Below are 57,671 nucleotides of genomic sequence, written 5' to 3'. Positions count from 1 at the left end.
CTGAGTATTGTGCTGGCGATGGCGCTGATCGTCAGCGCACTCTCGCTTATCAACTCACAATATCAGGCGCGCAGGTTGTTTATCGAACTTGAGCGCGAGCAAAGTTTGTCCAAACAGTTTGAATTGCAATGGTCTCAGCTTAAGCTGGACTTATCTACCTACGGCAAGCATTCTCGGATAGAAGCAACGGCGATGAGGGATCTGAATATGGTTCCTGTTACGCCTGAACGCACGCAGTATTTAAAAGCGGTGGAGGCTAAATGAGCCGTGCCGCCAACAATCAGCGAACGGCTGCAGGACGCGGCGTCGCATTTTCATCCAGTCCTGTTCTGGAAGTAAAGTTACCAACCTGGCGTTCGCGCTTTGTATTATTTTTACTATTTGCCGCATTTCTCGCTTTGATGGCGCGTGCTTTATGGTTGCAAGGGATGACCACTGAGTTTTTGCAAAAACAAGGTGCTAATCGCTACGCCAGAACACTGGAGCTGCCTGCAACACGTGGAAAAATCACGGACAGGAATGGGCAGGTCTTAGCCTCTTCTGTACCTGTGAAAGCAATCTGGGCTATTCCTGACGATGTTCTGCAGGCACCTAAAGAAAAATTACAGAAACTGGCCGCGTTACTTGAGATGCCAGAATCTGAATTACGCAAAAAATTGGACTCTGATCGTCAGTTTGTTTACCTGAAGCGTCAGGTAGAAGCGGCTGTTTCTGAAAAAATCGTCGCGCTTGGGATCGCTGGCATCGAAACGCGCAAAGAATACAAACGTTTTTATCCGGAAGGTGAAGTCATGGCGCATGTCGTTGGCTTTACCAATGTTGAGGATATCGGACAAGAAGGTATTGAGCTTGCTTCGGAAAAAAATCTGGCTGGAAAAACTGGCAGTCGCCGTGTGATCAAAGACAGATTGGGTCGCATTGTTGAAGATATTCAGGCTGTGCGCGAGCCTCATGATGGCAAAGACCTGACGTTGTCGGTGGATAGCAAGATTCAATATATCGCATTCACTCATCTGAAAGAAGCGGTTGAAAAACACAAGGCCAAGGCTGGTGGTGCGGTGGTGCTGGATGCTAAAACTGGCGAGGTACTTGCGCTTGTCAATTTGCCGACCTATAACCCCAATGATCGTTCGGTACTGACCGGCGCGCAGTTGCGTAATCGTGTCATGACAGACACCTTTGAACCAGGTTCGACCATGAAGCCGTTCACAGTGGCGTTGGCGCTGGAAAGTGGTCGTGTCACGCCCGATACGATGATACAGACCGCACCCGGAGTGATGACAATCGGGCCTGCGGTGATTCACGATGCACATAAACAAGGTGCATTGACAGTAGCTCAGGTGATACAAAAATCATCCAATATCGGTACCGTTAAAATGGCTTTGCAAATGCCCCCACAGGAAATGTGGGAGATGTTTACCACCGTCGGTTTTGGTCAGCAGCCAAAATTTGGTTTTCCGGGCGCGGTGGCTGGACGTTTGCGTAATTTCAAAACATGGCGTCCGATTGAGCAAGCAACCATGAGCTACGGGCATGGTATTTCGGTATCGCTGATACAGATGGCGCGTGCCTATATGATTTTTGCCCGTGATGGTGATCTGATCCCACTGACCTTTCAGCGTTCATCGGAAACACCAAAAGGCCATCGTGTCATTTCAGAAAAAACTGCCAAACAAATGCGACTGATGATGGAGTCCGTCACAGAGCCTGGAGGAACTGCGACACAGGCGCGCGTTGCCGGATATCGAGTTGCAGGTAAAACAGGTACCGCGCATAAACTTGAAGGCGGTCGTTACGTCAATAAATATGTCGGTGATTTTGTCGGATTCGCACCAGTGTCTAACCCGCGCGTGATTGTGGCCGTGATGATAGACGAGCCTACTGCCGGTGGATATTACGGTGGGATCGTTGCGGCTCCGGTGTTTGCCGCAATTACGGCAAATGTATTGCGTTCATTGAATGTGCCACCTGATTCCTCCATCACCAGCATTATTCCTGACAACAGTGTTCAGGAGAGTATGTAATGAATCAAACAGAATTTTCCATGGAAGAGTTACTTCATTGGCTGAAAGCATGCGCACCTGATGCACAACTGAGTTCGGATTCCCGCACCATTCGTCAGGGCGATATATTTTTTGCCGCGCTCGTACATCACAGTGATGGTCGTGCGCACATTCGTCATGCGATTGATAGCGGTGCAGTGGCAGTCGTTTATGAGGCTGATAACTTTGTCTGGGATGAGACGCTGACGGTACCACATCAAGGCGTATCCCAGCTCAACACAGTTCTCGGCAATATTGCGAGCGCATGGTACGGTCAATCTGAGCAACCACTATTTTCTGTTGCCGTGACCGGAACGAATGGTAAAACTTCATGCACACAATGGCTTGCAAAAGCCTTGTCTTTGAACGGGTTGAATACGGCAGTGATTGGAACGCTGGGCGTCGGTCAATATAAAAATGGCATAGCAGGAGCATTGGCAGAAACGGGTTATACCACTCCTGATGCGATTAACTTGCAGCGTCAGTTGGCTGATTTGCGCACTCAAGGTGCAGATGCTCTGGCGATTGAAGCATCCTCTATCGGATTGCAGCAAGGGCGCCTGAACGGATTGCATGTTGATGTCGCAGTGCTGACGAATCTGACCCGCGACCATCTGGATTATCACGGTGATATGGCGGCCTATGCACAGGCCAAGAGTATCCTGTTTCAATGGTCAACCCTGACAACGGCAGTCATTAATCTGGATGACCCCTTCGGTGCGACATTGATAGCGCAGATGCAAACTGCAGGTGGGAAGACAAGATGTATCGCTTACACGCTAGAGGAAAACAATATTCCAGGCCTGGAAGTCTTGCGTGCCAGTCATTTAAAAACGACGCATGCCGGTACCAGTTTTCATCTTGAATCCCCGTTTGGCTCCGGTCTGGTAAAGACGCAGCTCATTGGTCGTTTTAATGTTAGTAATATTCTGGCTGTGATGGCTGTGATGCTGAGTAAAGGCATCAGCTGGAATAAAGTGGTCAGCACGATAGAAAAATTACCGCCTGTTCCTGGTCGTATGCAATTGCTGGGTACGGCTGGGCATGTCATGGTCGTCATTGATTACGCACATACCCCCGATGCTCTCGAAAAAACATTAGAAGCATTAAAGCGAGTCGCAGATGAACGTCATGGCGAACTGTGGTGTGTGTTTGGTTGCGGCGGAGACCGTGACCCTGGCAAACGTCCACAAATGGGGAAAATTGCTGAAATCGCCCAACATGTCGTGGTAACCAGCGACAATCCACGCACTGAAGTTCCTGCAACAATTATTCAGGATATTTTGCAGGGGATGACAGGTTCGCCGCAAGTCATTGAAGACCGCGCGAACGCTATTTTGTTTGCGATCAAACATGCAACGAATCAGGATGTTGTTTTACTGGCCGGAAAAGGTCACGAAACCTATCAGGATATCAATGGAAAAAAATGGCCTTTTTCAGATGAACAACATGCATCGCTGGCACTGGCAACTGTGGCGACGAGCGGCAATATGAAAAGGGTCAGTTAATGCATTGCTCACTTCATGAATTACAGCTGGTAATCAGTGGCAGCCAGATGATCAATGGTACCTCTGTTGATATTACTGATGTCAGCACTGATAGCAGAAAAATCAAGCCCGGTGACCTGTTTGTTGCATTGCGTGGTGATCAGTTCGATGCGCATGATTTTTTGCCACAAATTGCACAAACGGGTGCCGTTGCCGTTGTTGCGCAATATTTACCAGAAGGATTTAGTCTGCCTGCTTTACTGGTGCCCGATACTAAGCAGGCATTGGCAGACATTGCGCGTTATTGGCGTCAGCAATTTACCTTGCCAGTGATTGGTGTGACGGGTAGCAATGGAAAAACTACGGTCAAAGAAATGATTGCTGCTATCTTGGCGGCTGCTTTTGGTGCCGGGAATCGACTGTCAACTGCAGGTAATCTGAATAATGAGATTGGTGTGCCGCTGACGATCTTGGGTCTGACTGCCGCGCATCAGGCTGCCGTCATTGAGATGGGAATGAATCATCCCGGCGAAATCGCTTTGCTGGCATCAGTGGCGTTACCGACTGTCGTGCTGGTGAATAATGCGCAACGTGAACATCAGGAGTTTATGCAGACAGTTCAGGCAGTTGCTGAGGAAAACGGTGCTGCTTTGCTCGCCTTGCCAGATGACGGCGTTGCTGTTTTTCCGGCAGACGATGAATATAGTGACCTATGGCGCAGTTACGCACAGCGCACAGGTCAGCGCAAGCTGATCAGCTTTGGTTTAACGCCTGATGCCGATGTGTCGGGTCATTATCAGGCTGGTGCTTTTGGTAGCGAACTGACTATCGTTTTGTCTGGTCAGACTTTCACAGTCAATTTACAAGCAGCGGGGCAGCATAACGTGCTCAATGCACTTGCCGCTGTTGCATGTTGCAGCAGCATTGGTATTTCAAATCAAAAAATCATAGAGGGTTTGCAGAACTTTAACCCTGTCAGTGGCCGTCTGCAGCGCAAACAGGCGCCTAACGGTGCACTCGTCATTGATGATACTTACAATGCCAATCCTGACTCCGTACGGGCAGCTATTGATGTTCTGGCGCAGTTGGGCCGTGATCAGATATTAGTGCTGGGTGATATGGGCGAGGTCGGAGATAACGGCCCAGAGTTTCACCGTGAAATCGGTCGTTATGCCGTTGAGCGTGGAATTACAAAAATATTTCTGATGGGCGAGCTAGTTCGGCATACCGCCGATGCTTATGGCAAAACCGCGCGATATTACACCGATTTGCCGTTGTTACTGGCAGAGCTGGATACGCAGGTTCAAAGCGATACCACCGTATTGGTGAAAGGTTCGCGGTTCATGAAAATGGAGCGTGTGGTTGCACATTTGTTGTCACCGGAGCATTCATCAGGTCTTACCAATATTTCATCACAACAAAAAACAAAAGGAACTCATTAGCATGTTGCTCTGGTTGGCAGAATTTTTTAAACAGGATCTGGGATTGTTGCGCGTCTTTGGTTTTATTACATTTCGCGCAGTATTCGCCACAATGACAGCCTTGTCGATCGGCATTTTTGCCGGTCCGGCTGTGATCCGTATGCTGACCCGCTTGAAGGTAGGACAGGCAGTACGCGCTTATGGGATGGAAACACATCTGGTCAAATCCGGTACGCCAACGATGGGCGGCGTGCTGATACTTATCTCTATCGCCGTCTCCACTTTGTTGTGGTGCGATCTGAGTAATCGCTTTATCTGGGTTGTTCTGATCGTGACGCTGGGATACGGAGCCGTCGGCTGGGTGGATGATTATCGTAAAGTGGTTTACAAAGACCCCGAAGGAATGCGCTCCAGAGAAAAATATTTCTGGCAATCAGTGGTGGGGCTGGCCGCGGCATTTTATCTGGCCTTTTCTGTGTCCGCACCAAGCAGTTCTAAAATTCTGGAACTATTGTTCGCCTGGATACAGTCCGGCTTCAATATGGATTTGCCACCAAAGGCAGACTTGATCGTACCGTTTTTTAAATCGGTCAGCTATCCGCTTGGCGTTTGGGGATTCATCGCGCTGACCTATTGTGTGATTGTCGGCACCAGTAATGCTGTGAACTTTACTGATGGTCTGGATGGTCTTGCCATTATGCCTATCATCATGGTTGGCACAGCGCTCGGATTGTTTGCTTATTTATCGGGACATGTTGGATATTCCCGCTATCTGTTAATCCCTCATATTCCAGGTTCTGGTGAATTATTGATTTTCTGCGGCTCTATGGCAGGCGCTGGTTTGGCATTTTTATGGTTTAACGCGCACCCTGCTCAAGTGTTTATGGGCGATGTAGGCGCACTGGCATTGGGCGGGGCGTTGGGGACGATTGCGGTCATTGTTCGTCAGGAAATTGTTTTGTTCATCATGGGCGGTATTTTTGTTGCAGAAACACTGTCGATTATCTTGCAGGTCACCTACTTCAAATATACGAAAAAGCGATTTGGCGAAGGGCGTCGTTTATTTCTGATGGCGCCGTTACATCATCACTTTGAGAAAAAAGGCTGGAAAGAAACACAGGTGGTGATTCGCTTCTGGATCATTACGATGTTGCTTGTGCTGGTCGGTTTATCGTCCCTGAAATTACGCTGATTGATGTTATTTATATTGTAGAAATAGTGGTTATGGATTTATCGCAAAAACACGTATTGGTATTGGGTCTGGGTGAATCAGGCCTGGCGATGGCACGCTGGTTGTTGCGTGCCGGTGCGCGCGTACGTGTGGCGGATACCAGAGAGCACCCAGAACGTCTGGCAGTGTTGCGTGATGTGTCGCCGGAGACAGAATTTGTCGGCGCAGCCTTTACTCCGGCCTTGCTGGAGAACATGGATATTGTTGTCGCCAGTCCGGGCTTATCACCTTTGCTGGAGTTAAAAGAGCTGCTTCCGGTGATGCAGGAAAAAAATATTCCTCTGTGGGGCGAAGTAGAATTATTCGCTCAGGCTTTAGCTGATTTGCGTGTTCAGCGAGACTATATTCCAAAAGTGATTGCGATTACCGGCACGAATGGTAAAACCACAGTCACCAGCTTAACTGGATTGTTATGTCAGCGTGCAGGTTTGTCAGTCAGAGTGGCTGGCAATATCAGTCCCGCTATGCTGGATGTTTTGCGTGAAGAGCTCGAGCAGGATAGTTTGCCGCAAGTATGGGTATTGGAATTATCCAGCTTCCAGTTACACACCACTTTTAGTTTGCAGGCAGATGTTGCCACCGTGCTCAATATCACGCAGGATCATCTCGACTGGCATGGAAATTTGCAGGCGTATTGTGCAGATAAGGCCAAGATATTTGGTGAACACACCATTCGTCTGTTGAACCGCGATGACCCTCAGGTGATGGCGATGCAAACAGTGCATGCACCCTCACTCACATTTGGTGTCGATACGCCAGTCAATATGGGTGATCTTGGGTTATTGAATGAGCATGGCATGAGCTGGCTGGTTGTTGCCAATCCAGCGGAGGATGCGCCAGTAGCAACGGGCCGTCGTAAGAAAAAAGACGCCGAAGAAATTCCTGTCATCATCAGTCGTTTAATGCCGACCGATGCATTACAGATACGTGGTCAACACAACGCCGCCAATGCGCTCGCTGCGCTGGCTTTGTGCCGCGCTATCGGTCTGGCATTTGCACCATTATTGCATGGCTTACGTGAATATACGGGGGAGCCGCATCGTGTCGAACTCATCGCTTCAGTTGCTGGTGTTGACTACATTGATGATAGCAAGGGAACGAATGTAGGCGCCACGGTTGCCGCACTCAATGGTTTGGGGCAGCAAGCGCTTCACCAACAAAAACGTATTATTTTGCTGGCTGGTGGTGAAGGAAAAGGTCAGGATTTTTCGCCTCTGGCGGATCCGGTCGGACGATATACCAAAGCGGTGCTGTTGATCGGTAAAGCAAAAAGCGAGATACGTGAAGCCGTTGCTGTATCAGGAGTGGATCTGCAAGACTATGCCAGTCTGGAAAATGCAGTGGAAGCAGCAGCAGCTCTTGCTGTTGAAGGCGATATTGTCTTGTTATCGCCAGCGTGCGCCAGTCTGGATATGTTCCGTAACTACGCTCATCGTGCCCAGGTATTCGTGGATGCAGTGCGCGAAGTGGCGTTGAGTCGGGGAGAGATTTGCTGATGAAACAGATTCTGCTCCCATTACAGCGCTGGTTGCCATTTTCATCTCCGGCACCAGAGACACAGTTAGTGCATCGGTCAAAGATGATGACTTACGACCAGCCACTGATCTGGGTCACCATGATATTGATGTTGTTCGGAATGGTGATGGTGTATTCCGCTTCGATTTCACTACCCGATTCGCCGAAATATGCGAACTATACCAATGCACAATTCCTGATTCGTCAGGCAATGTTTGTGTTGATTTCTGTGATTGCAGGTGCCTTCTTTTTTCGTGTGCCGATCGAAGCCTGGCAAAAATATGCGCCTTATTTGTTCGTTGGCACATTGATTTTGTTGATTGCCGTATTGATTCCAGGTGTTGGTAAAGGCGTGAATGGCGCGAAACGCTGGTTGCCTTTGAAAGTGCTGAACTTGCAACCTTCCGAGTTGATGAAACTGTTTATGGTCTTGTATGCCGCAGATTACACCGTGCGCAAACAGGAGTACATGCACAAACTGACCAAGGGTTTTTTCCCTATGTTAATGGCGGTGGGTGTTGTCGGGCTGTTGTTATTGCTGGAACCAGATCTTGGCGCTTTTGGTGTCATTGTCTGTATTGCGATGGGCATTTTGTTTTTGGGCGGTATCAACGGCATCTGGTTTGGCGGTATTGCAGCGACGCTGGTAGGCATTTTTACTTTGGTGATTGCCTTGTCCCCATGGCGACGCGAACGTATTTTTGCGTACCTGAATCCTTGGGTAGAAGAAAATGCATTGGGTAAAGCTTATCAGTTATCGCACTCGCTGATCGCATTCGGACGCGGAGAATTGTTTGGCGTTGGCTTGGGTGCCAGCGTGGAAAAATTACATTACTTACCAGAAGCGCATACGGATTTTTTGCTGGCAGTGATTGGTGAGGAGCTCGGTTTTGTCGGTGTAATGGCGGTTGTTTTATTGTTCTACTGGCTTCTGAAGCGCGCATTTGAAATCGGACGTCAGGCGATTGCGCTGGATCAAACCTTTGCAGGATTGACTGCCAAGGGAATCGGCATCTGGATTGGTGTGCAGGCGTTTATCAATATGGGTGTGAATCTTGGTTTGCTGCCGACCAAAGGTCTGACGCTGCCATTGATGAGCTATGGTGGGTCCGGTGTGATGACCAATTGTGTAGGGTTGGCAATTTTGTTACGTGTTGATTATGAAAATCGTGTCCTGATGCGCGGAGGACGCGTATGAAGCAAACACAGAAAAAAAATCTGATGATTATGGCAGCCGGAACCGGTGGCCATATTTTTCCTGGTCTTGCGATTGCTGAGATGATGACGGCGCGTGGCTGGCAGGTGTCATGGCTGGGAACCACCAGCGGTATGGAGTGCCAGATTGTGCCTAAACATGGCGTGACGATGGATAGCATCGATTTTTCCGGTATGCGTGGTAAAGGATGGAAGCATACATTGGTAGGCGCCTTTAAATTGTGCGCCAGTTTTTGGAATTGCCGCCGGATTCTTATGCAGCGTAAGCCGGATGTCGTACTCGGTATGGGGGGATATGTCACTGTGCCCGGTGGCATCATGGCTCACTTGCGTGGAACGCCTGTTGTGCTGATGAATGCTGATGCAGCATTGCTGCTGTCAAACAAAATGTTAAAACCATTTGCCAGCAAACTATTATTTGGACTGCCCTCCGAGTCAATGTTGTCAGACAATAAAACGCAAGTGACCGGTAATCCTATACGCAAGGAAATTTGTGCTTTGCCGCTGCCCGCACAACGTTATGCATCCCGCGCCGGTGCATTGCGGATTCTGGTGGTTGGTGGCAGTCTCGGAGCCAGGGTCTTGAATGATTGTTTGCCACAAGCCTTGGCATTGATACCTGAAGCATTACGTCCCCAGGTGACACATCAGTCGGGCAAACAGAATATTGATGCTTTGCGTACGAGTTATCAGAATGCTGGCGTGCAGGCAGAAATTCTCGATTTTATCGATGATATGCCACGTCGTTATGCCGAGGCCGATCTGGTCATTTGTCGCGCCGGCGCCATTACCATATCTGAATTAACGGCAGCAGGTGTTGCCAGTATTTTGGTGCCATTTATGGCTTCCAGCACATCACATCAAAAAGACAATGCAGTCTGGATGGCGCAGCAAAAAGCAGCTGTTCATTTGCCACAGACAGAATTAAAGCCGGCATTACTTGCCGCTCAGTTACAAGCACTTAGCAGAGAGCAGTGCCTGGCCATGGCGCAAACCGCCTATGCGCTGGGACAGCGTGAAGCGAGTGAGAACATCGCAACAATTTTGGAAGCACTTGCATGAAACACAAAGTTAAACATATACATTTTGTCGGCATTGGCGGCTCAGGCATGAGTGGCATTGCCGAGGTGTTGTTAAATCTTGGATATACCATTTCTGGCTCTGATCTCGGTAGCAACGCTGCTTCTCAGCGCCTTGCTGAACTGGGCGCGGATGTCAGACTGGGCCATGCAGCAGAAAATATTGCGGGTGCCGATGCCGTTGTCACATCAACGGCCGTCAAAGCAGATAATCCCGAAGTCATTGCGGCGAGAGCCAGGCATATTCCTATCGTACCGCGTGCGCTGATGCTGGCTGAACTCATGCGCTTAAAGAGTGGCATTGCTATCGCCGGCACGCACGGCAAAACGACTACCACCAGTCTTGTTGCCAGTGTATTGGCACAAGGGGGGATGGATCCTACCTTTGTGATTGGTGGGCGATTGAATAGTGCAGGAGCCAATGCAAAATTAGGCAGTGGCGACTTCATCGTTGCAGAAGCCGATGAGTCAGATGCTTCTTTTCTGAATTTGTTGCCCGTGATTGAGGTCATCACTAATATTGATGCCGATCATATGGAAACCTATGGACATGACTTCGCCAAGCTGAAGCAGGCATTTATCGAATTTACCCAGCGCTTACCTTTCTATGGTGTCGCAGTGTTGTGTCTGGATGATGCGAATGTACGAGAAATTATGCCATTCGTTTCCAAGCATATTGTGACGTATGGTTTTCATGAAGAAGCCGAAGTACGCGCCGTCAATGCAAGTGCATCTGGTGGGAAAATGCATTTTACTGTGGTGCAGGACGGTTATGCCGATATGCAAGTCAGCCTGAATCAACCTGGAATGCACAATGTGCAGAATGCTTGTGCGGCGATCGCGATTGCGCGTGAGATCGGCGTAGCAGACGAAGCTACTCAAAAAGCATTGAGTGAATTCAATGGCGTCGGGCGTCGCTTTACGCGGTATGGAGAAATTCCATTGGCTGACGGTGGCACATTTGCGTTGGTGGATGATTATGGACATCACCCAGTGGAAATGGCCGCGACGTTGGCCGCTGCCCGCGGTGCGTATCCAGATCGTCGACTGGTTCTGGCTTTTCAGCCGCATCGCTACACTCGCACCCGTGATTTATTTGAAGATTTTGTCAAAGTGATTTCGACTGCCGATGCAGTTGTATTGGCTGAAGTCTATGCGGCAGGTGAACATGCGATTGTTGCAGCGGATGGTCGTGCGCTGACGCGTGCCTTGCGCGTGGCAGGTAAAGTGGAACCGGTATTTGTCGAGAATATTCAGGAGATGCCAGACAATCTGGCGCATGTATTGAAGGATGGCGATGTATTGATCGTCATGGGAGCCGGTTCCATCAGTGCTGTGCCAGGCAAACTGGCACAGGCGAAGTAAAGTTTTTTCGTGGTGAAATGATAATGAGCGAATTGAATAATCAGTCTTTGGGTAAAGTCGGCGTCTTGTTTGGCGGTCGTTCTGCTGAACGTGATGTGTCTGTCATGTCTGGAAACGGTGTGCTGGCGGCATTGAAAAGCAAGGGCGTCGATGCCCATCCGTTTGACCCGGCAGAACGTAGTATTGCCGAACTCGCTGCCGAAAAATTTGATCGGGTCTTTATTGCGTTGCATGGTCGCTACGGTGAAGATGGCAGTCTGCAAGGTGTGCTTGAGCAACTGAATATTCCTTACACTGGTAGCGGTGTGATGGCATCTGCGATTGCGATGGATAAGATTTTTACCAAACGCATCTGGCAGACTCATTCTTTGAGTACCCCGGAATATGCTGTTCTGAATGCGCAAAGTAATTTGCAGGCAGTCGCCGCCACTCTGGGTTTGCCATTTATCCTCAAACCGCCTCATGAGGGTTCAACGATTGGTATCACGAAAGTGACAGCGATCAACGAAGTACAGCAGGCTTATGAATTGGCTGCTCAATTTGATGAGGTCGTATTGGCTGAGCAGTTTGTTGAAGGGCGTGAACTGACAGTTGCTGTTCTCGGACGTGGCGAGCAAGCATATGCCTTGCCTGTGATTGAGATTGTGGCACCCGATGGTAACTATGATTACCAGAACAAATACTTTACTGACGATACCAAATATCTTTGCCCGGCGCCATTGGATGCGAACCTGACTGCTCAAATACAAAAAATGGCGGTAGATGCGTATCGTGCTGTCGATTGCGAAGGTTGGGCGCGTATTGATGTATTACTGCGTCAGTCAGATCAGCAGCCGTTTTTATTGGAAATCAATACTTCTCCGGGAATGACAGGTCACTCGCTGGTGCCGATGGCCGCTCGTGCCGTGGGGCTCAGTTATGAAGATTTGTGCCTGGAAATTTTGAAAACGGCACGTCTGAAAATTAAATCTGATCAGCACCAATAAAGGAACATACTCTGATGTGGCATGACGTCAAAATGTTGAACAATATCTCCAATGCGCTGTTTGGACTGATATTGCTCGCATTGCTGGTGACCGGTGTTTGGTGGGTCATACAGCGTCCTATGTTTACGCTCAAATCCATCAGGGTGGAAAGCGGGCAGACAACGGTGTTGCGCCACGTGAATGCATTGACGATACGTAACAGCGCATTGCCAAAAATAAAAGGTAATTTTTTTACCGCCAATCTGGATATGGTTCGACTTGCATTTGAGTCCGTACCCTGGGTACGTAAAGCCAGTGTTCAGCGCGAATGGCCAAACCGACTGGTGGTCACGCTGGAAGAACACACTCCCCTTGGTACGTGGGGCGAAGGAGATCAGCTGATTTCTGTGGCTGGTGATGTATTTACGGCCAATCTGGCTGAAGCAGAAGAAGACGTGGATCTGGTGGAGTTAAACGGGCCAGAAGGCAGTGAAAAGGAAGTGCTGGCCAGATATCAGAACTTTAAAACCTGGTTCGCAAAAATAAATCTGGCACCCGAGTCTGTCAGCTATTCCAGTCGTTACGCTTGGAGCGTAAAGTTAAACAATGGCATGCGCGTAGAGTTGGGCAGGGTGCAGGATGAAACGATGCTCAGGCAACGCGTAGACAAACTGATGACAGTGTATCCGCAGTTGTTGGCCAGTTTGCAGGACAGTATTGAAAGTGTAGACATGCGTTATCCAAATGGACTGGCATTGAAGTCGAGCCATAGTTCTATGGGATTGAAAAAGCAAACAAAAGCAAGTGGAAAGACATGACAAAAGACGCGAAAAATTTAATCGTTGGTCTCGATATCGGTACCTCAAAAATCGTGGCGGTGGTGGCGGAAGTCATGCCCGATGGCCGACATGAAATCATCGGCCTTGGACAGCATGAATCCAAAGGGCTGAAAAAAGGCGTTGTAGTCAATATCGAAGCGACGGTTGAATCAATACAAAGCGCGCTGGAAGAAGCCGAATTGATGGCCGATTGCAAAATCCGTCACGTGTATACAGGGATTGCCGGCAGCCATATCCGTAGTTTTAATTCGAGCGGCATGGTGGCAATTAAGGATAAAGAAGTCACTGCAACCGATGTCTCTCGCGTTATTGAAACTGCAAAAGCAGTCAATATCCCGACTGATCAGCAATTGCTGCATACATTGCCGCAGGAATTCATCGTTGATAGCCAGGACGATGTGCGCGAACCGATAGGCATGAGCGGTATTCGCCTGGAAGTCAAAGTACATATCGTGACGGGTGCAGTGTCGGCGGTGCAGAATATTGTCAAGTGCGTGCGTCGTTGCGGTCTTGAAGTATCTGATTTGATTTTACAGCCGATGGCATCAGCCGAGGCTGTATTGACCAAGGATGAAAAAGAACTAGGCGTCGTATTGATTGATATCGGCGGTGGCACAACGGATGTTGCCGTTTTCAGTGAAGGCGCGATTCGTCATACAGCGGTGATTCCGATTGCTGGTGACCAGATCACGAATGACATCGCGATGGCATTACGCACGCCGACTTCTGAAGCCGAGGAAATCAAAGTACGTTTTGGTGTCGCGAAACAAGTGCTGGCCGATCCCGCTGATACCTTGGAAGTACCGGGGCTTGGCGATCGTGGCCCACGCTCTTTATCACGTCAGGCATTAGCCGCCGTGATTGAGCCTCGGGTAGAAGAATTATTCGCGCTTGTGCATCAAGTGGTACGCGAGTCCGGTTATGAAGATGTACTGTCATCCGGCATTGTGTTGACTGGTGGTTCTGCTGCCATGCCAGGCATGGTGGAAATGGCAGAAGATATATTTTTAAAGCCTACCCGATTGGGTATGCCAGCGTACAGTGGACAGCTCGCAGATGTGGTACGCAGCCCTCGATACGCAACGGTTTTAGGGTTGTTGTTGGAAGCGAAGAAGCAGTATTTACGTGGTCATCTCGTGACAAGACAGGAAGGTTCTGCAAAAGCGGTTTGGCAACGGATGAAAGAGTGGTTTTTAGGGAATTTTTAGTCAGCATTTTGTACCTAAATCGGTGTAGTCATTTTATAATGGTCTGATATACAGTTGTTAGCCGCTAGTCGTCACATCGGGTGATCACTATCGACTAATAACTGCCTACCTGGAGGAGTCATGATGGAGTTCGATATTGTTGATCACGCCACACAAGGCACCGTAATTAAGGTTGTCGGCGTGGGTGGTGCGGGTGGAAATGCGGTTCAGCATATGATCAACAAAGGCGTGTCCGGCGTTGAATTTATTGCAGCCAATACTGATGCACAAGCGTTGCAACAGTCCAAAGCACATAATGTTATTCAGATCGGTGAAACCGGTTTGGGTGCAGGGATGAAACCAGAAGTGGGTCGCAAGCTGGCAGAAGACTCCCGCGCACGTATCGAAGATGCATTACGTGGTGCTCATATGGTGTTCATTGCTGCCGGTATGGGCGGTGGTACCGGCACAGGAGCTGCTCCGGTAGTTGCGCAGGTCGCAAAAGAATTAGGTGCATTGACTGTTGCTGTCGTATCGAAACCATTTTCGTACGAAGGCAAAAAATGCATGGATATCGCTGATGAAGGATTGGACGCGTTGTCTCAGCATGTCGATTCCCTGATCATTATCCTCAATGAAAAGCTGGAAGAAATTTACGAAGATGACAGCATGATCGAATGGCTGCAACACGCCGACGATGTGTTGAACAACGCGGTTGCGGGTATTGCGGAAATCATCAATGTTCCTGGTCATATCAATGTCGACTTCAACGACGTCAAGACGATTATGGGCGAGCAGGGTAAGGCCATGATGGGAACTGCAACAGCGTCAGGTCTGGATCGTGCGCGTATTGCCGCAGAACAGGCAGTTGCTTCTCCGCTGCTGGATGGCATTGATCTGTCTGGTGCGCGCGGCGTATTGGTGAACGTGACTGCCAGCCGTGGACTCAAAGGTAAAGAAATTCGCGAAGTGATGTCAGCAGTTCGCGCGTTTGCAGCCCCTGATGCATCGATTGCACAAGGTATTGCCTATGACGATGCAATGGGTGATGATATCCGTGTGACTGTGGTGGCAACAGGCTTGGGTCGTGGCAAGAAAAATATCCAGTTAGTACAGACTCCGATGCTGCGCACTGGTACGCATAATGAGCCAATGATGGCCGCACCAGCAATGGCGACTACCACAGTGACTCATGGCATGGGTACTGCAGCAGCGGGATTTGATGGTTTAAGCAAACCGGCAGTATGGCGTCGCGAATCAGCTTCCGAAACTGTGCGTGCACTGGAAAAAAATGGCATGGAAACTTACGATATCCCAGCTTTCCTGCGCAAACAAGCAGACTGAGATTAGCGTTTTTCAATAGTCTTTTTCATTGAAACCAGCATACTGAGCGATGCTGGTTTTTTTATGCCTCGACTACGCAAAATCGCCCCGGCGGCGCGATGAATCCTTGTCGTACAAGCCGTGCTGCCTTCGTCGCCATGCCTTGCCGGGACAATGTTGAGTAAGTCCTATTTGTTTTTACTGATTTTCACTGATGATGATATTTCCCGGGGTCAGCAGGAAACATCAGACTCAGGCATACTTGCGCCCAGTCGGTGCTTCTGATGTGACCTTGTAACCTGCGCGATAATATGAGTAGGTAAAATGTGCGGGTAACGTGCATTACAAGGCGATGGTAAGCAAGACAAACTCGTGATCAATTAAATAAGGAGCAAACATGACTATCAAGATTGGCGATACTTTGCCTGAGGGCAGCCTGGCAGAATTTATTGAAGTGGAAGCTGAAGGTTGTTCGCTCGGCCCGAACACGTTCAATGTGGCGGAAATTACTAAAGGCAAAACGATTGCCATTTTTGGTTTGCCAGGTGCTTACACGCCGACATGTTCCGCTCAACACGTACCAGGTTATGTCGCGCATGCGGCTGATTTGAAAGCCAAAGGCGTTGATGAAATCTGGTGTATCTCTGTGAATGATGCATTCGTCATGGGTGCCTGGGGACGCGATCAAAAAGCGACTGGCATCGTGCGCATGATGGCTGATGGAAATGCGGCATTTAGTAAAGCCCTGGGTCTGGATGCTGATTTCAGCCGATTCGGTATGGGTACACGTTCGCAGCGCTATTCTTTGCTGGCTGTGGATGGTGTGGTCAAACAATTGAATATCGAAGAAGGCGGCAAGTTTGAAGTGTCGAACGCAGAAACTTTGCTGGCGCAACTGGCATAACTGACATAGCTGAGTCCGCAGTCATTACTGTGGGCTTCTGAGAAGAAGAGTAACTCAGTGGCGTATCTCAGAGTTGTAGATAAGCGGTGTATATCGTTGATGATATGCGCCGCTTTTTCGTGATGGGCATGATGAATATGATGGCATGAGCCGCGTGACTGAATGTTGCATTTTGTGATCAAGCGATCCTGTTTTGATATGTGCGCGTGTCTGAGCGGAGCAGGGGGGCAACTACTACACGATATAATAGCGGGATGCTAAAACAAATAACGATCAAACAAGAAGTTAAAACCATCGGCGTTGGTTTGCACTCAGGCACCAAAGTAGATCTGGTATTGCGACCGGCACCGGTCGATACCGGTATTGTATTTACACGCACCGATTTGCAGCCACCAGTCGTGTTTCCGGCGCAGGCTCTGAATGTCGGGGATACCAGAATGGCGTCCACCTTATCGAATAACGGTGAAAAAGTTTCCACCGTAGAGCACTTGCTGTCCGCTTGCGCGGGCCTTGGTATTGACAATCTATACATCGACATCAGTGCTGAAGAAATTCCGATTATGGATGGTTCGGCTTCCTCTTTTGTTTATCTTTTGCAGCAAGCCGGCATGCAGGAACAGAATGCCGCGAAAAAATTCATTCGTGTTTTAAAGCCCGTTGAAATTCGCGAAGGAAGTGGTGCATCAGAAAAATGGGCGCGGTTGGAACCATTCGATGGTTTCAAACTGCACTTCTTTATTGAATTTAATCATCCTGCGGTGGATGGTACGGTGCAGACAGCAGAGGTCGATTTTTCTAAAGTGTCTTTTGTTAAAGACGTAGCGAGAGCACGCACGTTTGGCTTTATGCAAGACGTAGAAATGCTGCGCGGGATTGGTCTGGCGCGCGGCGGCTCAATGGAAAATGCGATCGTGATGGATGAATACCGCATTCTGAATGCCAACGGTTTGCGTTTTGACGATGAATTTGTGCGGCATAAAATCCTCGATGCCATCGGTGATTTATATCTGATCGGACACCCTTTGCTGGCAAGCTATACCGCGCATAAGTCGGGACATGGTTTGAATAACCAGCTACTGCGTGCTTTGCTGGCGCAGCCTGATGCCTATGACATCGTCACATTTGATGAGGCGCATCTGGCGCCGCCTTCGTACGCAAAACTGGGCATAAGGGAATGGGAGCAAGTCTGATTTCAGGGGGAGTATGTCTTTAAAATGCCATTCTCCACATGAATAATGCAGGGGCTAATATTAATACTCCACCTGAGTATATTTTGTGGAAATAGTCGCCAGCTATTTTTCGGTATCCCGCGGAAGATGGTGGCGTTGTATCAGATGATGTAGCGCTGCGCGTAAATCTGCATTTTGTGGCGTATCTTCAAGTGCATTTTCTAACGCACCAAACGCCTGCAAGGCCCTGCCAGGAAGCGCCAATTGTTTCTGTGGGGCAACTTTCTCTACTACCCTTCTTACTTGTACTTTGATCCGGATTGCGTTAATCTGCCAGCCCCGATCTTGCAGATGTGATTGCAATTTTGGACACTGTTGTTTGAGTTTGGCGGCAATGGCAGCGTTCGGCGATGAGAGCGTCAATTGACCATCAGCCAGTTGCATGACTTCGCAACTATCAAACATCGGGGGCAAAATGGCCCCGCAGTCTTTTTGCAGTGAGGCGTTGCGTTGTATCGTGGGCAGTAAGGGAGAGATCTTATCGTTACGACGTAAAAAATCTGCGGCATCACTGGCTCCGGTCAGTTTTTTGCCGAATTTGATGTTGATGCGATAAGGAGGGTTTGGCGATGTTGACATGCGCAATACCATACCACAAACAGCATGCTTCAAGATTGGCAAAGCTCGTTGTCTTCACAGGAGCCTGTTGATGCAAATTATTCTGATGCACTCTCGTTTTACGCAAGCAAAATCCGTGACCTTATCCTCGCGTCATGTGATTGCCGGATTCCTTGTTTTTTTGTTGGTCAGTATGTTTTGCGGAGCGCTGATGGCTGGGCTGACATTGCGTCTGGCAGGGGCGGATATGCCGTTCGTGCGACAACTGGTGCCGGCTGTGCATGTGGATGATCCGCTGGCAAAAGACCGTTATGTCAAAGAAAATCTGGCGGCAATGGCGACCAAGCTGGGTGAAATGCAGGCGCAGCTGATCCGTCTGGATGCATTGGGCGAGCGGGTGCAAGGTCTGGCGGGCGTCAAACCCGAAGAATTCAATTTCAAGGAATTGCCTGGCCGTGGTGGCCCTGAAGTCGCCTCCGCACCAGCTACCGAGCTGAACTTATCTGAATTTCAGGCGGCGCTGGACGCGATGGCAAAAGATGTTGAACATCGTTCCGATTATCTGAATGTCGTAGAAACGCAGTTGATGGGTTTTAAGATTAAATCCAAACTCTTGCCCACCATACAACCGGTGAACGTTGCTTATAATGCATCGGGTTTTGGCTGGCGACTTGATCCTTTTACGGGGCGAAGCGCATTCCATGAAGGCATCGATTTTTCTGGGCCGACGGGCACACCTATCGTCGCTGCTGCCGGTGGAGTAGTGATTGCCGCTGAATATCATCCGCAATTTGGCAATATGCTGGAGATTGATCATGGTGGCGACATTGTTACCCGCTATGCTCATACCTCTAAAATCTACGTCAAACTGGGCGATATCGTGAAGCGCGGCCAGCATGTCGCCGACATTGGCTCTACTGGTCGCTCCACAGGTGCGCATCTGCACTTTGAAGTCAGAGTCAAAGATGTACCGCAAAATCCGCATAAATTCCTGTCGGCGGGAGCAAATCAGGCAAATCAGGATAATCTGGCTACATTCAGCCCGAAATGAGCTTGAGTTTGCCGTTTTAGTCACCAACTCATTGATTGCAATCATGATTAGATCAGGCGGTACTGATCTAATGAGTAGTCCTGCATGGTAGAATCGCGAACTATCCTATTGTTGCTGTGCAATGAAGTTTTTTGCAGCGGCTTTTTTCAGAAATTAACTTTCCGTCCATAGCATGTCATTCCTGACCAAGATATTCGGCAGCCGCAATCAACGGCTTTTGAAACAGTACCAAAAAACAGTGCGTGAGATTAACGCATTGGAACCCCAGCTGGAAGCTTTGTCAGATGAGGCCTTGCAGGCCAAGACTGCCGAATTCAAGGCGCGCGTGGCTGGCGGGGCAACATTAGACAGCCTGTTGGTTGAAGCGTTTGCTGTCTGTCGTGAGGCCAGCAAGCGTGTCCTGAAAATGCGCCATTTCGATGTGCAGATGATAGGCGGTATGGTTTTGCATTACGGAAAAATTGCCGAAATGGGAACCGGTGAAGGTAAGACCCTCATGGGTACTTTGCCTATCTATCTGAATGCCTTGTCCGGTAAAGGCGTGCATGTGGTCACGGTGAATGATTACCTGGCACAGCGCGATGCCGAATGGATGGGCCAATTATATGGCTGGCTGGGTCTGACGACAGGCATCAATCTGTCGCAACTCGATCACGATGCCAAGCAGGAAGCCTATACCTCTGATATTACGTATGGCACGAATAATGAATTCGGTTTCGACTATCTGCGCGACAACATGGTGTATGAAGCCAAGGATCGCGTACAACGCAGCCTGAATTTTGCTGTCGTTGATGAAGTCGATTCGATTCTGATTGACGAAGCCCGCACACCGCTGATTATTTCAGGTCAGGCTGAAAATCATACCGAACTGTATTACAAGATCAATGAAGTACCGAAGCTGTTGACCTTGCAAATCGGTGAAGAAACACCGGATGGCAAAGGCAAGATTGAAGTGCCTGGTGATTACACCAAAGATGAAAAAGCGCATCAGGTATTGCTGACCGAAGCCGGTCACGATAAAGCAGAACAGATTCTGACACAAATGGGCTTGTTGCCGGAAGGCGCGTCCCTGTACGACGCAGCGCACATCAGTCTGATTCATCACCTGTACGCTGCCTTGCGCGCGCATGCGCTGTATTTCAAAGACCAGCACTATGTGGTGCTGGACGATGAAATCGTCATCGTTGATGAATTCACTGGCCGTATGATGACTGGCCGTCGCTGGTCGGATGGCTTGCATCAGGCGGTCGAAGCGAAAGAGGGCGTCAAGATTCAGAACGAGAATCAGACGCTGGCGTCGATCACATTCCAGAACTATTTCCGCATGTATGCCAAATTGTCCGGTATGACGGGCACGGCGGATACAGAGGCGTATGAATTCCAGGAAATCTACGGACTCGAAACCGTTGTTATTCCACCTAATCGTCCTTCGCAGCGCAAAGATCGTCAGGATCAGGTCTATAAAACGGCGGGCGAAAAATACGGCGCGATGCTCAAGGATATACAGGATTGTTATGAGCGCGGTCAGCCGGTACTGGTCGGCACGACGTCGATTGAAAATTCTGAATTGTTATCCGACATTCTGAATAAAGCAAAATTACCGCATAACGTGCTGAACGCGAAACAGCATGCGCGCGAAGCGGAAATCATTGCACAGGCAGGACGACCAAAGGCGATCACGATTGCGACCAACATGGCCGGGCGTGGTACGGATATCGTTCTGGGTGGTAATGTGGCCAAGCAAGTGCAGTTGATTGAAGCGAATCCGGCATTGTCGGATGCGGACAAGCAGGCGCAGGCGCAACAATTGCGCGATGAATGGAAATCGCTGAATGAGCACGTCGTTAATGCTGGCGGCTTGCATATCATCGGTACCGAGCGCCATGAGTCACGCCGCGTCGATAATCAGCTGCGTGGTCGTTCCGGTCGTCAGGGTGATCCTGGTTCCAGTCGTTTCTACCTGTCACTGGATGATCAGTTGCTGCGCATATTTGCCGGCGACCGCGTGCGCGCGATCATGGACAGACTGAAAATGCCGGAAGGCGAGCCTATCGAGGCCGGTATCGTTTCACGCTCGATCGAATCGGCACAACGCAAAGTAGAAGCACGTAACTTCGATATCCGTAAGCAATTACTGGAATACGATGACGTGGCCAACGATCAGCGTAAAGTCATTTATCAGCAGCGTAACGAATTGCTGGAAGCGCATGATATGACCGAGTTGGTCGCCTCTCTGCGCAATGGCATGTTTGAAGATGTGGTGCGCACCTACGTGCCTGCGCAATCTGTCGAAGAGCAATGGGATATTCCGTCGCTGGAAGCAGTGCTGGCAAATGAATGGGCGCTTGATTTGCCGCTGGTAAAAATGTTGTCGGATGAGCCTAACCTGACTGATGACGATATCCTGACCCGTGTGCAAGAAGCCGCCAATACCGCGTATGAGGCAAAAACGGCGCTGGTCGGTAAAGAATCTTTTGCCGGTTTTGAACGCAGTGTGATGCTGCAAAGTATTGATAGTCATTGGCGTGAACATCTGGCAGCGCTGGATCACCTGCGCCAGGGTATTCATTTGCGTGGCTATGCACAAAAAAATCCTAAGCAGGAATACAAGCGCGAAGCCTTCGAATTATTTGGTCAGATGCTGGACCTGATTAAAAACGAAGTGGTTCGTACGGTCGTGACAGTACGCATCCAGTCGCGTGAAGAAATTGAAGCAGCAGAAGAGCAAATGGCGCAATCTCAAGTCGAGAATATCCATTATCAGCACGCTGATTTCGATGCCGATGCCTCTCCAGAGGAAATGCTGGCACCGGCGGCCGTGGCCGCAGCAGATTCAGCCCAGTCTGAATTGAGTTACGGGCTGAAAGTCGGACGTAATGATCCATGCCCTTGCGGTAGTGGTAAAAAGTACAAGCAATGTCATGGCAAGCTGGCTTAACGCGGATGCTGCATGATGTAAAAAGGGGCGATTTTCGCCCCTTTTTTTTATGTTGTTCCGTTCACGACTTACAAGGTCAGCTTGATCAGTCTCACAAGGCTCAGAGCACTCATAAGACTCATAAGACTCATAAGACTCATAAGACTCATAAGACTCATACTACGCGCACACCCAGAGCGCTCATCGTGCTGACCGCGTGGTTTCAGCGCAAGTGATGCTGTAACTGTGTCACCAGATCGCATAGTCGTGGACGCACTTCTTCCATCAGAAATGCTTGTTTCAATACAAAAGAGGGCCCGCCGCAATTGATCGCCATTGGCATCATTCCGGGGCCGGGGGAAAACGCCACGGCAATGGCATTTACTTCAGGTTGCCACTGGCCAAATGACGTACAGCATCCAAGCTCAGCATACTCTTGCAGAGCCTGTTGTATTTCGCTCTGCAACTGTGGCCAGCGTGCTGGTTCTGCCTCGGCAATATCTGCCAATACTTGCTGTTGATGTGCTGCGCTCAGTTGTGCGATGAAAGCGCGTCCCATTGCTGTGGTCGCGACAGGAATCCGCGAGCCGACATCCAGACTCAGTGTCAGTGCGGTTTGGCTGCGGCAGTTTTCGATATAAATCATGCTGAGTTTGTCGCGCATTCCCAGCGACACCATCCCCTGCGAAAAATCTGCCAGCTCCTGCATCAGCGGGCGTGCCAGTTGGCGGACATCCATACGCGCAATCATGGCACTGCCCAGCGCCAGCGTTGCAGAACCCAGCGCATATTGACCTTGATGCGGCAGGTAATTCAGGTAACCGAGCTTGGTCAGCGTATAGGTCAGACGCGATACCGTTGATTTGGGTAGTTGGCATCGTTTCGCAATATCGTTGTTGCCCAGCGCTTTGTCTGCAGAACGGAAACAGGCCAGGACTTCGAGCCCACGTGCCAGTGCGGTAACAAAGTGGCGATCTTCTTTGCTATTCGTATTCATTGCCGATATTCCTTCTTGAAATACTCAGGGGAGTATATTTTTTCTGTGCTTTAAATATAAGGACGGTACGCTATTTTGACTAAAAAACAGGGGGAGTATAGGTTGATTCGTCTTTATTGCTGCTTTTTTGCATGAATGAGGGGTCATTTATACGCCACTGAATCATCGTCGTTCAATGGTTGTCGCTGCATTGTGATTGATCAATGGCTTGACGGTTTTTATCACAGCTTTTACATTGTAGATTGCATAGCGGAACATAATTCTGCAATGCAGAATAGCATGTTACTCACTAGCTTGCCCATCGGCGATAGTATGTTGTTGGGATATTAATTTCAGACACTCTTCATTCCTTATGTTGCTTTTTCTTCTGATGACTGTGTACGCGTTATGAATCTGAATTTCACCGAAGCAGACCAGCGTTTTCGCCGCGAGGTGCAAGACTTTCTGCAATCCTCCTTACCTTCAGCCTTGCGCGAGAAAGTGTTGAATGGTCTGATCCTGACAAGAGACGATTACGTTGGCTGGCAAAAAATCCTGCATGCAAAAGGCTGGGGTGCTGTCAGCTGGCCGCAGCAATTCGGTGGAACCGGCTGGAGTGCGGTGCAGAAGTATATTTTTGAAGAGGAGTGCGCGGCAGCGGGTGCGCCGCGTCTGCCGCCATTCGGCACCAAGATGGTGGCGCCGGTACTGATGGAATTTGGTTCTGCCGAACAGCAGCAGCGCTTTTTGCCGGACATCATCTCTGGCCAGAAGTGGTGGTGTCAGGGCTATTCCGAGCCAGGCTCCGGCTCTGATCTTGCCTCGGTGAAGACCAGCGCAGTACGTGGCGTTGACGACGACGGACACTATTATCTGGTCAATGGTCAGAAAACCTGGACCACACTGGCACAATACGCGGACTGGATTTTTTGCCTGGTGCGTACCGACAATGAGGTCAAACCGCAACGCGGGATTTCGTTTTTGCTGATTGATATGACATCGCCAGGTGTGTCGGTGCGTCCTATCATCAGCATGGATGGCGCACATGAAGTCAATGAAGTCTGGCTGGACAATGTACGTGTGCCAGCAGATAACCTGATCGGCACCGAAAATCAGGGCTGGACGTATGCCAAATTTCTGTTGGGGCATGAGCGTACCAATATTGCTGGCATCGGCATTGCCAAGCGCGAACTGGCGCGCCTGAAAAAATTGGCGAAGCAGGAAATCAAGCATGGTCAGCCTTTGTTAAAAGACCCCTTGTTCGCCGCTCGTATCGCCCAGATAGAAATTGATCTGACCGCACTGGAAATTACCAATCTGCGCGTCTTGTCTGCTGAGCAGCAGCAACGTGCGCCGGGGCCGGAGGCATCGATATTGAAAATCAAAGGCACTGAAATCCAGCAGGCGATCACAGAATTACTGACGCAGGTCGTCGGCACCTATGCTCTGCCATTGCGCCGCGAGGCGATGGAGCTGGGATTCAGTGGCGATCCTGTCGGCCCGTCCTATGCCACTTCTTTGGCTGCCAATTATCTGAACATGCGCAAGCTGTCGATTTATGGCGGGTCAAATGAAATTCAGAAAAATATCATCGCCCAGATGATCATCGGTTTGTAGGAGCACACAATGGACTTTAGCTTTTCTCAGGAACAACTGATGTTGCAAGAGGCAACGCGCCGTTTTCTGTCGCATGAATATCATTTTGAAGCGCGCCGTGCGTTACAGCGGACATCTGCACAGGGATGTCATCCCGATATCTGGCAAGGGTTTGCCGATCTGGGGCTGCTCTCCCTGTTGATTCCAGAACAGGATGGCGGTATCGGTGGCAATGGTATTGATACGCTGCTGGTGATGGGCGCGATCGGTGAATCACTGGTGCTGGAGCCGTTTCTTGCCAGCGCGGTGATGGCGAGCAGATTGATTGCTTCGCTTGGATCAGAAGAGCAGCGTGCCGGTTTGTTGCCAGCCTTAGCCAGTGGCGAACAGATTGTTGTCGTGGCACATGATGAGCCCGCCACTCGCTTCGATCGTCTGGCGGTGACGACGCGTGCTACACAGATAGATGGCGGCTATCGCTTGCAAGGACATAAGTGCCTGGTATCACACGCCGCTTGCGCTGATCATCTGCTGGTTACAGCAGTGCTCACATCGGCATCGCCACAAACTTCCGTCACTTCAACTTCAACTTCAACTTCAACTTCAACTTCAACTTCGACTTCAACAGCAGAGCTGGCAGTATTTCTGGTGCCGCGCGATGCGCCCGGCCTGCGCCTCACGTCGTACTCCACCGTCGACAGCATCGCTGCCAGCGAAGTCCGGCTGGAACAGGTGCTGGTAGCGGATGCACAACGCTTGTCGCTGACGGATGCGTCCGCGCAGATCAGTCAGGTGCTGGATATAGGATTAGCAGCCGTCTGCGCGGAGGCGGTCGGCGCGTTGGATAAATTACTGGCAGCGACCGTGGAATACACCAAAAATCGTCGCCAGTTCGGGACAGCTATCGGCCAATTTCAGGCATTGCAGCATCGGATGGCAGATATGGTATTGCATATCGAACAAGCCAGATCCATGAGTTATCTGGCCGCCATGTCCGCCGACGATCCTGATCCGGAAGCACGCAGCCTTGCCTTGTCTGCCGCAAAAGTCGTGATCGGGCAAGCATGTCGTTTCGTCGGACAGCAGGCCGTGCAACTGCATGGCGGTATGGGCGTGACGGATGAACTTGATGTCAGTCATTACTTTAAGCGACTGATGGCGATTGAATTGCAGTTTGGCAGCACTGATCAGCATCTTGAACATTACGCCAGACAGTTATCGTGACGTGTTGGCGGTGTTTTACAGTTCACCGTCCACGCTCAGGGTGCAGTCAAAAGAATGCCGAGTGCGCGCTGGTGGCGAATAAAGGTGTACCGATACAACACGTTCGTGACGTATTTGTGACTCTGCCGTGACGCTGTTATGACATGATCACGAACTGACAGTTAACCTGTTTGCGATCATGCAAACAGCATCGCAGCGCAGCAAAATGCCCTACAATGACGGCTCGATTTCATTCCAAGGAACTTATCATGGCCGTCAATTCTCCTATTCCTGTTGCTGCTGACTTGAAACCGGTTGCCGGTATTCGTCTTGGATATGCGGAGGCAGGCATTCGCAAGGCAAACCGCAAAGACGTGCTCGTCATGGAGCTGGCACCAACTGCAACCGTTGCCGGCGTATTCACGACGAATCGCTTTTGTGCCGCACCGGTGCAGGTCTGTAAAGCCCATCTGGATGGTCTGCATATGACTTCCGGTACCATCCGCGCATTGGTCGTGAATACAGGAAATGCGAATGCAGGAACAGGCGATGCAGGTCTGGCTGCTGCCAACGCCACTTGCGCCGCACTGGCCGATTTGCTGGGATGCGAAGCCGCACACATTTTGCCATTTTCTACTGGTGTGATTCTGGAACCCTTGCCAGTTGATCGCCTGGTCGCTGGTTTGCCGCAAGCGATTGCCAATCTGAGTGAACATCACTGGTTTGAGGCGGCCGAAGCAATCATGACTACTGATACGCAACCGAAGGCGGCATCCGCGACGGTCACAATCGGCGGCAAGTTAGTGACGCTGACGGGTATCAGTAAAGGCGCCGGCATGATCAAACCCAACATGGCCACCATGCTGGGTTATCTCGCTTTCGATGCAAAAGTCGCACAATCGGTGCTGGATCATCTGGTTAAACAAGCTGCCGATAAGTCCTTCAATTGCATCACCATCGATGGCGACACATCGACCAATGATTCTTTCATGCTGATTGCGACAGGCGCGTCGGATGTTGAGATCAATGACATTGATACGCCGGAATATGCTGCCCTGGCAGAGGCCGTCGTTGCGCTGTCGCAAAAGCTGGCGCACATGATTATTCGTGATGGTGAAGGTGCCACCAAATTCATCAGCATTGCAGTAGAAGAGGGACGCGACGTTGAAGAATGCAGAAAAATCGCCTATTCCATTGCTCATTCACCACTGGTCAAAACCGCTTTTTTCGCCTCCGATCCAAATCTGGGTCGCATTCTTGCCGCGATTGGCTATGCTGGAGTGACCGATCTGGATGTCAGCAAGCTGAACCTCTACCTCGATGATGTCTGGGTGGCAAAAAATGGTGGACGTAATCCCGATTATCGTGAAGAAGATGGTCAGCGCGTCATGAAGCAAAGCGAGATCACCATTCGTGTAAAGCTGGCTCGTGGTGACGCTGCGACAACGGTCTGGACTTGCGATCTGTCGCATGACTATGTGTCGATCAATGCCGATTATCGTTCATAAGATGTGATGCCATGACTCAGTTAGATCAATTTTTATTGCGTGCCGAGCATTTGCTGAACCGCCTGGAAACCTTGTTACCAGTCGCTCATCCTGCACCTGACTGGCATCTGGGCGTTGCTTTTCGTTGGCGCAAACGTGGTGGCCAGGGTTTTTTGCAAGTAGTGCGTCATGCATCGGCGATTGCGCTGGCTGATTTGTGTCATGTCGACATACAAAAACGGCAGATCGAGCAGAATACCCGCCAGTTTATTCATGGCAAGCCGGCCAATAATGTCCTGTTGACGGGGGCGCGGGGTACAGGTAAGTCTTCGCTGATCAAGGCTTGTCTGAACCAGTTTGCAGATCAGGGCTTGCGTCTGATCGAGGTCGATAAATCTGATCTGGCGGATTTGCCGGATATTGTCGATCTGGTTGCCAGCCGTCCTGAACGCTTTATCATTTTTTGCGACGACCTTTCCTTTGAAGAAGGCGAGGCGGGTTATAAGGCGCTGAAGGTTGCACTCGACGGCAGTATTTCGGCGCAATCGGATAACGTGTTGATTTATGCCACCTCTAATCGCCGCCATCTGTTGCCAGAAAAAGCCTCTGACAATCTTGGCTATAAACATGTCGACGATGATGATTTACATCCAAGCGAAACGGTAGAAGAAAAAATATCTTTGTCTGAGCGTTTTGGGTTGTGGATATCGTTTTATCCATTCAAGCAAGACGATTATCTCGATATCGTCGCTTACTGGCTCAACGATATGGGCTGTGACGCAACTCAGGCAGAGGCAGCGCGTGGCGATGCTTTACGCTGGGCCTTGCAGCGCGGCTCACGCTCCGGTCGTGTTGCATGGCAATTTGCCCGCGACTATGCGGGTCGTCTGGCCGAGCAATAAGATGACGGCAAAACCTGTTGATGTTGCCGTTGGCATTTTGATGAAGCCGAACGGCGACGTATTGCTTGGTCAACGCCCCGCAGGAAAACCCTATGAAGGATATTGGGAGTTTCCCGGTGGTAAAGTCGAATCCGGCGAATCCATTCTGGAGGCGTTGAAGCGCGAGTTCGTTGAGGAGTTAGGCATTCATATTCTCGCTGCGGATCCTTGGTGTGGTGTGGAGTATGTGTATCCTCATGCGCATGTGCGTTTGCATTTTTACATTAGCCGGGATTGGCAAGGTGAGCCGCAAAGCCTGGAAGGACAGGCATTTGCCTGGCAAGGCAGTTTTGCTGTGTCCCCTTTATTGCCGGCAACAATTCCTTTATTGGAGTGGCTGGATTTGCTGCGCGACAAAAATCATTCAGAGTTAATTTTATAGTTATTTTGATAATGATATTTTGTTGTCGCACTGCACCAAATTGGGTTCATGCCCATCTCGGTTTTTGTGCATCTTAATTCGGCGGGACACCCTGCCGAACTCTTCTTTGCTGTCAAGTCTCGACATTTCCCTGTCTTTTTAACGCAACTTTTCTCACCTTTTCCCAGATTGTCTGCTATTTTGCCGACTGCGCTAATCATTTGCTGTCGGATTTAATTACACTGTATTGAAAATAATACAGTGTAAGAAAATGAATACAAAGCTCAGTTTAAAGCGCTGTATAGAGGTAAATTTCAATATATTTCATATTAATGAAATATTGTCTGTATTGAATTTGATACGATTTTTTTCTTGAATCCAACGAAAATTTTATAAGTCGTTGAATTTTTTCAATAAAATTTTGTGGCACGCTGATTGCTACTACGAATCGCAATTCCCTAAAATGCGATGGAGTGTTGAAACTATGCAATATGTGGCTGGCAGAGCTGGTGCGATCCTGCGAATTGATTTACAGGCGGTTCGAGATAACTATCGCCTCTTGAGTAAGATGCTCGGCACGGCAAAGTGCGGTGCTGCGGTGAAGGCGGATGCTTACGGACTGGGTGTTGTCGAGATATCCAGAGTGTTGTTCGAAGAGGGTTGCCGGCATTTCTTTGTCGCCCATCTGGAAGAAGCCATTGTTTTACGTCCTCACCTGTCATTGGATGCTGCCATTTATGTGATGCACGGCTCTCCTGTCGGTTACGAAGCAGAATTTCTGGAACATCGCTGTATTCCTGTGCTCAACAGCGCGCAGCAAATATCTGCCTGGCGTGAGCTGGCTGCGAGCCGCCAACAACAATTGCCTGCGATCGTGCAGCTCGACACCGGCATGTCTCGTATGGGACTGTCGACACAAGAAGTCAATGATTGGGTCGCTAATCCGGAGTTATCGAGTGGTATTGACATCCAGTTTTTGATGAGTCATTTGTCTTGTGCTGAAGATCAGTCGCACCCGATGAATCGTTCTCAGTTACATACATTTCAAGCTTTACGTTCCCGATTACCTACATGCGGTGCAAGTTTTGCCAATTCTTCCGGTATTTTTCTGGGCACGGATTTTCATTTTGATCTGGCTCGTCCGGGTGCCGCGTTGTACGGTGTTGCACCTGTCGCAGGTCAACCCAATCCTCTGAAGGCTGTAGCGCATCTGCAAGGACGGATTATTCAGACGCGTGACATTCCAGCGGATACAGGCGTTGGTTACGGTTTAACCTGGCGTAGTCAGAAACCAAGTCGTATTGCGACCGTGGCCGTCGGCTATGCAGACGGCTGGATGCGCAGTCTCAGCAACCGTGGTGTTGCCGAAATTGCAGGCAAGACCGTACCAATGGTTGGCAATGTGTCGATGGATACGATCACTCTTGATGTCAGCCAGATCGACGCTGCACATTTGCAACCGGGGGCGCTGGTCGATCTGATTTCAGCGACCAACACCGTAGATCAGGTTGCTGCCAAAGCCAATACCATCGGCTACGAAATTCTGACCAGTCTGGGTTTGCGCTATCAGCGTGAATACTCAGATTCCTCAACCACGATTTCCCATCAAACTAACGCTTAAATCAGCAGTCCGGAGAGAACGATAATGAAAGTAGTCATCTTGGGAGCGGGCGTCATCGGCACTGCATCCGCATATTTTCTTGCTAAAGCCGGTCACGAAGTGACGGTGATTGATCGCCAGCCTGGCGCAGGTCTGGAAACCAGTTACGGCAATGCCGGTGAAGTGTCACCGGGATATTCCGCACCTTGGGCTGGCCCCGGTATTCCATTGAAAGCGATTAAGTGGCTGATGATGCAGCATAGCCCTTTAGCGATACGTCCAAGCCTGGATCCAGCCATGTGGCGTTGGGTGACTCAGATGCTGATGAACTGTACTACCAAGCGTTACGGTATTAACAAAGGACGCATGCTGCGAATGGCGGAATATAGTCGCGATGTGCTCGAACAGCTACGCGAAGATACCGGTATTCGTTACGATGAGCGTACTCAGGGCACTTTGCAGTTATTTCGTAATCAGCAGCAGCTGGATGCATCGGCGGCTGATATCGCGATCCTGAAACAATACGATGTGCCCTACGAGACGCTGGATAAGGCCGGTTGCCTGAAAGTAGAGCCTGCGCTGGCACATGTTCAGGAAAAATTTGTCGGTGCGTTGCGTTTGCCAGGCGACGAGACTGGAGATTGCCTGAAATTTACGCAAAATCTGGCCAAACTTGCGGAAGGTCTGGGCGTGCAGTTTAAATACGGTACCAGTATTGAACGACTGGTGCGTCAGGGCGATAAAGTCACTTCTGTGATGACATCGGCCGGTGAGTTCAAGGCCGATACCTTTGTCTTGGCACTCGGAAGCTACTCGCCTATCCTCTTGCGCGAACTCGATATCCATATCCCAGTATATCCGATCAAAGGTTATTCAATTACCGTGCCGATTACCGACGCTTCCCGCGCACCGGAATCGACGGTCATGGATGAAACTTATAAAGTTGCCATTACTCGTCTGGGTGACCGCATCCGTGTCGGCGGTACGGCCGAAATCGCTGGCTACAATCTTGATTTGCGCGCTGATCGTCGTGCCACGCTCGAGCATTCTGTCACGGATTTGTTCCCTGACAGTGGTGATGTGGCCAAGGCCGAATTCTGGACTGGTTTGCGTCCGATGACACCAGACGGTACACCAGTGATTGGCCCTACGCCATACCGGAACTTATTCCTCAATACTGGCCACGGAACACTAGGCTGGACTATGGCATGTGGCTCAGGTCAGTTTATCGCGGATGTGGTTTCAGGTAAGCGTCCAGCAATTTCAACCGAAGGTTTGTTTATGGATCGTTATGGCAGCGTTAATCGTCCGATTATTGTCTCTAAGGAGTTGGCATGAACCAGTTTGAACAATTGATTTCTTCAACGCAGGTATTTTCTGATGCTAACCTCAACACGCGGTTTTACACGGCGATTGAATTGCTGGCGCAGATTGTCATGGTGATGCCACGTACGGCAACGGTGAGTAATCTGGCGCAGATTACCGGTAAAACGCCTCGTGTAATTCGTTCGATTTTATCGACGTTGAGCAAAGATGGTCTGGTTGGGCGGGACCTGAAAGAAAAAGATGCCTGGCATTGCAGAGATTGTAATGGCATCATCACGTTAGGTGACGTTTATCGTTGTTTTGTACGTGCCGAAGAAATTGCTTTGGAGAAAAATGCGCCGGAAATGACTGAGGAAACGGATACTGAATTTGATCCGGAAGTTCGTCAGTTGCGCAGTGCAGGCCAGCATAGCGTTGACTTGTTGATGATGCAGGTGAAGATGACAGTCAACCGCGTGGTTGTTCAGCAACTGGAACAATTTGATCTGGGGCGTTTGCGTGGCCTGGCTTCCACAACGTCTTATCGTCGGCAGCACGCCAGACCTCGAGGCTATATCCCAGAGCCGTATTAATCTTTTCAGGATGGACGCAAAATCGCGCTAGTAGCGCGTGAGAGTTTATTGTCTGGTAATTGATTGTGCCACTTTCATCGCCATGCTTTACCGGTTCAATTTTGCGTCAGTCCTGATTCATTACCCTACCATTCATGCGTATTAGTATTCAATTTAAAGACCGGGTTGGCATTGCGCATGAAATACTGGCTGTGCTCGCTCGTCGCGGGCTCAACGTTGCCGCTGTTGAGGTTGATCCTCCGTATATTTATATCGATAGCCCTGAGCTGTTGGAATTTATGTTGCCGTCCTTGCAGGCAGATTGCCAGCAGGTAAGGGGAGTAAGCGAGATTAAAGTGCTGGATGTGTTGCCCGGCATACGTCGTCGTCTGAATCTCGATACCATGATGGCAGTAATGGAAGATCCAGTATTGGCTATTGATGGTCATGGTGATCTGGTGATTGCCAATGCGGCGGCGGCGGCGGTGGCAGGCGTCAGTGAAAGCGTGTTGTGCCAGCGCAGTCTCAGCGAAGTGCTGGATGATATCGGCATTCAGGAGGAATTGATACAAAACGGCTTTCGCATGCCCACTCGCGAAGTGATGCTCAAAGGCGAGCCGTTTTTTATGGATGTGACGCCAGTCTCTGAGCCCATCAGTACAGATGCGGCGCAATTAGGCAAATCAGTCGGTGCAGTATTGACCTTGCATGCCCCGACCAGAATGGGGGGGCGTTTGCATGCACTTCAACATTCAGAAGGTAGTGGCTTTCATTTCATTATTGGTGAATCGGAGCAGATACTTGCCCTGAAAGCACGCGCTGCTCGCATGGCTATCGTGGACGCACCTTTGCTGATTACCGGAGAAACCGGAACAGGTAAAGAATTACTGGCGCAAGCGTGTCACGGAACCAGCGCCAGAAGTAGTGCTCCGTTTCTTGAACTGAACTGTGCTGCTCTGCCTGAGAGTCTGGCCGAGAGTGAATTATTTGGATATATGTCAGGCGCCTTTACCGGCGCTCAGCGCGGCGGCAAGCCGGGTTTGTTCGAGATGGCGGACGGCGGTACAGTGTTTCTGGATGAAATCGGCGAAATGTCGATGTATTTGCAAGCGAAATTACTACGGTTTTTAAATGATGGAAAATTCCGTCGTATCGGTAGTGATAAAGAAGTCAAAGTGAATGTGAGAATCATCAGCGCGACACACCGGAATCTGCGTAAGATGGTGCAGGAAGGCACGTTTCGCGAAGACCTTTTTTATCGGCTGAACGTGTTGCATCTGGAAATGCCCGCATTAAGAGAGCGACCAGACGATATATTATTGCTGGCTCGTCACTTCATCGAGCGAGCCTGCACGCAGGCGCAAAAACCGGTCTGTCGCTTGAATTCTGCAGCCTGTGCCGCACTGGTATCGAATAACTGGTCGGGAAATGTCAGACAGCTACAAAATGTTGTATTCAGGGCAATTACTATGTCGGATCAGCGTGTTCTGGATGCAGCCGATCTCGACTGGGCGGAGGGGAGCATCATTGCAGATGAAGTGAATCTGGATGCGACGGAAAGTTGGGATTTATCTGTCAGTGCTTTTGAAAAATCTTTGCTGGAGAAGCTGTATCCGCAATATCCCTCCAGTCGCAAACTGGCCGCCAGATTGGAAACATCGCATTCTATGATTGCAACCAAATTACGCAAATACGGGATTCCGCAAAAACGCTGAATGCCGTGCAATAACTTTGGTACTGCGAATTTAATGTAATTCTTCAGGGTCTTCCGGAAGATTGACAGCAGGAATCGTATATTTCTCTTCTGCCCATGCCCCCAGATCAATCTGTTTACAGCGCTCTGAACAAAATGGTCGCCAGCGGTTTTCCTGTGTCCACTCCACCTTTTTTTTGCAAGTGGGGCAATCGACAAACGTAGCCATATTTAAAAATTACAGAGAGTCAGATCAAACGGGATATCGCTTTCGAAAGCCTTGGGCTTCATGTCACCATCTTGTGACATATAGCGTATCCATAACATATATTTATTCGCCGAAATTTCAGGAATTGCTCCCAGATCCTGCGCCACACTGACGCGTAGTAACTGGTAGATTTTTCCTTGCAGCATTTGCTGATAACTTCCTGCCTGAGCGATGACCTTACTGGTAGTTCCTGATTCCCGTAATAAGCGCAGAACGACATTAATGGCAACAAACAATGGAGCGATAGGCGCAAACCAGGCGGAGATGTCAGCAAAGCGTTTTTCTGCAGGATTTTTTTGCCATGCATGATAGCTGGGCAGATCAAATTCACAGGCGCCACCGGGGATGATGGTGCGGCCTCGAATACTCATCAGCCATTCATTATCACGCACGTTCTGACCAGTTTTTCCTGTACATGCCACAAGTGCCGTGCTGGCTTTGTCTACGTCTTCCAGCACTTTGTCCAGCATTTCTGCTTGCACATTAGGATTGCTTTTGAAGCTGATCAAAGTATGTTTTTGTCTTTCTAATTCTTGCAATAAGTCAGACTTAAGATCAGCGCGGCCAGCGACTTCCAGCATTTCGAAAATGGTGGCAAGGGCAACGTGATGCTGCATGGGATCAGATTGATGAAGAAAAAACGTAAATTTCTCGTACAAGTCTTCCAGCCGCAATAACGTGCGAATACGCTCGTTGAAAGGGTATTCGTAAACAATCAAAATAGTTTTCCTGTCAAAATTAGTGCCAACGCTAGCCTCTCGTGATTCTGAACCATACCGTGCGAAAAGACAAACATCATGTGCAAATATCGTGTAATTGGTTCATGGACTGGTTCGTTACTTTGAGGTTTAGCCGTTTCTTGCTGATATCAGTCCTGCAAGGCGTCGATAATTCTGGTGCAACTGGTTAATTTTCGTCTGTATAGAAGAAATATCTCCCTCGTTGACGATAACATCATCTGCCGCAGCGAGTCTTTGTTGACGGCTGGCTTGCGCTTGCATGATGGCTCGTACCTGAGTTTCAGTCAGGCCATTTCTGCTGATGACGCGTTGTATCTGTGTGTTTTCGTCGCAATCTACGACGAGTACACGAGACACACGATTTTTCCAGTTGCCGGACTCGACCAGTAGTGGGACGACAAAGATGGTGTAATCACCATCTGCTTTACTCGCAGCCAGTTCTGTTTCCTGTCGTATGAGTGGATGCAGGATTTGTTCGAGTTTTTGCTTTTGAGTAATATCCGTAAAGACGCGTTCCCGCATTGTCACTCTATTCATTGCACCGTCGGCATTAATGCTATCAGCACCAAACTCAGCGAGAATTTGTGGGATTGCTTTTCCTCCTGGTGCCGTCAATTGATGGGCAATTTCATCCGTATCAATGATCGTGGCGCCAAGCTTTGCGAATATATTAGCAACAGTCGTTTTCCCGCTGCCGATACCGCCAGTCAATCCGAGTGAAAATGCTGTCGACATCACAGCATCCCCAGATACAGTCCTGTTAACTGCTTGCCCCAGATTAATGTTATCAGTCCAGCCGCTGCCAGATAAGGGCCAAACGGCAGTGGCGTATCGCGACCCAGGTTTTTTGCCATGATCATGATAATGCCAACAATGGCTCCAACAACGGAAGAGATTAAAATGATAGCGGGTAACATGGACCAGCCCATCCAAGCCCCGAGCGCAGCTAGTAATTTAAAATCACCGTAGCCCATACCTTCTTTGCCAGTAATGAGTTTAAACGCCCAAAACACCAGCCACAATGCCATATACCCTGCAACAGCGCCTATGACCGCATCTGGCAAGGTCGCAAAGGTTCCATGTAAGTTAATTAACAAGCCACACCACAGTAAAGGTAGTGTCAGGTCATCGGGTAATAATTGTGTGTCGGCATCGATCATTGTCATCGCAATCAAGAACCAGCAAAAAACCAGCGATCCCAAACCCGTAATGCCGCTACCAAAATGCCAGATTAATGCTGCTGATAATGTGCCGGTGATCAGTTCTATCACCGGGTAACGAATTGAGATCGGCGTTTTACATCCTGTACATTTACCACCGATAAAAAGATAGCTCAGCACCGGAATGTTCTCTGCCGCCGTAATCTGGTGCCCACATTGCGGACAGGCAGAACGAGGAATCATCAGATTAAAGCGTTCTGTATGAGGCAGCGTTTTACCGCTCTCGCTTGCTACGTAATTATCGGATTCCCTTTGCATCATTTTGGGCAAACGATAAATGACGACGTTCAGAAAGCTACCAATCATCAGACCAAACAGACCAAATGACAGGCTGGAAAACAGATCCCCAGCCTGCGCAAATAAAATCAGTTCCATCATCGTCAGACTACCGCGCCCAGTTTGAAGATTGGCAGATACATGGCAACAACCAAGCCACCAATAATAATACCCAGAATCGACATGATAATTGGCTCCATCAGACTAGATAACTGTGCGACAGCTTCATCGACTTCTTCTTCATAAAAATCGGCTACTTTGCCCAGCATATTATCCAGAGAGCCTGACTCTTCACCAATCGCCACCATCTGCGTCACCATGTTAGGAAAAACATTAGAGTTTTCCATGGCAACGGTGAGGCTGGTACCAGTACTGACTTCGGTTTGAATTTTAATGGTCGCATCCAGATAAACTGCATTGCCTGCGGCCCCACCTACTGAATCCAGAGATTCAACTAAAGGAACACCGGCAGCGAACATGGTTGCCAATGTTCTTGTCCAGCGTGCAATAGTTGCTTTTCTAATGACCTCACCAAATATTGGTGCTTGCAGAAGTAATTTATCCATGGTGCGCTGCATACTCAGAGATCTTTGCCAGGACTGGAAGAAGAAGTAAATACCACCAAATAAACTGCCGAAAATGATGTACCAGTACTGTACAAAAAAATCGGATATCGCCATAACAATGAGTGTAGGCGCTGGCAGATCTGCGCCAAAGCTGGTAAATACTTGTTTAAATGCAGGCACAACCCAGATCATGATCACTGCAGTAACAATAAAGGCGATCGACAAGATTGCTATCGGATAAGTCAGCGCGGATTTAATTTTTTTCTTGATTGCCAGAGTTTTTTCTTTGTAAATGGCCAGACGCGTCAGCAAATCTTCAAGAATACCGGCTTGCTCACCAGCACCGACCAAATTGCAAAACAATGGGTCAAAGTACAGTGGAAACTTGCGAAAAGCCTGATTCAGACTGGTACCAGTTTCAACGTCTCCCCGTATATCTTGTAGTAACTTGGCGACAGATGGGTTTGCGTTACCCTTGGCGACAATATCAAAAGATTGCAGAAGTGGCACACCCGCCTTCATCATTGTTGCCAGTTGTCTGGTAAATAAGGTGATATCGGCATCCGTAATTTTTTTGCCAGAGCTATAAGATTTTTTCTTTAATTTAGTGACTAATATGCCTTGTCGGCGCAGCGTCACGTTGACAATCGCTTCACCACCAGCACGCATTTCACCACGTACCGTTTTGCCTAACTTATCTTTTCCTTCCCACGCATACAGAATTTCTTTTACATGCACAGGTTTGGATGTTTTCGCGGAATTAGTTGCCATATGCCTGCTCTCCGGTTATTCGTTTGTGCATCCTAATACCTCCTCAAGACTGGTCAATCCCTGTTTGACTTTCAATAAACCGGATTGCCGAAGGTTTCTGATGCCTTCACGTTGTGCCTGTTCTTCAATTTCCATTGCGCTGCCGCTGGCAAGAATAATGCGTTCTATGGATTCTGATATCGGCATTAATTGATAAATGCCGACGCGTCCTTTATAACCGCCGCCGTTACATCTGTCGCAACCTACTGGCTCATAAGGCTTCCAGCTTCCATCCAGATCCTCTTCCTTGAAGCCTGCTTGTATCAGAACCTCATCAAGAATGACGGTAGGTCGTTTGCAGGTGCATAAGCGACGGGCGAGTCGCTGTGCTGTAATCAGAATAATGGAAGAGGCAATGTTAAACGGTGCTACGCCCATATTCATGAGGCGGGTTAAGGTTGCGGGAGCATCGTTGGTATGCAGTGTTGAGAACACCATATGTCCGGTCTGCGCTGCTTTGATGGCAATATCTGCCGTTTCCAGATCGCGGATCTCACCCACCATGATGACATCAGGATCCTGGCGTAGAAATGATTTCAATGCGGCGGCAAATGTCAGGCCTGCCTTGTCATTGACGTTAACCTGATTGACGCCGGGTAAATTGATCTCTGCCGGATCTTCTGCGGTAGAAATATTAATACCCGGTTTATTGATAACGTTCAGGCAGGTATACAAAGACACGGTTTTACCTGAGCCTGTTGGGCCTGTGACCAGCACCATACCATAGGGGCGTTGAATTGCGTTGAGCAGTATTTCCTTTTGATCGGGATCATAGCCCAGCGCATCAATCCCCATTTGTGCTTGTGAGCCATCGAGAATCCGCATAACGATTTTTTCACCGAATAAAGTCGGCAACGTACTGACGCGGAAATCGATGGACTTGTTGGCGCTGAGTTGCAACTTCATGCGACCATCTTGTGGAATACGCTTTTCGGAAATATCCAGTTTGGAAATGACCTTGATACGGGAGGATAGTTTGTCTTTGATCGCCAACGGAGGTTGAGCAATTTCTCTTAGTTCACCATCAACACGAAAGCGTATGCGATAGAATTTTTCGAATGGTTCAAAATGCAAATCGGAGGCACCCAGATTGATCGCATCAATCAGCATTTTTTGCAGGAATTTGACGATAGGTGCATCATCCACTTCATTTGCCTGCGCATCCAGCGCAGCCTGCCCGGCGGTATCGTCTTCCTTGAACTCAAGTTCAAAATCGTCGCTGTCAAGATCCCCCAGGCTCTGTTCTGAAGATTTACCCAGTTTCTCCAGTAGTTTCACCAGCGCGTCATGTTGGACGATAATGAGTTCAATTGCCAGCCCCGTCTGGAATTTGACCTGATCCAAGGCTGAATTATTGGTAGGGTCTGATACTGCCAGATGAACTTTGTTCCCTTTTTTTGCAATAGCAACCAGTCGCTGAGATTGCATCAGTTTATGATCGACTAATTTAGCCGGAATCTGGCTTTCATCAATCTGGGTTAAATCCAGAAGCGGGTAGCCAAACGCCTCTGAGCAAAAGGTGGCGAGATCCCGTGCATTGACGATACCACTTTCCAGCAAACCATCGATAAACAGTTTTTTCTCTATCTGAATTTTTTTATTGATAGTCTCAACTTGTTGAGCCGTGATGAGGTTTCCCTGGATAAGTGCTCTGGCGAGCCCTGAATTGGAAACTGCTTGTGCTGTGGACGGAGGGGCTGCAGACATAGGGCTTTTAGGTAAAGTTTGCCAAAACAATCATTTCCTCAGGATAATGCAACCAAGGATAGTTTTTGTAAAGTCATACATTTTAAAACAGTCAGCACCCTCCGCAAAAATACAAAATCGGAAAGCCAGACTGAGAATAGTCAGGCATCTATGCGCAACAATCGGACTATTTTGATCGACTGATGCTGTACCTGGACGATTTCAATAATGCAATGATGAATTTTAATGCAGACGTTTGCTTCAGGAATTTCTTCGAGATAGTCCAGCAATAACCCATTCAGAGTTTTTGCTCCCGTCAGTGGGAATTGTAAATTCAGTCGTTTGTTGATGTCACGCAGACTGGTGCTGCCTTCCAGCAGGCATTCGCCGGTTTCAGTCCAGGAAAATGTGTCGGCACGTGCATCGCCTGGCATGGATGTTGTGAATTCTCCTATCATTTCCTCTATGATGTCCTCCAGTGCAACCAGCCCTTGTACTTCACCATACTCATCAACGATGATGCCAAGTTTTTCACGGTTTTCCTGGAAATAAGTGAGTTGCGTGAATACGTCCGTATCTTGCGGAATAAAGTATGGAGGCGTCAGCAATTGACGAAAATGATCAGTGGTCAGTTCCTGATCCCTGCTCAATAGTGCCATCGCTTTCCGCACATGCATTACGCCGACGATATGATTAATTTCACCTTCGTAGACAGGTAACTTATTGTGATAACAAGTAGTAAGTTGTGACTGAATTTCTTCTATTGGTGCAGACAGATTCAACGCTTCGATCTGCGATCTTGGCGTCATCACGTCGTTGACTGAAACACTTTCCAGATCAAACAGGTTGAGCAAAATACTCTTGTGTTTTTGAGGAATAAAATTACCACCCTCCAGCACAATCGACCGCAATTCTTCGGGAGACAATCGGTGGTCGTGCATAGGTTTGTCGGTATTGATGCGTAGCAGACCCAGCAAAGCATTGACAAATAAATTAACGAACCAGATGATGGGTTGAGCAAGCTTGATCAGTGGTTGTAAGATCACACTGGCCGGAAGTGCAATTTTTTCTGGATAGCTTGCACCAATGATTTTTGGTGCAATTTCCGCAAAAATAATCAGTAGGAATGCGATCGCTGCGGTGGCGATGGTAATGACTTTGTCGTTATTGCCAAAAGCTTCTATCGCCAAGGCAGTCACCAGCGCCGTGATCATGGCATTGATGATGGTTGTGGCAATCAGAATCAGGGAGAGCAGTTTATTGGTTCTCTCCAGAAGCCAGACAGTCGTTTTGGCGAGAGCATGACCACGCTTTGCCAGATGTCGCAAACGATGCCGGTTGATGGCCATCAGCGCGGTTTCTGTCATTGAGAAAAAAGCGGACAGCAGGATCAAACCTGTCAGACTGAGTATCTGTAGCCAAAGGGGAATATCGCTCACGGTATCACCGTGAGCAGAGTGAGGCAATGTATCGCAATGACTTCAGAGCGAGGTGGCATCGCATTAATAATTGCGGTCAACTGCAAACTTGCTGAGGGCAAGTAATGCCTGCTTGTACTGACTTTCCGGTAAATCAGCTATGGCAGCAGATGCCCGTTGGGCAGCTGCGATGGCCTCGTTCTTCGTGTATTCGAGTGCGCCGGAAGACGTGATCGCACTCAGAATTTCATCAAACTTGGATTCGTCACCTTGTTCTATGCAAGTACGCACCAACTCTTTTTGCTCAGGATTACCATTTTTCATCAGATAAATCAGTGGCAAAGTAGGTTTTCCTTCGCGTAGGTCATCGCCAACATTCTTGCCTATATCATTCGCATTGCCAGAGTAATCCAGAACATCATCAATCAACTGAAATGCAGTGCCGATGGAGCGGCCATATTCTCCCGCTGCGTCAATCTGCGTTTCGTTGGCGCCAGCAATCAATGCGCCGACCTGTGCTGCCGCTTCGAATAATTTTGCCGTTTTTGAGCGGATGACTTGCAGATAACGCTCTTCAGTGACATCAGGATCATGCATATTGATTAACTGCAGTACTTCACCCTCTGCGATGACATTCGTTGCATCTGCCAAAATTTCCATCACACGCATACTGTTAATGGACACCATCATCTGGAAAGCTCTGGAATACAGAAAATCCCCCACCAGAACCGAGGCGGCATTACCAAACATCGCGTTTGCCGTTTGTCGCCCACGGCGTAACGATGACTCATCAACAACATCATCATGCAGTAAGGTTGCTGTGTGAATGAATTCGACGATAGCAGCCAGCTCATGATGATGCTGACCACGATAGCTATACGCATTTGCAACCAGCAACACCAGCACGGGACGAATACGTTTGCCTCCCGCGCTGATAATATATTCAGCAATCTGGTTGACGAGCGCAACATCGGAATGCAGCTTGCTTCGGATTACTTGATTGACCGCTGCCATATCACTGGCAATCACGTCATTAATGGGGTTGTTTGGTGTTGTGGCAGACAAGGCGAACCTGCAAAATAATTCAAGACCGCGTGATTATACGACGCCATGCGGTTATTTGCGGCGCGTTGGTGCCGCGAATTCCTGCGGACGGGGTTTTTAACCGACAAGAGTGACCTAGATCATGTTCGCCAGAGCTGTGCTGAAAAAATATGCAAATTGTCTTTGACCTTAAAAGTAAGTCTATGTATAATTTGGGGTTTTCCCGAATTCTTAAGCGCATTAATGGCTTGATGAATCTGGAAGAAAATTTCTTTTATTCATTTGATGAGGTTTCACATGTACGCGGTCATAAAAACCGGCGGCAAACAATATAAAGTTGTCGCTGGTGAAAAACTTAAAGTAGAACAGATACCTGCAGACATTGGCTCCGAAATCACCATTGATCAAGTGCTCGCTTTGGGCGCTGGTGAGACCATTAAGTTTGGTGCTCCATTGGTCGCAGGTGCTACGGTGCTGGCTAAGGTTATAGATCACGGTCGTCACGACAAAGTGCGCATTTTCAAAATGCGTCGTCGTAAGCACTATCAGAAACGTCAAGGCCATCGCCAAAACTACACTGAATTGCAAATCGTTTCTATCAACGGCTAATCTGTAGATCAGCAACTAATCTACCTGTATTTAAGGAGCTAATAAAATGGCACACAAAAAAGGCGGCGGCACCACGCGCAACGGCCGTGACTCAGAATCGAAACGCCTTGGCGTTAAAGTTTACGGCGGTCAAGTAATCAATGCTGGCGGTATCATCGTTCGTCAACGCGGTACACGTGTACATGCTGGTGAAAACGTTGGTATGGGCAAAGATCACACTTTGTTCGCTCTGGTAAATGGCAAAGTCCAATTCGCAATCAAAGGTGCTAACAAGCACCAGTACGCGATTGTTGTTGCAGCTTAATTCTGAATTAATTCACTTTAATTTAAATTAAGGCGCAAGCCAGTACAATAAAAGGCTCTGCCATCGGTAGAGCCTTTTTAGTTTCAAGAGATCCTGTATAAATCGGTTGTTCCATCTGGGTAACAAAGATTTATACAAGCTTTTTTAGGTGGTAAAAATGAAATTTATTGACGAAGCCAGAATTGAAGTCATCGCCGGTGATGGTGGGAATGGTGTCGCTTCTTTCTGTCGTGAAAAATTCCGTCCCTTTGGTGGGCCTGACGGTGGTGACGGTGGCCGTGGCGGAAGTATCTGGGCAGTCGCTGATCGTAATATTAATACTCTGGTCGACTACCGTTATTCCAAGCTGCATAAAGCAAAAGACGGTGAAAATGGTCGTGGTGCTGATTGCTACGGAAAAGGTGCCGACGATATTTTCCTGCGGATGCCAGTAGGAACCTTAATTGCAGACCGCAATACAGACGAAGTGATTGCCGATCTGACTGAGCATGGCCAGCAAGTTGAATTGGTTAAAGGCGGCGAAGGCGGCTGGGGAAATATCCACTTCAAAACCTCGACCAATCGTGCTCCACGTCAGCGCACTGAAGGGAAAGAGGGCGAGCGACGCGAATTGCGCCTCGAATTGAAAGTGCTGGCAGACGTAGGCTTGCTGGGATTGCCGAATGCGGGCAAATCCACGTTCATTACGGCGGTATCGAATGCGCGCCCTAAGATTGCAGATTATCCGTTCACGACGTTGCATCCGAATTTGGGTATGGTACGTGTCAGCCACGAAAAGAGTTTCGTGATTGCCGATATTCCGGGACTCATCGAAGGCGCTGCTGACGGCGTTGGCCTGGGAGTGCAATTTCTGAAGCATTTGCAGCGCACTGGTTTGTTGCTGCATATTGTTGACTTGGCGCCGTTTGACGATAATGTCGACCCTGTTAAAGATGCGAAGGCACTGATCAAAGAGCTGCGCAAATACGATGAAAGCCTGTACGACAAGCCGCGTTGGCTGGTGTTGAATAAGCTGGACGTTTTGTCAGAAGATGAGCGCAAGAAAAAAGTCAAAGATTTCGTTAAACGCTTTGGCTGGAAAGGCCCCGTGTTTGAGATTTCGGCCTTGAATCGCGAAGGTTGTGAAGATCTGGTGATGGCGATCTACAAAGATATTGAAGAAAAACGCACGCAGGAACAGCGTTCTCAGGAAACACAGATGAAAGAAGAGGCGCAAGGTATTCTTTCAATTGACCCTGATGATCCGCGCTTCAAGGTATTTGAAGACTAAATTAAAAAGCCTGAATTTCAGGCTTTTTTTACATTTTTTGTTCTAGCGTAAATACGGATGTAAATACTGATGTAATTGTTAATAATCTAAATTAAATTTAGATTATTAATGGTAACTCCACATAAAGTATAATAATTTCTTGCTCGCATCATTTTTTTGTTCTGACGTTCGACTCCTTTTGGTTCATTTATGCATTCCCTCATTCAACAAGCCAAAAGGCTGATTATCAAAGTAGGTTCCTCCCTTGTTACCAACGATGGCAAAGGTATTGACAGAGTTGCGATAGAGAAATGGGCTGCACAAATTGCTGAGTTGCGCAAAATGGGCAAAGAAGTAGTGCTGGTGAGCTCTGGTGCAATCGCCGAGGGTCGGCAGCGACTGGGTTTTGATAAACGCCCTACCGGTATTCATGAGTTACAGGCATGTGCAGCAGTTGGGCAGATGGGGCTGGCGCAAATTTATGAGTCCAGTTTTCGCGCTTTTGGTATTGGCACGGCGCAGATATTGTTGACGCATGCGGATCTGGCAGACCGTGAGCGCTATCTGAATGCCCGTTCTACCTTATTTACCTTGCTGCGATTTGGTATCGTGCCGATTATTAATGAGAACGATACTGTCGTGACAGACGAGATTAAGTTTGGTGATAACGATACGCTGGGGGCGCTCGTCGCGAATCTGATTGAAGGTGATGCACTGATCATCCTGACCGATCAGAAAGGCTTATACACAGCCGATCCACGCAAGAATCCGGATGCGCAGTTTGTGCATGAGGCGAAAGCAGGCGATCTGACACTGGAGGCAATGGCGGGTGGCGCAGGTTCTAGCCTTGGCAGTGGCGGCATGCTGACAAAAATTCTGGCCGCAAAGCGCGCCGCCAGTTCTGGCGCACATACCGTCATCGCCTGGGGACGTGAGGATAATGTCCTGATCCGCCTGGCCAATGGTGAAGCAATCGGAACACAGTTAATCTCGCAGATGGCGCCATTGGCGGCACGCAAACAATGGATGGCTGATCATTTGCAGACAGCAGGACAGATTGTATTGGATGCCGGCGCAATACAGAAACTGACTCAGGAAGGAAAATCCTTGTTACCAATCGGTGTGCTGGAAGTCTTTGGCGAGTTTGGACGCGGTGAGGTAGTGACTTGTATCAACGAATCCGGGCGTGCTATTGCGCGTGGATTATCGAATTATGCCAGCACCGAAGCGCGTCGCATCAAGCGCAAACCTTCTTCAGAAATTCAGAGTATTTTGGGATTTGTTGAGGAGCAGGAATTGATACACCGGGATAATCTGGTCTTGCTGTAAATTTGTTTATATTAAGCAGGAACAGGCAAATTGCATCAATTTTTCAGGTGTGTGCTGCAGTATGGCAAAGTACAGCGGGCACACCTGAAAAGATGAGAAACATCAGCGCGAAAATAAACTGCGCTTGCCACGTAAGCGGTCAACAATGGTGTCAGTTTTTCCGGCAATACTATTACCCTCGCAGAAGTAATCAGTAAACAAGATGAGATGCTGTTTATTGGTGTTCGTGCCAGAAATAACTTCCCACTGATTTTTTCTTGAGCGTGACCAACTGCCATCAGGTCTGCCGAACGCATACAATTTTTTTTCGTATGACTGACAACGTATCGCTTCATAGCTGACGTTTTTCGCGCCCGATGAACTGGTAGCAATCAGCGTATAACGCACTGTGCCATCAGTCACAACGTTGACTGAGCGCGTGTCAATCGCAAAAGACAGATTGTTACTTTGGTAAAAGTCGATCAGATTACTTGCCTTAGGGGCTTCCGGTAATTGCAGTGCAACTTCTTTCCATTCTTTTTCCGCCTCTTCATCTACCTCATCTGCGGCTTTTACCAACGATGTCACGCTCAGACTGGTCAGAAGAATCATTGCTGCGACACGCTTGCCGGTAGCAGATGAGAATGTTTGATTGAGAACAAAAAGCATAAGTTATTTCGATTCTTCAGATTCGTTGTTGGACGAAGACGGCGTTTTTTCCTGCGCCTGCTGCTGACGCAGATGGCGGCTGCGATTGCTGCTGGGATGTTCCGTCCGGTGCAAATAGCGTGATAGTTCCTGCAGTGCCAGTTGGTATACGCCGCGTTTGAATTCAATCACAACGTCTAGTGGTACCCAGTATTCATGCCAGCGCCAGGCATCAAATTCTGGATGATTGCTGGCACGCAGATTGACATCACAATCTCGTCCCACCATGCGTAACAGGAACCAGATTTGTTTCTGGCCACGATAATGCCCGCGGATTTCACGCTTGATGAAATGATCAGGAACCTCATACCGCAACCAGTCACGGGTACGGCCGATGACTTTGACATGTTCAGGCAACAGCCCCGTTTCTTCTTCCAGTTCCCGAAACATTGCCTGTTCCGGAGATTCTCCGTATTTAATACCACCCTGTGGGAATTGCCAGGAGTGCTCACGCACACGCTTTCCCCACCACACCTCATTGTTGGCGTTTAGCAAAATAATGCCAACGTTAGGGCGAAAGCCTTCACGATCCAGCATGTTCAACCTCAAAACTTTCTGTGGCTAAACGGTCTACTCCAGCAAATGAAAGCGTTGCTTACGTCGAAAACTGAGCCCATTATCCACAGGCGGCAGCAACTCTGGCGCACAAAACGCGGTTTCCTTCATCAAATATGCAAAGAGTGGGCGCATTAGCCAGCTAATCCTTTAAAATTGAGTCGATTATAACCCTCCATTTAAAAAGAATCACTGTCATGCGAGCTACACGATTTTTTATTTCTACATTAAAAGAAGCACCTGCCGACGCTGAGATCGTCAGTCACAAATTGATGATGCGTGCAGGCATGATTAAACGTCTGGGATCCGGCATCTATAACTACATGCCGATGGGCTTGCGCGTGATTCGTAAGGTCGAAAATATCGTCCGCGAAGAGATGAATCGTGCTGGTGCGATTGAAATGGTGATGCCAGTCGTGCAACCCGCCGAGTTATGGCAGGAAACCGGTCGCTGGGACAAAATGGGCCCTGAGCTGATGCGCGTTAAAGACCGTCATGGTCGCGATTACATTATCCAGCCGACCTCAGAAGAGGCGATTACTGACGTGGTACGTTCAGAGATTCGTTCTTATCGTCAGTTACCGATCAATTTTTATCATATCCAGACCAAGTTCCGTGACGAGCGTCGTCCGCGCTTTGGTTTGATGCGTGGTCGTGAGTTCACCATGAAGGATGCGTACTCTTTTGATCGTGATGTCGAGAGCATGAAGCAATCCTATCAGCTGATGTATGACGCTTATACCCGGATTTTCACTCGCTTTGGTTTGCAGTTCCGTGCCGTGGCGGCAGATAACGGTGCGATCGGTGGTTCTGGTTCCCATGAATTCCACGTGATTGCCGATACTGGCGAAGATGCATTGGTCTATTGCCCTTCGTCTGATTATGCGGCCAATATGGAAGCGGCAGAAGCCGTCGCCTTGTCCGCGACACGTCCTGCTGCTGGCGCGGTGCTAACCAAAACGGCAACGCCAGGCAAGGCGAAATGCGAGGATGTTGCTGCTTTGCTCAATATCCCTTTGCAGCAGACGGTCAAGTCGATTGTCCTGACTGTCGAAGATGAGGAAAAAGGCGACGCCGGTAAGCAAGTCTGGTTGCTGTTGTTGCGCGGCGATCATGAACTCAATGAAGTAAAGGCGAATAAGATTCCAGGTCTGGGTAATTATCGTTTTTCTACGGAAGCCGAAATTATCGAATGGTTTGGTACTCCACCAGGTTATCTGGGGCCAATCAATACCAAAAAACCTGTCCATGTCGTCGCAGACCGTACGGTTGCCAATATGGCTGATTTTGTTTGCGGCGCGAACGAAGCTGATTTCCATTTCACTGGTGCAAACTGGGGTCGTGATTTGCCTGAGCCACTGGTGGCAGATATCCGCAATGTCGTCGATGGTGATCCTTCACCAGACGGCAAGGGCGTACTGGCGATTCAGCGCGGTATTGAAGTGGGTCACGTATTCCAGTTGGGGACTCGCTACTCGCAAGATATGAAGGCGACTTTCCTTGATGAGAACGGTAAGCCTCAGCTGCTGCAAATGGGGTGTTATGGTATCGGCGTTACCCGGATTCTTGGTGCGGCTATTGAGCAGAACTTTGATGATAAGGGCATTATCTGGCCGACCGCCATTGCGCCGTTCGAAGTAGTCATCTGCCCGATGGGTATGGATCGCAGCGAAGCCGTCAAGGCAGAAACTGAAAAACTGTATCAGTCCTTGCTGGCTGCTGGCGTTGACGTGATTCTGGATGATCGTGGTGAGCGTCCTGGTGCCATGTTTGCTGACTGGGAACTGATCGGCGTACCACATCGCGTGGTGATTGGTGATCGCGGTCTTAAAGACGGCAAACTGGAATACGTTGGTCGTCGCGATGCAGAGGCAACCATCGTTCCCGTCGCCGAGATGCTGACATTTATCCAGACCAAGCTTGCGAATTAATACTAAGGTACTGGGGGAGAGTATTTTTACAGCACCAATGTTTCTCATGTGGTCGCTGTCGAAAAGAACACATACTCCCCCATTTTTGCTTGTGCGAGAGCTATTTTCTATCGTAAGCCAACAGCAGCTGACGGCATTGTTGATGCGTTGTGCCGGGATGGTTTTTGCCTTGTTACTTGCATTGCCTGCTCAGGCTGGCAATCAGAAAGAAGAGGCAATGGCAGATTCCGTGCGTCTGGCGTTGTCCAAGGCTGTCTCTGATTCCTTGCCGCCAAAGCCGACATTCAGCAATATCGATGAGCGCATTCAGTATCTGCATTGGCTGGCAGAAATGTCGACCCGCCTGAAACGTCGGATTCCTGATTTTCAGACCCGCAAGGAATTGCTGGAAGCGATTTGGTATGAGTCTAAACGCGCAGGGCTGGAACCCGCATTGGTCATGGGCTTGATGCAAGTGGAGTCGGCATTTCGCAAATACGCCACATCAGTAGTGGGTGCTCGCGGTTACATGCAGGTAATGCCTTTCTGGTCGCGGGTGATTGGCGATGGCGATGCCAAAAAACTGTTCCAGATGCAAACCAATCTGCGCTATGGTTGTGCGATTCTGCGGATGTACATCGATATGGAGGGAGGCAATCTGTATCTGGCGCTGGGGCGCTATAACGGTAGCCGTGGCCGTCCTGAATATCCGAATGCGGTACTGGCAAACTGGAAAAACTGGGAATACCAACGATGATGTCTCAGCAGCCGACGTCCACCTCTTCCTCACTTTCGATTTTCATTCTGATTTTGAGTTTGCACATCCTGCTGTACTGGTGCTGGCCTGCGCAATCATTTCTACGCTCCTGGCATCAGCAGATCATCCCACAAGCACCGATGATGCTACGGTTTTTGTCACTTCCACCTGCCTCTGCCGCGCAAGCGGCTATGACGGCGATATTGCCGGCGGAGAGTATAAAAAGGACTGCAAGGAACAATCGTGACGCTATGTCGCGCTCAGACGCCCCAGTTTCTGTTCAGCCACCCGTCACAGCAAAAGTGGCTTCTGAACCTGATACGGCGATACCTGCCGCACCTGTTGCACCTCAGTCTTCTGAGGGCGTCAATCGCGATGTGCGTAGCATTTTCAATGAGCTGAAAAAGGATATTCAGCAACGCGACAAACTCAGTGCAGCACCTCCGGTGTCCGCCGTTGCGCGATTAGGGCAAAAAATCAGCGCTGCATCATTGATTGCGCATGAGGGAGTGCGTTTTGAAAACGTACAGACATTTGACGGTCGTCCCGTGACGAAGGTGATTACACCTTATGGTACCTACTGTGTATTGCAGCGCAAACCAGGAGAAATTATCGGCAATGAGCCCATGACCGTCGCCGTATCATGTGGAAACCTGTAAGCCAGATGCTCTTAAACAAAAATGCCCGCGCGATGCGGGCATTTTTGTTTGGGGTGGGACTGACTACTTCCCTTCCAGTTTCCCAAAGTAACTGAGACAATCTGTCAGTGATCAGATTAGATCAGGACAAATGACCGGAAATGAGCTTCGTCATTTCAAACATGGAGACTTGTGCTTTACCGCCGAAAACAGCTTTCAGCTTGTCGTCTGCATTGATGTTGCGTTTGTTTTCTGCATCTTGCAGATTGTGCTTCTTGATGTATTCCCATACTTTTTTAGTCACTTCAGTACGTGGAATCGGTGCTGCACCGATGACTGCTGCCAGTGTTGGCGAGATAGTCATTGGCTTCATAAATGCTGCATTTGGCTTACGGGCGGCTGCGGGCGCCGCTGCTGTTTTTGCTGCTGTCTTTTTTGGTGCTGTTGCCATAAATAGCCTCCTTCACAAATTTCGTGGACGGAGCTTTGATCGTTTTGAAAAGCTCCTGCATTGCGTCACTTTACGCATCGCTCATAGTGGTGCGGTTTTTGCAGGGATGCAAGTGTTTTTTGCTGCTTTTTAGATAAAAAAGCGCAGAATCCGCTTGCCGTTGGTTTTTCATCTGTAAAAAAGCCGGATCAGTGCGTGGTTTCACGCTCTCCGGCTGATTCTTGCAGCAGAATATCAACGCTTTCCAGGCATCATACCTTTCATGCTGCGCAGCATTTTCATCATGCCACCACCACGTAATTTCTTCATCATCGACTGCATTTGCTCAAACTGCGCCAGCATACGGTTGACTTCCTGAATCTGTACGCCAGCACCGGCAGCAATACGACGTTTGCGTGACGCCTTGATCAGTTCCGGCTTGGCACGTTCCAAAGGTGTCATGGAATTGATCATGCCTTCCATGCGTCGCACGGATTTTTCTGCCTGATCCATATTGGCGCCTGCCGCGGCTTGTTGCATCTGTGCTGGCAATTTATCCATCAGGCTGGAGAGTCCCCCCATTTTTTTCATCTGGGAGATTTGCAATTTGAAATCGTTCATATCAAATTTGCCACCGCCCTTGAGCTTGACTGCCAAATCCTGCGCGGCAGCCACGTCCATCCCTTTTTGAGCGGATTCCACCAGCGCCAGAATATCGCCCATACCGAGGATACGGTTTGCCATGCGCGTCGCATCAAACGATTCCAGACCATCCAGTTTTTCCGCGACACCAACGAATTTGATTGGCTTACCGATGATATGACGCACTGACAGTGCCGCACCACCTCTGGAGTCGCCATCGAGCTTGGTCAGCACGATACCGGTGAGCGGAAGTGCATCGTTAAACGCTTTGGCGGTATTGACGGCATCCTGCCCGAGCATGGCATCGACCACAAACAGCGTTTCGATGGGTTTGACGGCGGCATGTACCGCAGAAATTTCCAACATCATGGCTTCATCAATACCCAGACGACCGGCGGTATCGATAATCAGGACATCATGATGGTGTTTTTTTGCATAGTCCAATGCCGCCAGCGCGATATCGACGGGTTTGTCAGTAGTGGCGGTCGGAAAGAAATCAGCGCCTACCTGTTCGGTGACGGTTTGCAACTGACCGATCGCTGCTGGCCGATATACGTCGGCAGATACTGTCAGGACTTTTTTCTTTTTCTGTTCGCGCAGGTATTTGGCGAGCTTACCAACGGTAGTGGTTTTACCGGCACCTTGTAAGCCAGCCATCAGGATAATCGCCGGTGGCTGGCAGGCAAAACTTAGCTGCGACGCTTCTTCACCCAGATCTGCGCCCATCAGGACAGCGAGTTCTTTTTGTACGACACCGACTAATGCCTGACCCGGTGTCAGGGAGGAAATGACTTCTTCGCCGAGTGCTTTTTCTTTCACGCGGGCGATCAGATCACGCACCGCAGGCAGGGCAACGTCGGCTTCCAGTAAGGCCATGCGCACTTCGCGCAACATCTCGGCAGTATTGGATTCGGTCAGGCGGGCTTCGCCGCGCATCGTCTTGACGACTTTGGCAAGACGCTGGGTAAGGTTATCGAGCATGGCTAAATCAGGCTATCTTGAAAAAAAGTAGGGTGGTGATGCTTGTCGGCGGTATCAGAGTACCAACGCCAACGCAGTCGAATCATGCATTTTACCTGATCACCGCTGAATGCCGTCGCAAATTACCGCAATCTTCCATCTCATTGGCTCCGCATGTCGCCCGGATAATTGCTGCGCTGGGATATGCGGCGGGAAAATACCTTCTGCTGAGTGACCCTGTAGTTGGACAATATCACCATGTATAGCCATGAAGTGCAGGCATATCGCACAGCCATCACCTACTGATGTAACACGCTGTCAACGTTCTTTACGTATTTTCCCGAATGGGTTTTTAGCAGAACACTGTTTTATCCTGTCGGGCGGCTGTCTATCTGACATAGATCAGAATATGCCGGCGCACATTCCTGCGCAGAATCAGAAAGTAGATCTAAGCCATAACCCGGACCACAACCCAAGCCACAACCCGGGCCATAGAATCACGGCAAATGCCCGGGTAATACCTTATCAGGCCAGATCACGTCAGATGATCGGATGCTTATATACCAGGAGACGACAATGCAATACATCTATATACCCAGGCGCCGCCGCCTGATCTTCTCGCTTTGTACTTTGCTTGCCGCGTTGCTGTTGCTCTCCGGACTGGTGCATGCCGAGGACGGCGTCACCGACAGTTCGATACTGATAGGCCAGACTGTCGGCCTGACTGGTCAGATTGCTGGCCCGGTGAGGGAAATGAATGCCGGTGCTGCCGCCTATTTCGCACAAATCAACAAAAGTGGCGGAATACATGGACGGCAATTGGAACTGAAAATTCTAGACGATCAGTTTGATCCAGCGTTGGCCGCCGCCAATGCGCAACAGCTGATTAAAAAAGAGCATGTTTTCGCCTTGTTTCAAAGTCGTGGCACGCCACACACACAGGCTATTTTGCCGGTGCTGGCGGCCGAAAAAGTGCCTCTGATTGCACCAAGTACCGGAGCCATGATCTTCCATACGCCGCTGCATCGCTATGTGTTCAATGTCAGGGCAAAATATCAGGATGAAGTCAGAAAAGCGGTTGAGCAGTTTTCTACCACCGGATTGAAAGATATTGCCATTATTCATGTGGACGATGCGTTTGGCCAGGATGGGCTGGCAGGATTCCGGCAGGCCATGGAACACTTCAAACTCACGCCTTCCGCGGTCATTAAATATGATCGCAGCAAACCGGATGTCAAAGCGACGGCAGCGGCGCTGATGACTTCCGGCACAAAGGCCGTGATTGTCGTCAGTTCTGCAACGACGGCGTCTGAAATTATCCGCGCCATTCGTATGCAATCGACAATGCAGGTAATGACCTTATCCAATAACGCCTCACAGTCCTTTATCGATTCTTTGGGCACGTCTGCTGCTGGTGTTATCGTGTCCCAAATCATGCCAGCACCGCACTTGATGTCGAGCATACTGGGACAGGAATTCAAGCAACTGGCAAAGACATATGCGCTGCCAGTGTCCTATGCAGCGATGGAAGGATTTGTGGCGGCCAAAGTGCTGGTGGAAGGATTACGCCGTGGAGGACGTAATCTCAGTCGCGAAGGTTTGGTGAAAGCAATGGAAACCATGCGACGTTATGATTTTGGCGGATTGATGGTGTCATACAGTGAACGTGATCATGGCGGCAGCGAGTTTGTCGAGCTGACGATGATCGGTCGCGATGGAAAATTTGTACGCTGATGATAGCGACCTGTCTACTGACGCCAGATTCATTGTATATTGCCCTGAATGGACAATCATTGAGAAGTTCGTCAGTGATTGAGTAATAACATTGTGCTGAAAATTGGTTGCAAAAACTGATCGTAAAAAATGATCGCAAAACATTGAGCGCAAAACCCCATCACAAAACATCATCAAACATCATCACAGAACGCACCAGGGAGATCAGGATGTTCATCAAAAAAACGGTATTGGGAAGTGCAGTATTGTCGGCGTTACTCGTAGCGTCGCTGACGCCAGCGGCGGCGCAGGCGCAGGAGTTGGTGCGTCTGGGGAATCTGAAATTTGCCCATTATGGTGCCGTATCGTACATCAAGGAAATCGCTCCGACCTGCGGCATTAAAGTAGAAGAGCGGGTATTCGCCAAGGGACTGGACGCGATGCAGGCGGTGATTGCGGGTGAGCTGGATGTCGGTGCTGTCTCGTCAGAAGCCGTGATTTCTGCGCGTGCCAGTGGCACACCGATTTATCTGGTCGCTGGCTTCGCCAAAGGCGGTGCGCGGTTAGTGGGGCGTAGCGACCTCGGCATCAAATCCGTTAAAGAATTAAAAGGGAAAAAGGTCGGTGTCACTCGCGGCGGCATACAGGATATTTTGCTCGCGGCAGAACTGGCGCAGAATGGTCTGACCTATTCCGATCAGCCTGGAAAAGACGTGCAGATTATCTATCTGGGTTTTCCTGATCTGAATCAGGCGCTACTGGGTAAAAATATCGACGCCATCATGCAATCAGAGCCGTATTCGTCGCAGGCGATTAATAAGGGTTTTGGGAACGAGATCATCAAGCCGTATGACACGCCGATAGGCGAGCCGGTGCGGACGATGGTGATGACAGAAAAATTCTACAAAGAACGCCGCCCCGTTGCAGAGAAATTCATGCGCTGCTTTGTCGAAGCGACCAAGACCTTTATTGATAACAAGGAACTGGCAGAAAAATACGTGCGTAACAATATGTTTAAAGGACAGATCAGTCATGAAGATTTTGTGAATGCGATAGAAAATTCTCCGTATTCTTATGACGTGACCGCCGAACATATTCAGATCACGACCGATCTGATGCAGAAATATGGTGTCGGGAAAATGGCGAAACCTCCCGTTGCAAAAGACTGGGTTAAAACAGATTTGCTGGAACAGGCAAAAAAATCCCTGAATATTAAATAATAGTGCCGCTGTAAAACCGCACCGGTGACATGAGGGCGATTTGTTTCATGCCTTCTTGTAGCTTTATGGTCAGCGTCATCATCAGCTCAGTTGTAGCTTGGTTGCAGTTTAGTGAGCAATGTTGTTGAGTCTTAATCTGAATCGTTTGGCGCTAGCTGAATTGATCCAGATTGGTGCGGATTCCTCAGAAATTTTTCTGAGGAATTCAGATGAATTCAGATAAGTTCAGATGAGTTTGGATAGACCCGGGTGAGTTGGAAGCGATTCGTTTCAATACCTCATCACTCATCTCAGAGATCTGATAAAAAGAGCGGTAGCGGATGACGCAATAGCTTCCGTTTTTTTCTTGTAAAAGGATAATGCATGAAAATTCAATGGCGGGAAATTGGTGCCGGCCTGATTGTGCCGGTGATTCTGATCACCATCTGGCAAGCAGTCACCAGCCTTGGCTGGGTGAATCCTCAGATTCTTCCGTCGCCGTGGGCGGTAGTGAAAAAGTGGCTGGAATATGCCTCGCCACTGGAAGCGTTTGATCCCGCAACCATGAGCCGTATGGCCTGGATATTTTCCGGCGAACTGATACGCGATACGATGGGAAGTATGTATCGGGTGCTGGTGGGATTTGTTGTGGGAGCAGGTCTGGCATTGCCTCTGGGGCTGGCAATGGGCTCCAGTCAGCGCGTGTATGCCTGGATGAATCCGTTGCTGCAGGTGTTGCGTCCGATTCCGCCGATTGCTTATATTCCGCTGTCGATATTGTGGTTTGGCCTTGGAAATCCTCCCGCGATTTTTCTGATTTCGATCGGGGCATTCTTTCCAGTATTGATGAATACGATCGCCGGCGTGCGCCATGTCGATGGTATCTACATCCGCGCTGCTCGTAATCTCGGTGCAAGCCAGACAACGATGTTTTTGCGGGTGATGTTGCCAGCAGCGGTGCCGTATATTTTGTCGGGTGTACGGATTGGTATTGGTACTGCGTTCATCGTCGTTATTGTGTCGGAAATGATTGCGGTGAATAACGGGCTTGGGTTTCGTATTCTGGAAGCACGCGAATATTTTTGGTCAGATAAAATCATCGCGGGCATGATCAGTATCGGCATGCTCGGCCTGGCGATTGATCTGGCGATGAATAAACTCAATAACTATCTTTTGCGCTGGCATCGCGGGCTGGAGAACTAAGATGAATACAACGCACATCAGCATCCAGGGCGTCAATAAAGTGTTTCGCACGGCCGACAAGGAAGTCGTCGCGCTGCGTGATATTCAACTGACCATTCCAGAAGGGCAGTTTGTCTGCCTGCTGGGGCCGTCCGGCTGCGGTAAATCGACTTTGCTGAACGCTGTTGCCGGATTTTCTTTGCCCACTTCCGGCACGATTATCGCCAATGGTCTGCCTGTCAATGAACCAGGGCCGGATCGCGGCATGGTGTTTCAGGAATATGCTTTGTTTCCGTGGATGACGGTAGAGCAGAATATTGGTTTTGGACTCGAAATCAAAGGCATGCCAGCAGCCGAGATCGCAAGACGTGTAGCGCAGTTGCTCGATATGCTGGGGTTGACCGATTTCCGGCAACGGTTTCCCAAAGATTTGTCGGGTGGCATGCGGCAGCGCGTTGCGATTGCCCGTGTGCTGGCGCTGGATTCTCCGATCATGCTGATGGATGAGCCTTTTGGCGCTCTTGATGCATTGACACGTCGTAATTTGCAAGATGAGTTATTGCGTATCTGGTCAGAATTGAAGAAGACGATCCTGTTTGTTACCCACAGCATTGAGGAAGCGATTTATCTGGCGGACCGCATTATTGTCATGACTTATCGCCCGGGGACGGTCAAAAAGGATTTGCTGATTGATTTACCGCGCCTGCGAGATCCTTCTGCGCCAGAATTCAATGCCCTAAAGCGTGAATTGGGGCAATTGGTGATGGAAGAACAACAACGTCATCATCACGATGAAATGAAGATGGCCGCCGTAGATTAGCCGGATTGATCTGATCTGATGGTCGCTGTGATGGTGCTGATAAAGCAGGATGGTAATGCCATTAAAATAACGTTGGATGGGTGATTAAGCAGGAATGTGTGAAGAAATCCGACATGTTTCCATGCAGCTATTTTCCCATTAAATGACTAAAAATAAGGGAGTATGTGTATTTTCAGGCTGATTGTGAACGAAAAATAAGGCATTAAAAAATATACAGGGGGGAGTATATAGGAGGAATCTGAAACACTGCGATGCCAGTTATACAGGAATTTTGTATCAAACTGGCACTCCTTGAAGTTACTTGCTACTATGAAGAAGTACGTAGCAGCGTCTTGGGGGGAATGAATTATGGATTTCGATCAATTAGGAGTAACGGGAGCATCTAAGAGTGCATCCTCCTCTTTTCCTGCGTCATCGTATTCGGCAGGGACCGCTGCTGGTGGAACTTCCGCCGCCAGCAACATCACCTCTGCCGCTGTCAATAGTACTGGCAGCGCGGTTGCTGCAGATACCACTCAAAAAGCTGCCAATCAATCCGCAAATCAATCCGCCAATAAAACCGATCCAGCGCTGCTGAAGCAATCTTTGTCCGCGCTC

General features: G+C 49.2%; 52 protein-coding genes and 1 pseudogene (2 of these 53 running past the window's edge). 39 read left to right on the top strand and 14 right to left on the bottom strand.

From position 1 onward, the window contains the following. The 15 genes from ftsL to lpxC form a co-directional block, all read left to right on the top strand. Window positions 1-264 carry the 3' portion of a cell division protein FtsL gene (ftsL, locus tag ACO0LB_RS05235; RefSeq protein WP_423047176.1) on the top strand. The gene continues 12 nt to the left of window position 1, outside the view, so only the last 264 of its 276 coding nucleotides appear in the window; its start codon lies off the left edge, out of view; its stop codon occupies window positions 262-264. After that, window positions 261-2,024 carry a peptidoglycan D,D-transpeptidase FtsI family protein gene (locus tag ACO0LB_RS05230; protein WP_423047174.1) on the top strand — a complete coding sequence of 588 codons (1,764 nt, stop codon included), beginning with the start codon at window positions 261-263 and terminating at the stop codon, window positions 2,022-2,024. Before ftsL ends, ACO0LB_RS05230 begins: the two co-directional genes overlap by 4 nt. Next, complete coding sequence (locus ACO0LB_RS05225) at window positions 2,024-3,550, top strand: UDP-N-acetylmuramoyl-L-alanyl-D-glutamate--2,6-diaminopimelate ligase (protein ID WP_423047172.1); 1,527 nt, start codon at window positions 2,024-2,026, stop codon at window positions 3,548-3,550. Before ACO0LB_RS05230 ends, ACO0LB_RS05225 begins: the two co-directional genes overlap by 1 nt. Then, the gene (locus ACO0LB_RS05220; RefSeq protein WP_423047170.1) at window positions 3,550-4,971 is read left to right on the top strand and encodes a UDP-N-acetylmuramoyl-tripeptide--D-alanyl-D-alanine ligase; all 1,422 of its coding nucleotides are present in this window, start codon (window positions 3,550-3,552) and stop codon (window positions 4,969-4,971) included. Before ACO0LB_RS05225 ends, ACO0LB_RS05220 begins: the two co-directional genes overlap by 1 nt. Before the next feature lies 1 nt (window position 4,972). After that, complete coding sequence (mraY, locus tag ACO0LB_RS05215; protein WP_423047168.1) at window positions 4,973-6,142, top strand: phospho-N-acetylmuramoyl-pentapeptide-transferase; 1,170 nt, start codon at window positions 4,973-4,975, stop codon at window positions 6,140-6,142. Between the two features lie 32 nt (window positions 6,143-6,174). Further along, complete coding sequence (gene murD / locus ACO0LB_RS05210) at window positions 6,175-7,677, top strand: UDP-N-acetylmuramoyl-L-alanine--D-glutamate ligase (RefSeq protein WP_423047167.1); 1,503 nt, start codon at window positions 6,175-6,177, stop codon at window positions 7,675-7,677. A gap of 83 nt (window positions 7,678-7,760) precedes the next feature. Further along, a complete protein-coding gene (gene ftsW, locus ACO0LB_RS05205; RefSeq protein ID WP_423047209.1) occupies window positions 7,761-8,894 on the top strand; it encodes a putative lipid II flippase FtsW in 1,134 nt (377 codons plus the stop codon). Continuing rightward, window positions 8,891-9,973 (top strand): undecaprenyldiphospho-muramoylpentapeptide beta-N-acetylglucosaminyltransferase, encoded by a 1,083-nt coding sequence (murG, locus tag ACO0LB_RS05200; RefSeq protein WP_423047165.1) that lies wholly within the window; start codon window positions 8,891-8,893, stop codon window positions 9,971-9,973. Before ftsW ends, murG begins: the two co-directional genes overlap by 4 nt. Then, entirely contained in the window at window positions 9,970-11,355 is a 1,386-nt protein-coding gene (gene murC, locus ACO0LB_RS05195) for a UDP-N-acetylmuramate--L-alanine ligase (protein WP_423047163.1), read from the top strand. The genes murG and murC overlap by 4 nt, the downstream gene beginning before the upstream one ends. 17 nt (window positions 11,356-11,372) lie before the next feature. Then, the gene (locus ACO0LB_RS05190; protein WP_423047161.1) at window positions 11,373-12,341 is read left to right on the top strand and encodes a D-alanine--D-alanine ligase; all 969 of its coding nucleotides are present in this window, start codon (window positions 11,373-11,375) and stop codon (window positions 12,339-12,341) included. Window positions 12,342-12,355: 14 nt separating this feature from the next. Further along, the gene (locus ACO0LB_RS05185; protein WP_423047159.1) at window positions 12,356-13,138 is read left to right on the top strand and encodes a cell division protein FtsQ/DivIB; all 783 of its coding nucleotides are present in this window, start codon (window positions 12,356-12,358) and stop codon (window positions 13,136-13,138) included. Next, a complete protein-coding gene (gene ftsA, locus ACO0LB_RS05180; protein ID WP_423047157.1) occupies window positions 13,135-14,367 on the top strand; it encodes a cell division protein FtsA in 1,233 nt (410 codons plus the stop codon). The genes ACO0LB_RS05185 and ftsA overlap by 4 nt, the downstream gene beginning before the upstream one ends. 123 nt (window positions 14,368-14,490) lie before the next feature. Beyond that, window positions 14,491-15,690 (top strand): cell division protein FtsZ, encoded by a 1,200-nt coding sequence (ftsZ, locus tag ACO0LB_RS05175; RefSeq protein WP_423047206.1) that lies wholly within the window; start codon window positions 14,491-14,493, stop codon window positions 15,688-15,690. A gap of 376 nt (window positions 15,691-16,066) precedes the next feature. Beyond that, on the top strand, window positions 16,067-16,573 hold the full coding sequence (locus tag ACO0LB_RS05170; RefSeq protein WP_423047155.1) for a peroxiredoxin: 507 nt from the start codon (window positions 16,067-16,069) through the stop codon (window positions 16,571-16,573). Window positions 16,574-16,827: 254 nt separating this feature from the next. Further along, entirely contained in the window at window positions 16,828-17,763 is a 936-nt protein-coding gene (lpxC, locus tag ACO0LB_RS05165; RefSeq protein WP_423047153.1) for a UDP-3-O-acyl-N-acetylglucosamine deacetylase, read from the top strand. A 102-nt stretch (window positions 17,764-17,865) separates the two neighbouring features. On the opposite strand, the gene ACO0LB_RS05160 is transcribed toward lpxC, so the two are convergent. Continuing rightward, window positions 17,866-18,381, bottom strand: a complete 516-nt coding sequence (locus ACO0LB_RS05160) for a DciA family protein (protein ID WP_423047151.1) — start codon at window positions 18,379-18,381, stop codon at window positions 17,866-17,868. A 70-nt stretch (window positions 18,382-18,451) separates the two neighbouring features. On the opposite strand from ACO0LB_RS05160, the gene ACO0LB_RS05155 reads away from it, so the two are divergent. Together ACO0LB_RS05155 and secA are read left to right on the top strand one after the other, a co-directional pair. After that, window positions 18,452-19,411, top strand: a complete 960-nt coding sequence (locus ACO0LB_RS05155; protein WP_423047149.1) for a M23 family metallopeptidase — start codon at window positions 18,452-18,454, stop codon at window positions 19,409-19,411. Window positions 19,412-19,583: 172 nt separating this feature from the next. After that, the gene (gene secA, locus ACO0LB_RS05150) at window positions 19,584-22,349 is read left to right on the top strand and encodes a preprotein translocase subunit SecA (protein ID WP_423047147.1); all 2,766 of its coding nucleotides are present in this window, start codon (window positions 19,584-19,586) and stop codon (window positions 22,347-22,349) included. A gap of 202 nt (window positions 22,350-22,551) precedes the next feature. Here secA and ACO0LB_RS05145 read toward each other — a convergent pair whose 3' ends face one another. Then, window positions 22,552-23,325 (bottom strand): IclR family transcriptional regulator, encoded by a 774-nt coding sequence (locus ACO0LB_RS05145; protein ID WP_423047145.1) that lies wholly within the window; start codon window positions 23,323-23,325, stop codon window positions 22,552-22,554. Window positions 23,326-23,712: 387 nt separating this feature from the next. Here ACO0LB_RS05145 and ACO0LB_RS05140 point away from each other — a divergent pair, with 387 nt between their 5' ends. The 9 genes from ACO0LB_RS05140 (at window position 23,713) to ACO0LB_RS05100 (ending at window position 34,084) form a co-directional block, all read left to right on the top strand. Next, window positions 23,713-24,921, top strand: coding sequence for an acyl-CoA dehydrogenase family protein (locus ACO0LB_RS05140; protein WP_423047143.1), 1,209 nt, complete (start codon window positions 23,713-23,715; stop codon window positions 24,919-24,921). Window positions 24,922-24,930: 9 nt separating this feature from the next. Then, window positions 24,931-26,124, top strand: a complete 1,194-nt coding sequence (locus tag ACO0LB_RS05135) for an acyl-CoA dehydrogenase family protein (RefSeq protein WP_423047141.1) — start codon at window positions 24,931-24,933, stop codon at window positions 26,122-26,124. 248 nt (window positions 26,125-26,372) lie between these two features. After that, complete coding sequence (gene argJ / locus ACO0LB_RS05130; protein ID WP_423047139.1) at window positions 26,373-27,611, top strand: bifunctional glutamate N-acetyltransferase/amino-acid acetyltransferase ArgJ; 1,239 nt, start codon at window positions 26,373-26,375, stop codon at window positions 27,609-27,611. Between the two features lie 11 nt (window positions 27,612-27,622). Beyond that, window positions 27,623-28,492, top strand: a complete 870-nt coding sequence (locus ACO0LB_RS05125) for an ATP-binding protein (protein WP_423047137.1) — start codon at window positions 27,623-27,625, stop codon at window positions 28,490-28,492. A 1-nt stretch (window position 28,493) separates the two neighbouring features. Beyond that, window positions 28,494-28,913 carry an NUDIX domain-containing protein gene (locus ACO0LB_RS05120; RefSeq protein ID WP_423047135.1) on the top strand — a complete coding sequence of 140 codons (420 nt, stop codon included), beginning with the start codon at window positions 28,494-28,496 and terminating at the stop codon, window positions 28,911-28,913. A gap of 463 nt (window positions 28,914-29,376) precedes the next feature. After that, window positions 29,377-30,513: an alanine racemase gene (gene alr / locus ACO0LB_RS05115; RefSeq protein WP_423047133.1), complete on the top strand. Its 1,137-nt coding sequence runs from the start codon at window positions 29,377-29,379 to the stop codon at window positions 30,511-30,513. A gap of 24 nt (window positions 30,514-30,537) precedes the next feature. Next, entirely contained in the window at window positions 30,538-31,830 is a 1,293-nt protein-coding gene (locus ACO0LB_RS05110) for a D-amino acid dehydrogenase (RefSeq protein ID WP_423047131.1), read from the top strand. Then, window positions 31,827-32,390, top strand: a complete 564-nt coding sequence (locus ACO0LB_RS05105) for a hypothetical protein (RefSeq protein WP_423047129.1) — start codon at window positions 31,827-31,829, stop codon at window positions 32,388-32,390. The genes ACO0LB_RS05110 and ACO0LB_RS05105 overlap by 4 nt, the downstream gene beginning before the upstream one ends. A gap of 134 nt (window positions 32,391-32,524) precedes the next feature. After that, window positions 32,525-34,084, top strand: a complete 1,560-nt coding sequence (locus ACO0LB_RS05100) for a sigma-54-dependent transcriptional regulator (RefSeq protein ID WP_423047127.1) — start codon at window positions 32,525-32,527, stop codon at window positions 34,082-34,084. A gap of 30 nt (window positions 34,085-34,114) precedes the next feature. Here ACO0LB_RS05100 and ACO0LB_RS05095 read toward each other — a convergent pair whose 3' ends face one another. The 8 genes from ACO0LB_RS05095 to ispB form a co-directional block, all read right to left on the bottom strand. Further along, window positions 34,115-34,291, bottom strand: a complete 177-nt coding sequence (locus tag ACO0LB_RS05095; RefSeq protein WP_423047125.1) for a DNA gyrase inhibitor YacG — start codon at window positions 34,289-34,291, stop codon at window positions 34,115-34,117. Window positions 34,292-34,293: 2 nt separating this feature from the next. After that, a complete protein-coding gene (gene zapD / locus ACO0LB_RS05090) occupies window positions 34,294-35,049 on the bottom strand; it encodes a cell division protein ZapD (protein WP_423047123.1) in 756 nt (251 codons plus the stop codon). 129 nt (window positions 35,050-35,178) lie between these two features. After that, on the bottom strand, window positions 35,179-35,805 hold the full coding sequence (gene coaE / locus ACO0LB_RS05085; RefSeq protein ID WP_423047121.1) for a dephospho-CoA kinase: 627 nt from the start codon (window positions 35,803-35,805) through the stop codon (window positions 35,179-35,181). Continuing rightward, window positions 35,805-36,668: a prepilin peptidase gene (locus ACO0LB_RS05080; protein ID WP_423047119.1), complete on the bottom strand. Its 864-nt coding sequence runs from the start codon at window positions 36,666-36,668 to the stop codon at window positions 35,805-35,807. The genes coaE and ACO0LB_RS05080 overlap by 1 nt, the downstream gene beginning before the upstream one ends. A gap of 2 nt (window positions 36,669-36,670) precedes the next feature. Then, a complete protein-coding gene (locus ACO0LB_RS05075) occupies window positions 36,671-37,903 on the bottom strand; it encodes a type II secretion system F family protein (RefSeq protein ID WP_423047117.1) in 1,233 nt (410 codons plus the stop codon). A gap of 15 nt (window positions 37,904-37,918) precedes the next feature. Beyond that, the gene (gene pilB, locus ACO0LB_RS05070) at window positions 37,919-39,649 is read right to left on the bottom strand and encodes a type IV-A pilus assembly ATPase PilB (RefSeq protein WP_423047115.1); all 1,731 of its coding nucleotides are present in this window, start codon (window positions 39,647-39,649) and stop codon (window positions 37,919-37,921) included. Window positions 39,650-39,789: 140 nt separating this feature from the next. Continuing rightward, window positions 39,790-41,067, bottom strand: coding sequence for an HlyC/CorC family transporter (locus ACO0LB_RS05065; RefSeq protein WP_423047113.1), 1,278 nt, complete (start codon window positions 41,065-41,067; stop codon window positions 39,790-39,792). A 63-nt stretch (window positions 41,068-41,130) separates the two neighbouring features. Continuing rightward, on the bottom strand, window positions 41,131-42,060 hold the full coding sequence (gene ispB, locus ACO0LB_RS05060; protein ID WP_423047204.1) for an octaprenyl diphosphate synthase: 930 nt from the start codon (window positions 42,058-42,060) through the stop codon (window positions 41,131-41,133). 327 nt (window positions 42,061-42,387) lie between these two features. Between ispB and rplU the strand changes: the two genes are divergently transcribed. The 4 genes from rplU to proB all read left to right on the top strand — a co-directional run bounded on the left by rplU (window position 42,388) and on the right by proB (window position 45,581). Then, window positions 42,388-42,699: a 50S ribosomal protein L21 gene (gene rplU / locus ACO0LB_RS05055; protein WP_110255243.1), complete on the top strand. Its 312-nt coding sequence runs from the start codon at window positions 42,388-42,390 to the stop codon at window positions 42,697-42,699. A 46-nt stretch (window positions 42,700-42,745) separates the two neighbouring features. Next, a complete protein-coding gene (gene rpmA, locus ACO0LB_RS05050) occupies window positions 42,746-43,003 on the top strand; it encodes a 50S ribosomal protein L27 (RefSeq protein ID WP_423047111.1) in 258 nt (85 codons plus the stop codon). A gap of 157 nt (window positions 43,004-43,160) precedes the next feature. After that, window positions 43,161-44,273, top strand: a complete 1,113-nt coding sequence (gene obgE, locus ACO0LB_RS05045) for a GTPase ObgE (RefSeq protein WP_423047110.1) — start codon at window positions 43,161-43,163, stop codon at window positions 44,271-44,273. Between the two features lie 189 nt (window positions 44,274-44,462). Then, entirely contained in the window at window positions 44,463-45,581 is a 1,119-nt protein-coding gene (gene proB, locus ACO0LB_RS05040; protein ID WP_423047108.1) for a glutamate 5-kinase, read from the top strand. Window positions 45,582-45,683: 102 nt separating this feature from the next. Here proB and ACO0LB_RS05035 read toward each other — a convergent pair whose 3' ends face one another. Together ACO0LB_RS05035 and ACO0LB_RS05030 are read right to left on the bottom strand one after the other, a co-directional pair. Beyond that, the gene (locus ACO0LB_RS05035; RefSeq protein ID WP_423047106.1) at window positions 45,684-46,229 is read right to left on the bottom strand and encodes a CNP1-like family protein; all 546 of its coding nucleotides are present in this window, start codon (window positions 46,227-46,229) and stop codon (window positions 45,684-45,686) included. A 3-nt stretch (window positions 46,230-46,232) separates the two neighbouring features. Then, complete coding sequence (locus tag ACO0LB_RS05030) at window positions 46,233-46,805, bottom strand: RNA pyrophosphohydrolase (RefSeq protein ID WP_423047104.1); 573 nt, start codon at window positions 46,803-46,805, stop codon at window positions 46,233-46,235. 215 nt (window positions 46,806-47,020) lie between these two features. On the opposite strand from ACO0LB_RS05030, the gene ACO0LB_RS05025 reads away from it, so the two are divergent. The 3 genes from ACO0LB_RS05025 to ACO0LB_RS05015 all read left to right on the top strand — a co-directional run bounded on the left by ACO0LB_RS05025 (window position 47,021) and on the right by ACO0LB_RS05015 (window position 50,149). Continuing rightward, window positions 47,021-48,754, top strand: coding sequence for a proline--tRNA ligase (locus tag ACO0LB_RS05025; protein ID WP_423047102.1), 1,734 nt, complete (start codon window positions 47,021-47,023; stop codon window positions 48,752-48,754). 142 nt (window positions 48,755-48,896) lie between these two features. Next, window positions 48,897-49,490, top strand: coding sequence for a lytic transglycosylase domain-containing protein (locus ACO0LB_RS05020; protein WP_423047202.1), 594 nt, complete (start codon window positions 48,897-48,899; stop codon window positions 49,488-49,490). Continuing rightward, complete coding sequence (locus ACO0LB_RS05015) at window positions 49,487-50,149, top strand: hypothetical protein (RefSeq protein ID WP_423047100.1); 663 nt, start codon at window positions 49,487-49,489, stop codon at window positions 50,147-50,149. Before ACO0LB_RS05020 ends, ACO0LB_RS05015 begins: the two co-directional genes overlap by 4 nt. A 121-nt stretch (window positions 50,150-50,270) precedes the next feature. Here the strand turns inward: ACO0LB_RS05015 and ACO0LB_RS05010 are convergent. Together ACO0LB_RS05010 and ffh are read right to left on the bottom strand one after the other, a co-directional pair. Next, window positions 50,271-50,570, bottom strand: a pseudogene (locus ACO0LB_RS05010) (SWIB/MDM2 domain-containing protein); the annotation flags it as partial. A gap of 243 nt (window positions 50,571-50,813) precedes the next feature. Continuing rightward, on the bottom strand, window positions 50,814-52,181 hold the full coding sequence (gene ffh / locus ACO0LB_RS05005; protein ID WP_423047098.1) for a signal recognition particle protein: 1,368 nt from the start codon (window positions 52,179-52,181) through the stop codon (window positions 50,814-50,816). 17 nt (window positions 52,182-52,198) lie between these two features. Here ffh and ACO0LB_RS05000 point away from each other — a divergent pair, with 17 nt between their 5' ends. The 6 genes from ACO0LB_RS05000 to ACO0LB_RS04975 form a co-directional block, all read left to right on the top strand. Continuing rightward, on the top strand, window positions 52,199-52,426 hold the full coding sequence (locus ACO0LB_RS05000) for a hypothetical protein (protein WP_423047096.1): 228 nt from the start codon (window positions 52,199-52,201) through the stop codon (window positions 52,424-52,426). A gap of 310 nt (window positions 52,427-52,736) precedes the next feature. Next, entirely contained in the window at window positions 52,737-53,894 is a 1,158-nt protein-coding gene (locus tag ACO0LB_RS04995) for an ABC transporter substrate-binding protein (RefSeq protein WP_423047094.1), read from the top strand. A 209-nt stretch (window positions 53,895-54,103) separates the two neighbouring features. Next, the gene (locus ACO0LB_RS04990; protein WP_423047093.1) at window positions 54,104-55,093 is read left to right on the top strand and encodes an ABC transporter substrate-binding protein; all 990 of its coding nucleotides are present in this window, start codon (window positions 54,104-54,106) and stop codon (window positions 55,091-55,093) included. A 363-nt stretch (window positions 55,094-55,456) separates the two neighbouring features. Beyond that, on the top strand, window positions 55,457-56,275 hold the full coding sequence (locus ACO0LB_RS04985; protein WP_423047091.1) for an ABC transporter permease: 819 nt from the start codon (window positions 55,457-55,459) through the stop codon (window positions 56,273-56,275). Between the two features lies 1 nt (window position 56,276). Further along, on the top strand, window positions 56,277-57,074 hold the full coding sequence (locus ACO0LB_RS04980; RefSeq protein ID WP_423047089.1) for an ABC transporter ATP-binding protein: 798 nt from the start codon (window positions 56,277-56,279) through the stop codon (window positions 57,072-57,074). Between the two features lie 348 nt (window positions 57,075-57,422). Then, on the top strand, window positions 57,423-57,671 hold the 5' portion of the coding sequence (locus ACO0LB_RS04975) for a flagellar protein FlaG (RefSeq protein ID WP_423047087.1). The gene runs 189 nt beyond the window's last position; 249 of the gene's 438 nt are visible here — the first part of the coding sequence; the start codon lies at window positions 57,423-57,425; its stop codon lies off the right edge, out of view.

This window comes from Undibacterium sp. SXout7W (genome assembly GCF_049339385.1).
GTDB lineage: Bacteria > Pseudomonadota > Gammaproteobacteria > Burkholderiales > Burkholderiaceae_D > Undibacterium.
The sequence above is the reverse complement of the archived record's forward strand: the minus strand, read 5'-3'. Positions and strand labels throughout refer to the sequence as shown.

Excerpts from the sequence above, each read along its gene's own strand:
- ACO0LB_RS05230 (WP_423047174.1), top strand. The coding sequence starts at position 261 with ATGAGCCGTGCCGCCAACAATCAGCGAACGGCTGCAGGACGCGGCGTC.
- ACO0LB_RS05225 (WP_423047172.1), top strand. The coding sequence starts at position 2,024 with ATGAATCAAACAGAATTTTCCATGGAAGAGTTACTTCATTGGCTGAAA.
- ACO0LB_RS05220 (WP_423047170.1), top strand. The coding sequence starts at position 3,550 with ATGCATTGCTCACTTCATGAATTACAGCTGGTAATCAGTGGCAGCCAG.
- mraY (WP_423047168.1), top strand. The coding sequence starts at position 4,973 with ATGTTGCTCTGGTTGGCAGAATTTTTTAAACAGGATCTGGGATTGTTG.
- murD (WP_423047167.1), top strand. The coding sequence starts at position 6,175 with ATGGATTTATCGCAAAAACACGTATTGGTATTGGGTCTGGGTGAATCA.
- ftsW (WP_423047209.1), top strand. The coding sequence starts at position 7,761 with ATGATGACTTACGACCAGCCACTGATCTGGGTCACCATGATATTGATG.
- murG (WP_423047165.1), top strand. The coding sequence starts at position 8,891 with ATGAAGCAAACACAGAAAAAAAATCTGATGATTATGGCAGCCGGAACC.
- murC (WP_423047163.1), top strand. The coding sequence starts at position 9,970 with ATGAAACACAAAGTTAAACATATACATTTTGTCGGCATTGGCGGCTCA.
- ACO0LB_RS05190 (WP_423047161.1), top strand. The coding sequence starts at position 11,373 with ATGATAATGAGCGAATTGAATAATCAGTCTTTGGGTAAAGTCGGCGTC.
- ACO0LB_RS05185 (WP_423047159.1), top strand. The coding sequence starts at position 12,356 with ATGTGGCATGACGTCAAAATGTTGAACAATATCTCCAATGCGCTGTTT.
- ftsA (WP_423047157.1), top strand. The coding sequence starts at position 13,135 with ATGACAAAAGACGCGAAAAATTTAATCGTTGGTCTCGATATCGGTACC.
- ftsZ (WP_423047206.1), top strand. The coding sequence starts at position 14,491 with ATGGAGTTCGATATTGTTGATCACGCCACACAAGGCACCGTAATTAAG.
- ACO0LB_RS05170 (WP_423047155.1), top strand. The coding sequence starts at position 16,067 with ATGACTATCAAGATTGGCGATACTTTGCCTGAGGGCAGCCTGGCAGAA.
- lpxC (WP_423047153.1), top strand. The coding sequence starts at position 16,828 with ATGCTAAAACAAATAACGATCAAACAAGAAGTTAAAACCATCGGCGTT.
- ACO0LB_RS05160 (WP_423047151.1), bottom strand. The coding sequence starts at position 18,381 with ATGTCAACATCGCCAAACCCTCCTTATCGCATCAACATCAAATTCGGC.
- ACO0LB_RS05155 (WP_423047149.1), top strand. The coding sequence starts at position 18,452 with ATGCAAATTATTCTGATGCACTCTCGTTTTACGCAAGCAAAATCCGTG.
- secA (WP_423047147.1), top strand. The coding sequence starts at position 19,584 with ATGTCATTCCTGACCAAGATATTCGGCAGCCGCAATCAACGGCTTTTG.
- ACO0LB_RS05145 (WP_423047145.1), bottom strand. The coding sequence starts at position 23,325 with ATGAATACGAATAGCAAAGAAGATCGCCACTTTGTTACCGCACTGGCA.
- ACO0LB_RS05140 (WP_423047143.1), top strand. The coding sequence starts at position 23,713 with ATGAATCTGAATTTCACCGAAGCAGACCAGCGTTTTCGCCGCGAGGTG.
- ACO0LB_RS05135 (WP_423047141.1), top strand. The coding sequence starts at position 24,931 with ATGGACTTTAGCTTTTCTCAGGAACAACTGATGTTGCAAGAGGCAACG.
- argJ (WP_423047139.1), top strand. The coding sequence starts at position 26,373 with ATGGCCGTCAATTCTCCTATTCCTGTTGCTGCTGACTTGAAACCGGTT.
- ACO0LB_RS05125 (WP_423047137.1), top strand. The coding sequence starts at position 27,623 with ATGACTCAGTTAGATCAATTTTTATTGCGTGCCGAGCATTTGCTGAAC.
- ACO0LB_RS05120 (WP_423047135.1), top strand. The coding sequence starts at position 28,494 with ATGACGGCAAAACCTGTTGATGTTGCCGTTGGCATTTTGATGAAGCCG.
- alr (WP_423047133.1), top strand. The coding sequence starts at position 29,377 with ATGCAATATGTGGCTGGCAGAGCTGGTGCGATCCTGCGAATTGATTTA.
- ACO0LB_RS05110 (WP_423047131.1), top strand. The coding sequence starts at position 30,538 with ATGAAAGTAGTCATCTTGGGAGCGGGCGTCATCGGCACTGCATCCGCA.
- ACO0LB_RS05105 (WP_423047129.1), top strand. The coding sequence starts at position 31,827 with ATGAACCAGTTTGAACAATTGATTTCTTCAACGCAGGTATTTTCTGAT.
- ACO0LB_RS05100 (WP_423047127.1), top strand. The coding sequence starts at position 32,525 with ATGCGTATTAGTATTCAATTTAAAGACCGGGTTGGCATTGCGCATGAA.
- ACO0LB_RS05095 (WP_423047125.1), bottom strand. The coding sequence starts at position 34,291 with ATGGCTACGTTTGTCGATTGCCCCACTTGCAAAAAAAAGGTGGAGTGG.
- coaE (WP_423047121.1), bottom strand. The coding sequence starts at position 35,805 with ATGTCGACAGCATTTTCACTCGGATTGACTGGCGGTATCGGCAGCGGG.
- ACO0LB_RS05080 (WP_423047119.1), bottom strand. The coding sequence starts at position 36,668 with ATGATGGAACTGATTTTATTTGCGCAGGCTGGGGATCTGTTTTCCAGC.
- ACO0LB_RS05075 (WP_423047117.1), bottom strand. The coding sequence starts at position 37,903 with ATGGCAACTAATTCCGCGAAAACATCCAAACCTGTGCATGTAAAAGAA.
- pilB (WP_423047115.1), bottom strand. The coding sequence starts at position 39,649 with ATGTCTGCAGCCCCTCCGTCCACAGCACAAGCAGTTTCCAATTCAGGG.
- ispB (WP_423047204.1), bottom strand. The coding sequence starts at position 42,060 with ATGGCAGCGGTCAATCAAGTAATCCGAAGCAAGCTGCATTCCGATGTT.
- rplU (WP_110255243.1), top strand. The coding sequence starts at position 42,388 with ATGTACGCGGTCATAAAAACCGGCGGCAAACAATATAAAGTTGTCGCT.
- rpmA (WP_423047111.1), top strand. The coding sequence starts at position 42,746 with ATGGCACACAAAAAAGGCGGCGGCACCACGCGCAACGGCCGTGACTCA.
- obgE (WP_423047110.1), top strand. The coding sequence starts at position 43,161 with ATGAAATTTATTGACGAAGCCAGAATTGAAGTCATCGCCGGTGATGGT.
- proB (WP_423047108.1), top strand. The coding sequence starts at position 44,463 with ATGCATTCCCTCATTCAACAAGCCAAAAGGCTGATTATCAAAGTAGGT.
- ACO0LB_RS05035 (WP_423047106.1), bottom strand. The coding sequence starts at position 46,229 with ATGCTTTTTGTTCTCAATCAAACATTCTCATCTGCTACCGGCAAGCGT.
- ACO0LB_RS05030 (WP_423047104.1), bottom strand. The coding sequence starts at position 46,805 with ATGCTGGATCGTGAAGGCTTTCGCCCTAACGTTGGCATTATTTTGCTA.
- ACO0LB_RS05025 (WP_423047102.1), top strand. The coding sequence starts at position 47,021 with ATGCGAGCTACACGATTTTTTATTTCTACATTAAAAGAAGCACCTGCC.
- ACO0LB_RS05020 (WP_423047202.1), top strand. The coding sequence starts at position 48,897 with ATGCGTTGTGCCGGGATGGTTTTTGCCTTGTTACTTGCATTGCCTGCT.
- ACO0LB_RS05015 (WP_423047100.1), top strand. The coding sequence starts at position 49,487 with ATGATGTCTCAGCAGCCGACGTCCACCTCTTCCTCACTTTCGATTTTC.
- ffh (WP_423047098.1), bottom strand. The coding sequence starts at position 52,181 with ATGCTCGATAACCTTACCCAGCGTCTTGCCAAAGTCGTCAAGACGATG.
- ACO0LB_RS04995 (WP_423047094.1), top strand. The coding sequence starts at position 52,737 with ATGCAATACATCTATATACCCAGGCGCCGCCGCCTGATCTTCTCGCTT.
- ACO0LB_RS04990 (WP_423047093.1), top strand. The coding sequence starts at position 54,104 with ATGTTCATCAAAAAAACGGTATTGGGAAGTGCAGTATTGTCGGCGTTA.
- ACO0LB_RS04985 (WP_423047091.1), top strand. The coding sequence starts at position 55,457 with ATGAAAATTCAATGGCGGGAAATTGGTGCCGGCCTGATTGTGCCGGTG.
- ACO0LB_RS04980 (WP_423047089.1), top strand. The coding sequence starts at position 56,277 with ATGAATACAACGCACATCAGCATCCAGGGCGTCAATAAAGTGTTTCGC.